At 56.1% G+C, this 57,671-nt stretch carries 46 protein-coding genes, 4 tRNA genes and 1 pseudogene (1 of these 51 running past the window's edge); 33 read left to right on the forward strand and 18 right to left on the reverse strand.

The window, feature by feature from the left end; translation table 11 throughout:
* A pseudogene (locus KYE_RS14090) lies at window positions 1–638 on the forward strand (malate synthase G); the annotation flags it as partial.
* 85 nt (window positions 639–723) lie between these two features.
* Here KYE_RS14090 and folD read toward each other — a convergent pair.
* Window positions 724–1,581, reverse strand: coding sequence for a bifunctional methylenetetrahydrofolate dehydrogenase/methenyltetrahydrofolate cyclohydrolase FolD (gene folD, locus KYE_RS14095; RefSeq protein ID WP_008174575.1), 858 nt, complete (start codon window positions 1,579–1,581; stop codon window positions 724–726).
* Between the two features lie 233 nt (window positions 1,582–1,814).
* Between folD and KYE_RS14100 the strand changes: the two genes are divergently transcribed.
* From KYE_RS14100 to KYE_RS14115, 4 genes are all read left to right on the forward strand, one after another.
* Window positions 1,815–1,891, forward strand: a tRNA-Pro gene (locus KYE_RS14100).
* A 33-nt stretch (window positions 1,892–1,924) separates the two neighbouring features.
* A tRNA-Arg gene (locus KYE_RS14105) sits at window positions 1,925–2,001 on the forward strand.
* An 80-nt stretch (window positions 2,002–2,081) separates the two neighbouring features.
* Window positions 2,082–2,157 (forward strand) — tRNA-His (locus tag KYE_RS14110).
* A 120-nt stretch (window positions 2,158–2,277) separates the two neighbouring features.
* A tRNA-Leu gene (locus tag KYE_RS14115) sits at window positions 2,278–2,362 on the forward strand.
* A 107-nt stretch (window positions 2,363–2,469) separates the two neighbouring features.
* On the opposite strand, the gene KYE_RS14120 is transcribed toward KYE_RS14115, so the two are convergent.
* The 6 genes from KYE_RS14120 to KYE_RS14145 form a co-directional block, all read right to left on the reverse strand.
* A complete protein-coding gene (locus KYE_RS14120; protein WP_008174578.1) occupies window positions 2,470–4,056 on the reverse strand; it encodes a gamma-glutamyltransferase family protein in 1,587 nt (528 codons plus the stop codon).
* A 64-nt stretch (window positions 4,057–4,120) separates the two neighbouring features.
* Window positions 4,121–4,957, reverse strand: a complete 837-nt coding sequence (locus tag KYE_RS14125) for a sulfite exporter TauE/SafE family protein (protein WP_008174581.1) — start codon at window positions 4,955–4,957, stop codon at window positions 4,121–4,123.
* A 24-nt stretch (window positions 4,958–4,981) separates the two neighbouring features.
* Window positions 4,982–6,307, reverse strand: a complete 1,326-nt coding sequence (locus KYE_RS14130; protein ID WP_008174583.1) for a TRAP transporter large permease — start codon at window positions 6,305–6,307, stop codon at window positions 4,982–4,984.
* Window positions 6,307–6,846: a TRAP transporter small permease subunit gene (locus KYE_RS14135; RefSeq protein WP_008174585.1), complete on the reverse strand. Its 540-nt coding sequence runs from the start codon at window positions 6,844–6,846 to the stop codon at window positions 6,307–6,309. The genes KYE_RS14130 and KYE_RS14135 overlap by 1 nt, the downstream gene beginning before the upstream one ends.
* 14 nt (window positions 6,847–6,860) lie before the next feature.
* Window positions 6,861–8,240 (reverse strand): TRAP transporter substrate-binding protein, encoded by a 1,380-nt coding sequence (locus tag KYE_RS14140; protein WP_227497848.1) that lies wholly within the window; start codon window positions 8,238–8,240, stop codon window positions 6,861–6,863.
* Between the two features lie 89 nt (window positions 8,241–8,329).
* On the reverse strand, window positions 8,330–8,776 hold the full coding sequence (locus tag KYE_RS14145; RefSeq protein ID WP_008174591.1) for an Lrp/AsnC family transcriptional regulator: 447 nt from the start codon (window positions 8,774–8,776) through the stop codon (window positions 8,330–8,332).
* A 248-nt stretch (window positions 8,777–9,024) separates the two neighbouring features.
* On the opposite strand from KYE_RS14145, the gene tig reads away from it, so the two are divergent.
* From tig to KYE_RS14175, 6 genes are all read left to right on the forward strand, one after another.
* Window positions 9,025–10,329, forward strand: coding sequence for a trigger factor (tig, locus tag KYE_RS14150; RefSeq protein WP_008174593.1), 1,305 nt, complete (start codon window positions 9,025–9,027; stop codon window positions 10,327–10,329).
* Window positions 10,330–10,503: 174 nt separating this feature from the next.
* Window positions 10,504–11,139 (forward strand): ATP-dependent Clp endopeptidase proteolytic subunit ClpP, encoded by a 636-nt coding sequence (gene clpP / locus KYE_RS14155; protein WP_039882061.1) that lies wholly within the window; start codon window positions 10,504–10,506, stop codon window positions 11,137–11,139.
* 76 nt (window positions 11,140–11,215) lie between these two features.
* The gene (gene clpX / locus KYE_RS14160) at window positions 11,216–12,499 is read left to right on the forward strand and encodes an ATP-dependent Clp protease ATP-binding subunit ClpX (RefSeq protein ID WP_008174598.1); all 1,284 of its coding nucleotides are present in this window, start codon (window positions 11,216–11,218) and stop codon (window positions 12,497–12,499) included.
* A gap of 162 nt (window positions 12,500–12,661) precedes the next feature.
* Complete coding sequence (gene lon, locus KYE_RS14165) at window positions 12,662–15,079, forward strand: endopeptidase La (protein WP_008174599.1); 2,418 nt, start codon at window positions 12,662–12,664, stop codon at window positions 15,077–15,079.
* A 238-nt stretch (window positions 15,080–15,317) separates the two neighbouring features.
* Window positions 15,318–15,590 carry an HU family DNA-binding protein gene (locus KYE_RS14170; protein WP_008174603.1) on the forward strand — a complete coding sequence of 91 codons (273 nt, stop codon included), beginning with the start codon at window positions 15,318–15,320 and terminating at the stop codon, window positions 15,588–15,590.
* A 156-nt stretch (window positions 15,591–15,746) separates the two neighbouring features.
* Window positions 15,747–17,591 carry a SurA N-terminal domain-containing protein gene (locus tag KYE_RS14175; protein ID WP_008174605.1) on the forward strand — a complete coding sequence of 615 codons (1,845 nt, stop codon included), beginning with the start codon at window positions 15,747–15,749 and terminating at the stop codon, window positions 17,589–17,591.
* Between the two features lie 112 nt (window positions 17,592–17,703).
* Here the strand turns inward: KYE_RS14175 and KYE_RS14180 are convergent, their stop codons facing one another.
* A complete protein-coding gene (locus KYE_RS14180) occupies window positions 17,704–18,576 on the reverse strand; it encodes a MurR/RpiR family transcriptional regulator (protein ID WP_008174607.1) in 873 nt (290 codons plus the stop codon).
* 211 nt (window positions 18,577–18,787) lie between these two features.
* Between KYE_RS14180 and zwf the strand changes: the two genes are divergently transcribed.
* From zwf to KYE_RS14195, 3 genes are read left to right on the forward strand one after another with little or no spacing between them, the layout of a single operon-like run.
* A complete protein-coding gene (gene zwf / locus KYE_RS14185) occupies window positions 18,788–20,263 on the forward strand; it encodes a glucose-6-phosphate dehydrogenase (protein ID WP_008174609.1) in 1,476 nt (491 codons plus the stop codon).
* Complete coding sequence (gene pgl, locus KYE_RS14190) at window positions 20,256–20,969, forward strand: 6-phosphogluconolactonase (protein WP_008174611.1); 714 nt, start codon at window positions 20,256–20,258, stop codon at window positions 20,967–20,969. The genes zwf and pgl overlap by 8 nt, the downstream gene beginning before the upstream one ends.
* A gap of 17 nt (window positions 20,970–20,986) precedes the next feature.
* A complete protein-coding gene (locus tag KYE_RS14195) occupies window positions 20,987–21,646 on the forward strand; it encodes a bifunctional 4-hydroxy-2-oxoglutarate aldolase/2-dehydro-3-deoxy-phosphogluconate aldolase (protein ID WP_008174613.1) in 660 nt (219 codons plus the stop codon).
* A 426-nt stretch (window positions 21,647–22,072) separates the two neighbouring features.
* Here the strand turns inward: KYE_RS14195 and pyk are convergent, their stop codons facing one another.
* Together pyk and gap are read right to left on the reverse strand one after the other, a co-directional pair.
* Window positions 22,073–23,521 carry a pyruvate kinase gene (gene pyk / locus KYE_RS14200; protein WP_008174617.1) on the reverse strand — a complete coding sequence of 483 codons (1,449 nt, stop codon included), beginning with the start codon at window positions 23,519–23,521 and terminating at the stop codon, window positions 22,073–22,075.
* A gap of 68 nt (window positions 23,522–23,589) precedes the next feature.
* On the reverse strand, window positions 23,590–24,594 hold the full coding sequence (gene gap, locus KYE_RS14205; RefSeq protein WP_008174618.1) for a type I glyceraldehyde-3-phosphate dehydrogenase: 1,005 nt from the start codon (window positions 24,592–24,594) through the stop codon (window positions 23,590–23,592).
* A gap of 168 nt (window positions 24,595–24,762) precedes the next feature.
* On the opposite strand from gap, the gene edd reads away from it, so the two are divergent.
* Window positions 24,763–26,583, forward strand: a complete 1,821-nt coding sequence (edd, locus tag KYE_RS14210; protein ID WP_008174620.1) for a phosphogluconate dehydratase — start codon at window positions 24,763–24,765, stop codon at window positions 26,581–26,583.
* Entirely contained in the window at window positions 26,580–27,545 is a 966-nt protein-coding gene (glk, locus tag KYE_RS14215) for a glucokinase (protein ID WP_008174623.1), read from the forward strand. The genes edd and glk overlap by 4 nt, the downstream gene beginning before the upstream one ends.
* 21 nt (window positions 27,546–27,566) lie before the next feature.
* Here the strand turns inward: glk and KYE_RS14220 are convergent, their stop codons facing one another.
* The gene (locus tag KYE_RS14220) at window positions 27,567–28,307 is read right to left on the reverse strand and encodes a nitroreductase family protein (RefSeq protein ID WP_008174625.1); all 741 of its coding nucleotides are present in this window, start codon (window positions 28,305–28,307) and stop codon (window positions 27,567–27,569) included.
* 92 nt (window positions 28,308–28,399) lie between these two features.
* Between KYE_RS14220 and KYE_RS14225 the strand changes: the two genes are divergently transcribed.
* Entirely contained in the window at window positions 28,400–29,008 is a 609-nt protein-coding gene (locus KYE_RS14225) for a uracil-DNA glycosylase family protein (protein WP_008174627.1), read from the forward strand.
* A 10-nt stretch (window positions 29,009–29,018) separates the two neighbouring features.
* Here KYE_RS14225 and glpD read toward each other — a convergent pair whose 3' ends face one another.
* Both glpD and KYE_RS14235 read right to left on the reverse strand, forming a co-directional pair.
* Window positions 29,019–30,548: a glycerol-3-phosphate dehydrogenase gene (gene glpD, locus KYE_RS14230; protein WP_008174629.1), complete on the reverse strand. Its 1,530-nt coding sequence runs from the start codon at window positions 30,546–30,548 to the stop codon at window positions 29,019–29,021.
* A gap of 181 nt (window positions 30,549–30,729) precedes the next feature.
* Window positions 30,730–31,488, reverse strand: coding sequence for a DeoR/GlpR family transcriptional regulator (locus KYE_RS14235; RefSeq protein WP_008174631.1), 759 nt, complete (start codon window positions 31,486–31,488; stop codon window positions 30,730–30,732).
* 204 nt (window positions 31,489–31,692) lie between these two features.
* Between KYE_RS14235 and glpK the strand changes: the two genes are divergently transcribed.
* Window positions 31,693–33,165, forward strand: coding sequence for a glycerol kinase GlpK (glpK, locus tag KYE_RS14240; RefSeq protein WP_008174634.1), 1,473 nt, complete (start codon window positions 31,693–31,695; stop codon window positions 33,163–33,165).
* Between the two features lie 25 nt (window positions 33,166–33,190).
* On the opposite strand, the gene KYE_RS14245 is transcribed toward glpK, so the two are convergent.
* Window positions 33,191–35,071 (reverse strand): sigma-54-dependent Fis family transcriptional regulator, encoded by a 1,881-nt coding sequence (locus KYE_RS14245; protein ID WP_008174635.1) that lies wholly within the window; start codon window positions 35,069–35,071, stop codon window positions 33,191–33,193.
* Between the two features lie 332 nt (window positions 35,072–35,403).
* Between KYE_RS14245 and KYE_RS14250 the strand changes: the two genes are divergently transcribed.
* From KYE_RS14250 to KYE_RS14275, 6 genes are all read left to right on the forward strand, one after another.
* Window positions 35,404–36,498 carry an ABC transporter ATP-binding protein gene (locus KYE_RS14250; RefSeq protein WP_008174637.1) on the forward strand — a complete coding sequence of 365 codons (1,095 nt, stop codon included), beginning with the start codon at window positions 35,404–35,406 and terminating at the stop codon, window positions 36,496–36,498.
* Window positions 36,498–37,598 carry an ABC transporter ATP-binding protein gene (locus KYE_RS14255; protein WP_008174640.1) on the forward strand — a complete coding sequence of 367 codons (1,101 nt, stop codon included), beginning with the start codon at window positions 36,498–36,500 and terminating at the stop codon, window positions 37,596–37,598. Before KYE_RS14250 ends, KYE_RS14255 begins: the two co-directional genes overlap by 1 nt.
* Window positions 37,598–38,464, forward strand: a complete 867-nt coding sequence (locus KYE_RS14260) for a carbohydrate ABC transporter permease (protein ID WP_008174642.1) — start codon at window positions 37,598–37,600, stop codon at window positions 38,462–38,464. The genes KYE_RS14255 and KYE_RS14260 overlap by 1 nt, the downstream gene beginning before the upstream one ends.
* A 10-nt stretch (window positions 38,465–38,474) precedes the next feature.
* Window positions 38,475–39,281 (forward strand): carbohydrate ABC transporter permease, encoded by an 807-nt coding sequence (locus KYE_RS14265; RefSeq protein ID WP_008174643.1) that lies wholly within the window; start codon window positions 38,475–38,477, stop codon window positions 39,279–39,281.
* A gap of 11 nt (window positions 39,282–39,292) precedes the next feature.
* Window positions 39,293–39,568: a DUF2160 domain-containing protein gene (locus tag KYE_RS14270; RefSeq protein WP_008174646.1), complete on the forward strand. Its 276-nt coding sequence runs from the start codon at window positions 39,293–39,295 to the stop codon at window positions 39,566–39,568.
* A 227-nt stretch (window positions 39,569–39,795) separates the two neighbouring features.
* Entirely contained in the window at window positions 39,796–41,538 is a 1,743-nt protein-coding gene (locus tag KYE_RS14275) for an extracellular solute-binding protein (protein WP_008174648.1), read from the forward strand.
* Window positions 41,539–41,647: 109 nt separating this feature from the next.
* Here KYE_RS14275 and KYE_RS14280 read toward each other — a convergent pair whose 3' ends face one another.
* Complete coding sequence (locus KYE_RS14280) at window positions 41,648–42,898, reverse strand: substrate-binding protein (protein ID WP_008174649.1); 1,251 nt, start codon at window positions 42,896–42,898, stop codon at window positions 41,648–41,650.
* A gap of 401 nt (window positions 42,899–43,299) precedes the next feature.
* Between KYE_RS14280 and KYE_RS14285 the strand changes: the two genes are divergently transcribed.
* Complete coding sequence (locus KYE_RS14285; protein ID WP_008174651.1) at window positions 43,300–44,193, forward strand: FAD:protein FMN transferase; 894 nt, start codon at window positions 43,300–43,302, stop codon at window positions 44,191–44,193.
* Between the two features lie 21 nt (window positions 44,194–44,214).
* Here the strand turns inward: KYE_RS14285 and KYE_RS14290 are convergent, their stop codons facing one another.
* The 3 genes from KYE_RS14290 to KYE_RS14300 are packed head-to-tail and all read right to left on the reverse strand — an operon-like array spanning window position 44,215 to window position 49,519.
* Window positions 44,215–45,774 (reverse strand): hypothetical protein, encoded by a 1,560-nt coding sequence (locus tag KYE_RS14290; RefSeq protein ID WP_008174652.1) that lies wholly within the window; start codon window positions 45,772–45,774, stop codon window positions 44,215–44,217.
* Window positions 45,775–45,786: 12 nt separating this feature from the next.
* Window positions 45,787–48,276, reverse strand: coding sequence for a LamG domain-containing protein (locus KYE_RS14295; protein WP_008174654.1), 2,490 nt, complete (start codon window positions 48,274–48,276; stop codon window positions 45,787–45,789).
* 7 nt (window positions 48,277–48,283) lie between these two features.
* Window positions 48,284–49,519, reverse strand: a complete 1,236-nt coding sequence (locus tag KYE_RS14300) for a hypothetical protein (RefSeq protein WP_039882063.1) — start codon at window positions 49,517–49,519, stop codon at window positions 48,284–48,286.
* 170 nt (window positions 49,520–49,689) lie between these two features.
* Here KYE_RS14300 and KYE_RS14305 point away from each other — a divergent pair, with 170 nt between their 5' ends.
* The 8 genes in view from KYE_RS14305 to KYE_RS14340 are tightly spaced (at most 43 nt apart) and all read left to right on the forward strand, a layout consistent with a single transcriptional unit that may run on beyond the window.
* A complete protein-coding gene (locus tag KYE_RS14305; protein ID WP_008174657.1) occupies window positions 49,690–52,392 on the forward strand; it encodes a PD40 domain-containing protein in 2,703 nt (900 codons plus the stop codon).
* Window positions 52,393–52,414: 22 nt separating this feature from the next.
* Window positions 52,415–53,167, forward strand: a complete 753-nt coding sequence (locus KYE_RS14310) for an SH3 domain-containing protein (RefSeq protein WP_008174659.1) — start codon at window positions 52,415–52,417, stop codon at window positions 53,165–53,167.
* Window positions 53,137–53,781, forward strand: coding sequence for an outer membrane beta-barrel domain-containing protein (locus tag KYE_RS14315; RefSeq protein WP_008174661.1), 645 nt, complete (start codon window positions 53,137–53,139; stop codon window positions 53,779–53,781). The genes KYE_RS14310 and KYE_RS14315 overlap by 31 nt, the downstream gene beginning before the upstream one ends.
* Window positions 53,782–53,792: 11 nt before the next feature.
* A complete protein-coding gene (locus tag KYE_RS14320) occupies window positions 53,793–54,296 on the forward strand; it encodes a TlpA family protein disulfide reductase (protein ID WP_014577483.1) in 504 nt (167 codons plus the stop codon).
* A gap of 18 nt (window positions 54,297–54,314) precedes the next feature.
* A complete protein-coding gene (locus tag KYE_RS14325) occupies window positions 54,315–54,551 on the forward strand; it encodes a DUF4266 domain-containing protein (RefSeq protein WP_039882064.1) in 237 nt (78 codons plus the stop codon).
* Between the two features lie 43 nt (window positions 54,552–54,594).
* Window positions 54,595–55,698, forward strand: coding sequence for a DUF3570 domain-containing protein (locus tag KYE_RS14330; RefSeq protein ID WP_049784481.1), 1,104 nt, complete (start codon window positions 54,595–54,597; stop codon window positions 55,696–55,698).
* Between the two features lie 19 nt (window positions 55,699–55,717).
* Entirely contained in the window at window positions 55,718–56,269 is a 552-nt protein-coding gene (locus tag KYE_RS14335) for a hypothetical protein (RefSeq protein ID WP_008174668.1), read from the forward strand.
* Window positions 56,270–56,277: 8 nt separating this feature from the next.
* Window positions 56,278–57,671: the 5' portion of a hypothetical protein gene (locus KYE_RS14340; RefSeq protein ID WP_008174669.1), read on the forward strand. 550 nt of this gene lie beyond the right edge of the window; only the first 1,394 of its 1,944 coding nucleotides appear in the window; it begins with the start codon at window positions 56,278–56,280; its stop codon lies beyond the right edge, outside the window.

Genomic DNA, 57,671 nt, shown 5'->3' on the forward strand with positions numbered 1-57,671 from the left:
CCATGCCTGACCTGATGGCCGGCATGCTGGAAGCGAAAATCGGGCATCCGAAGGCCGGTGCGAACACTGCCTGGGTTCCATCTCCCACGGCGGCCACACTGCACGCCACTCACTACCATCAGGTAAGTGTGGCTGATGTCCAGAAGCAGCTGGAAAGCCGCACCCGCGCCGCGCTGGACGATATCCTGACAGTACCGGTGATGGATGATCCCGCTTCTTTGAGCGCCGAAGACATCCAGCAGGAGCTGGACAACAACGCCCAGGGTATCCTCGGTTACGTTGTGCGCTGGATCGATCAGGGCGTTGGCTGCTCCAAGGTGCCGGACATCAACGATGTCGGCCTGATGGAAGACCGTGCGACTCTGCGTATCGCCTCCCAGCTGCTGGCCAACTGGCTGCACCATGGTATCTGCTCTGAAGATCAGATCATGGAGACCATGAAGCGTATGGCAGCGGTAGTCGACAAGCAGAACGCCGGTGATTCGGCGTACCGCCCGATGGCCGGCAACTTCGATGACAGTGTCGCCTTCCAGGCAGCGCTGGATCTGGTTCTCAAGGGCCGCGAGCAGCCTAATGGCTACACCGAGCCGCTACTGCACGCTTACCGTCTGAAGGCCAAGGCGAAATACGGACAGTAAGTCCTGTACACAAAAAACCCCGCTTCGGCGGGGTTTTTTGTGGCTGGAGGGAGCAGGGCAGCACCGTAATTCAGCGTGCCATTCCTCAGTCCTTGTGCAGCACGTTAGCCGCGTACAGGGTGTTCTGAAGCAGGGTGGCGATCGTCATGGGCCCGACACCGCCGGGAACCGGCGTGATGTAGGCGGCACGTTCAGAAGCGGCCTGGAAGTCCACGTCGCCATGCAGTTTTCCGTCTTCCATCCTGTTGATGCCCACATCAATCACCGTGGCTCCCGGTTTTACCCAATCACCCTTTATGAGTCCAGGTTTGCCAACAGCGGCCACCAGAATGTCAGCCTCGCCTACAAACTTCTGCAGATCCGGTGTGAATCGGTGGCATACGGTGGTAGTGGCTCCTTTCAGGAGCAATTCCATGCTCATGGGGCGTCCTACGATGTTCGAGGCACCCACGATCACGGCGTGCTGGCCCTTGTAGGGAGTTTTGATGCTGTCTAGCAGGGTAATGATGCCTGCAGGTGTGCATGGGCGCAGAGTGGGTTTGCGCTGCATTAAACGGCCGATGTTGTAAGGGTGGAATCCGTCGACGTCTTTGTCCGGACGAATCTTGACCAGTATCGGATCTGCATCCAGGTGGTCGGGAAGCGGAAGCTGGACCAGGATGCCGTCGACTGCCGGGTTTTCGTTCAGCTCGTCAATCAAGGACTCCAGGGCTTCCTGAGAGGTGTCTTCCGGAAGGTCATAGGACAGGGAGAGAATTCCTGCCTGGTCGCAGGCTTTCCGCTTGTTGCCTACATATACATGCGATGCGGGATCGTCCCCGACCAGCACTACGGCCAGTCCTGGAGCGCGAAGTCCTTGCTGCCTGCGGGTTTCAACGCCGGCGGCGACCTGCTGTCTTACTTCGGCGGCAATTTCTTTTCCATTGATCAGTTTGGCGGTCATGTCTCGTCTTGTCGGTTGGGCATCGGTAAATTGGAGGCCCGACATTGTCTCATGCTTCGGTCGGAACTCCAATCAGGCGCTTGGTTAGCGGGGTTCAAGGGAACTTTTCAGTCGGCCTTCTGTCATTGAATCGACGATTGTTTCAGGGAATTTGGAAATGCGTGTTGACGGAGTCGTCCGGCGCCGGTAATATGCGCGCCAACTTTGCTGAAGCACTTGTTGTTCAGTTCAAACGGGGTATAGCGCAGTCTGGTAGCGCGCCTGCTTTGGGAGCAGGATGTCGGGAGTTCGAATCTCTCTACCCCGACCATTTTTCTGGATATTCAGGTGGGCGAACGGTCCAGCGCCCGTAGCTCAGCTGGATAGAGCATCCGCCTTCTAAGCGGATGGTCGCAGGTTCGAGTCCTGCCGGGCGCGCCAATCTATTGCCGGTTTGGTTCGTGCCGGTACCGCTGGCACAGTGAAGTTAAGTTTTATGCCTGAGGGCATGTCCTGATGTGGTGGACGTAGCTCAGTTGGTAGAGCTCAGGATTGTGACTCCTGCGGTCGAGGGTTCGAACCCCTTCGTCCACCCCACTTTTTCCCTGTCATTCATTCGAAGCTCGGGAGCGGATTTCGCACTCGAACCAGACGTGTGAATGGCTGCAGTCGAGCCGCCTTTGGTGGTAGCTGCGTTGACGTTTTGGTTGGTTTTTCGCGGATGTGGCGGAACTGGTAGACGCGCCAGATTTAGGTTCTGGTACCGAGAGGTGTGGGGGTTCGATTCCCTCCATCCGCACCATTTATAAAGCCTCTCAGGCATTCCTGAGAGGCTTTTTTTTGGTCGCCGATTCTGTGGCAGCCTTTCGAGCAAATCCAAGCGCCCGAAGGCGCTTGTATATCGGAGGATCAATAGGCAGCCACGGAACCATCGCTACGTGGGTCGGCGGCACCTTCGATAATACCGTCGGTCTTGAGTACCAGGGCACCTGCATGGCCCATGGTATCGCTGAACGCCTCTCCAATCTCTTCCACGTCGTGCCCGGCTGCTTTCAGTCGCTTGATGAGTTCGGGGTCAAAGCGGTTCTCAAACTTCAGGGTTGTTGTAGTGTCTCCCCAGGTGCGGCCAAGTAGCCAGCGAGGCGCTGTTACCGCCTGCTGCAGTGGCTGATTGAACATGCCATACCGGCTGAATACCATGGCCTGGGTTTGTGGCTGTCCCTCTCCCCCCATCGTTCCGTAGCTCATAATGCGGCCATCATCGAAATGCGCCAGCGCAGGGTTCAAGGTGTGAAAGGGCTTGCGGCCGGGTTCCAGAGCCTGGAGCGCGGTTGGATCCAGTGAAAAACTGATGCCACGGTTTTGCCAGTTTACACCGGTATCCTTGAGTACCACGCCTGATCCAAACTCCCAGAAAATGCTCTGGATGAAGCTGACAGCTCGTCCTTCGGAATCAATACAGCCCATCCAGATGGTATCGCCGGGTTTGGCAGGATCAGGCCAGGGTAGTGCCTTTTGATGATCAATGTTGGCAGCCAGTGCAGCAAGTCTCTCAGGTGTCAGGTAGTCGCTGGGTGTTTCCGGCAGCCGATCAGGGTCCGTTACAACGCGATCCCTTACCCGGAATGCCTGCTTGGTGGATTCGACAAGGCCATGAATATAGTCGAATCCTTCCGCCTCACTGACGCCCAATTGGTCGAAAACCCCGAGAATCATCAGTGACGCCAGGCCCTGGGTAGGTGGTGGCAGGTTAAAAATCCGGGCGCCACGGAGTTTGGTTTGCAGCGGTTCAACCTGTAAAGCCCGGTAGGCGGCCAGATCCTCTGCCGTTATCGGGCTCCCAAGCTTTGAGAGTTCATCCCCCATAGCCTTGCCAAGCTCGCCGCGGTAAAAGTCGTCGAGGCCAACTCTGGCGAGCTGTTCCAGCGTTGAGGCTAGTGCAAGTTGCTTCATTCGGGTGCCAGCCGCTGGCACCTTGCCGCCCGGGGCGAATGCATCGAAGAAGCCCGGTGCGTCTTTCATCTGGTGGGCTTTTTCTGCAGTCAGCCTGGCCTGGCTTTCGGTGACTACAATCCCTGTTTTGGCCTGTTCAATGGCCGGGGCCAGCAATCGTGAAACCGGTAGCGCCTTGCCCCAGGACGCTGAAACTGCCAGTGCCTTCTGCCATCCGGCGATGGTGCCGGCACTGGTCAACGCTGCGAGGGGGCCGCGGGAAGGAATCTGATCATGGCCTTGATAAAAGTCGAGAGTAGCGGCTTTCGCGGCCTGCCCGCAGGCATCGATGGCGACCGGTGGTTTCCCCGGTTCGTGAATGAGCCAGAAACCATCACCACCGATAGAGTTCATATGGGGATAGACCGTGGCAATGGAAGCCGCAGCAGCCACCATCGCTTCCACGGCGTTACCGCCTTCTTTGAGGACGTCCCGACCGGCGAGAGCGGCCTGGTGGTGGGGTGCGACAAACATTCCGTTTGTTGAGTAGACGGTTTTAAGCATCTTTTATTGTCTCCGGGTGTAAGTGGCGGTCACACGCTGATTGGTTAACGACAGAGTAACGGCCTTAGCCGATGATGCCGTAGAACATTCGCAGTGACGTGATAAACAGAAATAGTGCGAAGAGCTGTTTCAGTAACTTGCCATTGATAGCGTGGGCAATTCTGGCGCCCACAGGTGCCATCAGCATGGTTGCCGGTACGATCAACGCGAGCCCGATCAGGTTCACATAGCCGAGAGTCAGCGGTGGCCGTGCCTCCACACCCATACCGTTGAAGAGAAATGCCAGTGCACCAGGTACGCTGATCACAAACCCCAGCGCGGCGCCCGTACCAACGGCATTGATCATGGGAACACGCAAGGCACTCAGGATCGGCACGCTCAAGGTGCCGCCACCGATACCCATTAGAGTGGAAATGCCCCCGATAAATACGCCGAGAGCTCCGGAGCCTGCCGGGCCGGGCAGTCCGTTGCCGATGCTGAAACCTTCTTTTTTGAACGCCATATTGAGCGCCACCAGAAGCGCCATAACGGCAAAGATGGCGGTCAGTACCTGCCCATTCAAAATGCCACTGAGAATCGCACCGATACCGACACCGATGACCACGCCGGGAATCAGTTTTTTCAGAATGCTCGGATCCAGGCTCCCCCGGTTATAGTGGGATCGGGACGATATGATGGATGTCGGAATGATCGTAGCCAGTGAGGTTCCTACCGCAACATGCATGCGCACCGCCTCGTCGATACCGAGGAAAGTGAACAGGTGATAAAGCACAGGGACAATGACGATGCCGCCACCGACGCCGAGCAATCCGGCCATCAGGCCGGCAATGATCCCGGTGACCATGAGAGAAAGAGCCAGGCCGATCAGCCAGCCGGCAGAGTAATCAGCAAAAAAATCCATGAGTATGATCCTGATTGAATGGTGCTACCAGCCGATGGCTTCCGGGAGCCAGGTGACCAGCGACGGGAATTGGAAGAGTACTACGAGTGCCAGAAGTTGCAATGCCACAAAGGGTAGCGCGCCAACATAGATATCCCGGGTCGTGATGCCCTTGGGCGCGACTCCCTTAAGGAAAAACAGGGCCCAGCCAAAGGGTGGTGTCAGGAAGGACATCTGCAGGTTCATGGCGACCATGATCGCCAGCCAGACCATGTCAGTGCCATAATTCATGAACACGGGCAGGAACATGGGCAAGGCGATGTAGGATATTTCAATCCATTCCAGGAAAAAGCCCAACACGAACAGCAATGCCATCAGGAACAGGATTGCTCCGAATTCCCCGCCTGGCAGCATTTCAAACAGCGCATGTACCATGTTTTCTCCACCAAGGCCACGGAAGGCCAGGGCAAAGGGCTGCGCGCAGAGCAGGATGAAGAACACCATTGCGGAGATCACCAGTGTTCCATGCAGGGTTTCTTTCAGGAGTGCTGGAGTCATTCGTTTGGTGGCGATGGCGATCAGCAAGGCCCCCAATGCCCCCATTGACGCCGCCTCTGTCGGCGCAGCAATACCACCTACGATCGATCCAAGCACGGCGATGACCAGGAGCAGTGGTGGCATCACATGGGCCATCAGGTCTTTGGCAAGTTGGCGCCCACTGGTCTGTGCCCGCTCTTCCTGAGGAATGGCCGGAACCATGTCTTTCTTGAAGACCCCGAGCAACAGCAGGTATGCGATGTAGATCGCCGCCAGGATGAGCCCGGGAATAAAGGCTGCAGCGAAGAGGGCGCCGACGGATTCGCCGACGATGTCTGAAAGCAGAATCAGCACGAGGCTCGGCGGAATTATCTGCCCCAGGGTTCCTGAAGCGCAGATGGTGCCACAGGAGACGCTTGGCGAGTAGCCTCTGCGCATCAGGACCGGCAGGGTCAACAGTCCGACCGTCACGACGGTAGCACCGACGATGCCGGTGGACGCGCCCATCAGTACTCCAACCAGGATAATCGCCAGGCCCATGCCGCCGTTAACACCACCCATCGCCTTCCCGATGGTTTCCAGCATGTTTTCAGCAACCTTGGACTTCTCCAGCATTACCCCCATAAATACAAACAATGGGATAGCCAGCAGGGTGTAGTTGGTTACCACGCCATAGAGGCGCGCGGGCATGAGGCTGAAAAGAGTGCTACCGAATCCCAGATAGCCGGCCACGAATCCAGAGACTGCTAGCGAAATAGCGACAGGAATACCAATAATCATCAGCCCCAGGAAGCCGACGATCATTCCGATGACTAGCCATTCGTTACCCACCATCACGCAGTCTCCGTGTTGAGTGACTCAGGAAGCTCGACTGGATCTTCCGGCTCGAAAAACTGCACCAGGCCGCGCAGCATGTCGGCAACACCCTGAATGACCAGTAAAAAGAAACCGAGGGGAATAAACGCTTTTAACAGATACCGCATGCCTAAACCGCCGGGATCCGGCGAGCCTTCGCCAAGTTGATAGGAGTGACTGACGTAGTTGAGAGCAAGCCAGGCAATGATTGCACCGATAGCTACGGTCAGCAGGGACGCCACAACGTCAACGACAGCCTGGCCTCGAACTGAAAAGCGTTCGTAGAGGAAATCGATCCTGACGTCCGCTCGATGTTTCATCGAGTAAGCCAGCCCCAGCAGGGCAATGGGGGATACCAGGTGCCATTCCAGTTCCTGCAGCGACACCGGGCCTATAGAAAACAGGTACCGCAAGATCACATTGGTCGCTACCAGCAGAACGAGGACCAGCACGCAAAACCGTGCCAGCCCTCCCATTTGTTCCACCAGCCATTCGAGACCCTTGATTGCCGTTCTCATGGCTGAACTCCAGGTTACATATTCAACAGGGGTTTTTCGCTCAGAGCTGCCCAGGATGCATGCTTATCCTTGAAGGCCATGTAGGCGTCGTATACTTTCTTGGTCTGCGCGTCTGCATTTGCCATGGTGAGCAGGGTGTCGGCAGTGACTTCCTTGAGACGGCTGACAATCGGGGCGGGCAGTGGCTTGGCGATGACACCCTCGTTCTGGACGAGATCTGTCAGCGCATCGGCATTGTTGGCTTCTGACCAGGACAGGCTTTCAAGTACGGAGGCCTGGGCCGCCATCTGAATGATCATCTGAAGGTCCTTGGGCATGCTGTCCCATACCTTTTTGTTGATCAGCAGTTCAGTGACGTTTGTGGGTTCATGCCAGCCGGTCGTGTAGTAATTCTTGGCAGCTTTGTGCAGACCCAGGCGACGATCCTGATAAGGGCCGACAAACTCGGCAGCGTCAATGACACCCCGTTCCAGAGCGGGGAAAATTTCGCCGCCCGGCAGCAAACGTACGGTAACGCCCAGTTCGCTATAGACCTTTCCAGCGAGACCCGGAATACGCATCTTCAGGCCTTCCAGGTCAGACACCGTTTCAATCGGATCGCGGAACCAGCCGGTCATCTGGACACCGGTGTTGCCCATCGGGAAAGCGACAAGTCCGTACGGCTCATAAAGCTCGTGCCACAGTTTGAGTCCGCCTCCCTGATACAGCCAGGCCATCATGCCCTGTGTATTCAGGCCGAAGGGCACGGTGGTGAAAAATTGGGCGGCAGGAATTTTGCCGGCCCAGAAATAGGCGTTTGCGGCATTCATTTCCACGGTGCCCTGCGACACGGCGTCAAAGCCTTCGAGCGCGGGGATCAGTTCGCCTGCGGCAAAGTGGGAAATATTCAGTCGCCCACCCGACATCTCTCCGACCTTCTTGCAAAAATCCATCGGACTTCCCGGACCCTGCACATAAAAGGGGGAGCCAGGCGGGTAGGCGTTGGTCATTTTCAGATTGAACGACTCTTTCGAAGCTGCTGCGTTAGCCAAAGCAGGTGCCGCAACAGCGATTCCCGCGGTGGTTGAAGCCAGGGCAGCGCCAAGGAATTTTCTCCGGTTAATGGTCATTGCAGATTCTCCGTTTTTCGGTTGCCGGTTTTGCAAGGCACGTTCATTTTTGGTTCGCTGTAACTGTCTGCAGATAGCGTACCAATTTCGGATAATCCGCAAATAATTGAAAAATAGAAGAAAAAAATGGGTTCTGGTCTGATCCGCCTTGGTGCGACGTTGGTCCAAAGTTGGGCGGTGGAGCTGCAGGAGTTGCAGGTTTAATTCTCCAAATAGCAGCGCTTCAAGTGTTTTTAAGTGCAAATGCCACCTAGTTACGCGTTCCGCCTGACATTCGTCAGCCAATCAGAACGAAACGCGTCCGTTGTCAGCTCCGCACACTTTTGGCACTTCAGCCCGAATTTAAGGCATGAATTGTCTTGCCGGCAGTGGAATCAGAGTCGTGCGCCACCACGGCGGTGTTTCACACGTTTCAAAAGGGAGCTGGAGGCCACGGACAGGATCTGGGGATTGGAGAAAAGATGGGTGGATACAAAGGCGTGGAAGGTTTCAGTGCTGTCGGTAAGGGTATGGATGTGAAGACTTTGCAAGTCGGTCATTATGTACAGGCTCACCACTTCAGGTTTCGATGCCAGGTCCTCTGCAATATCTTCTATCGCATTGGGAGCGACTTTCAGGTCAATAAAGCTTGATACCGTCTTACCGAGCTTCTCTGGATTTATGACCGCAGTGAACTGTTCGATCAGGCCAGACTCAATCATCGCCTGCACCCGATCACGGGCATGAGTCCGGGAGATATTGAGCTGGCGGGCAATATCGGCAAAGGAGGCTCTTCCGTCTTTTATAAGCAGGTTGAGCAAGGCGGTATCCAGATTGTTCAAAGTCGTTTTAATCCGCAAATAAAATTGAAATTAGTCCGTTCTTCGCAAGAATACCATTTTTCGTTTCGTGCTGTGATCTTGCTGAATCGAGAGAATGCTATGGCCTTGGCAGTTGCGATTCTCTCCGCGGGCCAAACCATGATAAACTGTCGGCCTTTAATTTTCGGTCCCTTTGCGGGATTTTCCCGGGAACGGACTTTTAGGTTTAATTTCATTCACATACCGAACCTGTAATTTGAGGATCTTCCATGCAAGTGTCTGTTGAAACGACCTCCAACATCGAGCGTCGAATGACGATTGGTGTGCCCGCCCAGGAAATCGACCAGGCGGTCCAGAAACGCCTGCAGGAAACAGCGCGTACCGTGCGCCTGAACGGTTTCCGTCCGGGTAAGGTGCCCATGAGCGTCGTCAAGCGTCGTTTCGGTGACAGCGTCCGCCAGGAAATCGTTGGCGAGGTTATGCGCGACAACTACATCAAGGCACTGCAGGAACAGGATATCAACCCGGCAGGTTGGCCGAAGTTCGAGCCAAAGACCATGGAAGAGGGCAAAGACCTTGAATTTGTCGCCATCTTCGAAGTGCTGCCGGAAATCGAGCTGGGCGATCTCAGCAAGATTTCAGTCGAGAAGCTGACTTCCGAGATTACCGACAAAGATGTCGACAACATGATCGACAACCTGCGTCGTCAGCAGGCCACCATGAAGGAAGTCAAGCGCAAGTCCAAGAACAAGGACGTGCTGACCATTGACTTCAAAGGTTTTATCGACGGTGAAGAATTCGAAGGCGGAGCCGCTGAGGGCCATCGTCTGACTCTGGGCTCCGGCCAGATGATTCCGGGCTTTGAGAAGGCCATCGTTGGTGGTAAGGCCGGCGAAGACATGGAAATCGAGGTTACCTTCCCGGAGGATTACCACAACGAAGATCTGGCGGGTAAGCCGGCCAAGTTCGAGATCAAGATTCACAAGGTTGAAGAGCCGCAGTTGCCGGAACTCGACACCGAATTCTTCAAGAAGTTCGGTATTGATGCCGAAGACGAAGCGACTTTCCGCGAAGAAGTCAAAAAGAACATGGAGCGCGAGCTCAAGCAGGCGGTTTCCAACAAGGTCAAGAACGACGTTGTTGACGGTCTGCTGGAAACCACTGAGCTGGATATTCCGGCTGCCCTGGTTGATCAGGAAATCGATCGTCTCCGTCAGGACGCCGTCCAGCGTTTCGGCGGCCAGATTGATCCGCAGCAGCTGCCCAAGGAAATTTTCCAGGAGCAGGCTGAGCGCCGCGTGAAGACTGGCCTGCTGTTCCAGGAAGTGGTCAAGAAAAACGACCTGAAAGCCGACCCGGCCAAGGTAGACGAAAAGATCCAGGAGATCGCGTCTACGTATGAACAGCCAGAAGAAGTGGTTGCACACTTCAACAGCAACCCGGAGCAGAAGTCTCAGATTGAGTCTTCAGTCCTGGAAGATGCAGTTGTTGACCACGTGCTGGAGCAGGCCCAGGTCAAAGAAAAGAAAGTCAAATATGAAGAGGCCGTTCAGGCCGGTCAGCCCCAGCGCTGATTTTGCCCGGGATCGGAGTAGAAAGCCGGTCCCGAAGGCCGACCCCTGAGAACAGCCGGCATGCCCGGCTGTTTTCATCTGGGGCCGCTGCTGGCAAAGTATGGGGTGCAACTTTATTGAAACTGCCGTGGCGCGAGTCCACGACCCATTGTCCATAAGGAGTTCAGGCGCATCATGACGCAGAAACCAATTGATGGTCCCGCAATGGTTACCAATTCCGGACTGGTACCGATTGTTATCGAGCAGACAGCTCGCGGCGAGCGGTCGTTCGACATTTATTCCCGTCTGCTCAAGGAGCGGGTGATCTTCATGGTGGGTCCGGTTGAGGACCACATGGCGAATCTGATTGTGGCCCAGCTCCTGTTCCTCGAGTCTGAAAACCCGGACAAGGATATTCACCTCTATATCAACAGCCCCGGCGGCTCGGTAACTGCAGGTATGTCTATCTACGACACCATGCAGTTTATCAAGCCGGATGTAGCCACACTTTGTGTTGGCCAGGCGGCCAGCATGGGTGCCTTCCTTTTGGCGGGCGGTGCTGCCGGGAAGCGGGCGTGTCTGCCGAACTCCCGAGTGATGATCCACCAGCCGCTGGGTGGCTATCAGGGTCAGGCAACGGATATCGAGATTCACACCCGTGAAATCCTGAAGATTCGTCATACCCTGAATTCGATCCTGGCCCATCACACCGGTCAGGATCTGGAGACTATCGCCAAGGATACGGACCGTGACAACTTCATGGATCCGGCTCAGGCGAAAGAGTATGGGCTGATCGATTCAATACTTGATAAGCGCGTACCGAATAAATAATACTGGAAGTAATCGCATCATACTTGGCCGGCGTATCAGGCAGTGACGCCGGCAAAACGAGATCAGAGGTATTTCAATGGCAGATGAAAGAAACGGCAGGGGCGACGATAACGGCAAGTTGCTCTACTGCTCGTTTTGTGGAAAGAGCCAGCATGAAGTCCGAAAGCTCATTGCAGGGCCCTCGGTGTTCATCTGCGACGAGTGTGTCGACCTGTGCAATGACATTATCCGGGAGGAAATCCAGGAGAATGCACAGGAAGAGCCGAGCGATCGCCTTCCTACACCGGCCGAGATCCGCAATACCCTTGATGAATACGTGATTGGTCAGGATCGGGCCAAGGTCGTCTTGTCGGTGGCGGTCTACAACCACTACAAGCGTTTGCGTTATGGCGAAGGCAAGGGTGATGTCGAGCTAGGCAAGAGTAACATTCTGCTGATTGGCCCAACCGGTAGTGGTAAAACTCTGCTGGCCGAGACTCTGGCGCGGATGCTGAACGTGCCCTTCACGATCGCCGACGCCACCACGCTGACTGAAGCCGGCTACGTTGGTGAGGATGTCGAGAACATCATCCAGAAGCTGCTGCAGAAATGCGATTACGATGTCGACAAGGCTCAGCGGGGCATAGTCTACATTGACGAGATCGACAAGATTTCCCGCAAGTCTGACAACCCTTCCATTACCCGGGATGTTTCCGGTGAGGGTGTTCAGCAGGCACTGTTGAAGCTGATCGAGGGTACCGTTGCATCGGTCCCGCCGCAGGGAGGTCGCAAGCATCCGCAGCAGGAATTCCTGCAGGTTGATACCGGCAATATGCTGTTTATCTGCGGTGGCGCCTTTGCCGGATTGGACAAGGTAATTCGCGAGCGTACCGAGAAGAACAGCATCGGTTTCTCTGCTTCGGTTGCCAGTCAGGACGATGCCAAGAACACCGGCGACGTTATCAAGGATGTGGAGACCGAGGACCTCGTGAAGTACGGCCTGATTCCGGAGTTTGTGGGTCGTTTGCCGGTAGTGGCAACCCTAAACGAACTTGATGAAGAAGCGCTGGTGCAGATTCTGACCGAGCCCAAGAACTCCCTGACCAAGCAGTACCAGAAGCTGTTTGATATGGAAGGGGTCGAGCTTGATTTTCGTGAAGATGCGCTTCGGGCTGTTGCCCGCAAGGCCATGGAGAGAAAGACAGGCGCCCGTGGTCTGCGTTCCATTATGGAAGCGACGCTTCTGGACACCATGTACCAGATTCCCTCTGAGCATGACGTGACCAAAGTGGTGATCGATGAGAGCGTGATCAGCGGGGACTCCGAGCCCTTCAAGATTTACGCCAGCAGTGATCACGCCAAGGCTGTGCCCGAGGATTGAGTCTAGGTTAGCGGTTGAAATGAAGAGGGGCGGCAACGCCCCTTTTCGCGTTTTTGTATCGCGATATTCCTGCCCTGTTTCGTTTGGTAAAAAGATTGCAATTTTTGCGGGCGCCCCAATGAAGGGTGATATGCTGAAAGAAATACCGTCAGAGGATTCCCAATGACCCGTATACCCGAAGATGCCGTGCAAGAGTACCCGCTGCTTCCGCTGCGTGACGTAGTGGTGTTTCCGCACATGGTGGTCCCACTGTTTGTGGGCCGAGAAAAATCCATTCAGGCTCTCGAAGCCGCGATGGAAGGAAGCAAGGAAATCCTCCTGGTAGCCCAGAAAGACGCCTCTACTGATGAGCCGGGTCCGAAGGATGTGTTCGAGATGGGCACGCTGGCAACGGTTCTGCAGATGCTTCGCCTGCCCGATGGCACCGTCAAGGTGTTGGTAGAGGGCAACGCCCGAGCCACCATCAGCGATATCTCCGAGGGTGAGTACCTGTCCGGTGGCGCTGTCCTGATGGATGAAGAAGGGCTGCCCGAGCGCGAGCAGGAGGTCCTGATAAAGACCCTGATGGACGAGTTCGAGAAGTACGTGAAACTCTCCAAAAAGGTCCCTTCCGAGGTCTCCAATGCTCTCACCGGTATTGAGGAGCTTGAACGCCTGGCCGACACCATGGCTGCTCACCTGGAAATGCGTATTCCGGAAAAGCAGGAACTGCTGGAAGCGCTGGATATCCGCAAGCGGGTGGACTTGCTGCTCGGTAAGCTGGATGGCGAAATCGACCTGATCGAGGTTGAGAAGCGCATCCGTGGCCGCGTGAAAAAGCAGATGGAGCGCAGCCAGCGCGAGTACTACCTGAACGAACAGATGAAGGCTATCCAGAAAGAGATGGGTAACCTGGGCGAAGGCAACAACGACTTCGAAGAGCTTGAGCAGAAGCTGGAAGAAGCCGGATTGCCGGAAGAGGCCCGCAAAAAGACTGAAACGGAGCTGAACAAGCTCAAGATGATGTCTCCGATGTCTGCGGAAGCGACCGTCGTCCGTGGTTATATTGACTGGATGCTGGCGATTCCCTGGAAGAAGCGCAGCCGTGTCCGTCACGACATCGAAAAAGCCCGTGAAATTCTCGATCGGGACCACTATGGCCTCGATGAAGTCAAAAAGCGTATTCTCGAATACCTTGCGGTTCAGAGCCGTGTGAAGAAGGTCAAGGGTCCTGTGCTCTGCCTGGTTGGTCCTCCCGGTGTGGGCAAGACTTCGCTCGGTCAGTCCATTGCCCGTGCGACCAACCGGAAGTACACCCGGATGGCCCTGGGCGGCGTGCGTGATGAAGCTGAAATCCGCGGCCACCGGAAGACCTACATTGGTGCGTTGCCCGGCAAGCTTCTTCAGAAGCTGTCCAAGGTGGGCGTGAAGAATCCGCTGTTCCTGTTCGATGAAATTGACAAGATGGGCATGGATCATCGTGGTGATCCGGCCTCAGCGCTGCTGGAGGTCCTCGACCCGGAACAGAATCACACCTTCAACGATCACTACCTCGAAGTGGATTACGATCTCTCCGATGTGATGTTCGTGTGTACCTCCAACTCCATGGACATTCCTCCCGCCCTGCTGGACCGGATGGAAATCATCCGTATCCCGGGTTACACGGAGGACGAGAAGGTCAATATTGCGCTGCGTTATCTGTTGCCGAAGCAGATCAAGGCCAACGGCCTGCGCAAGGATGAGCTCAAGTTGCCAGAGGACACCCTTCGCGACCTGATCCGCTACTACACCCGTGAAGCCGGTGTACGTGGCCTGGAGCGCGAGATTGCCAAGATCTGCCGCAAGGTGGTGCGTGACCATGTGGAGAGCGGAGAGAAGGTCTCTGTCACTCTCACGCAGGACATGCTCGAAGATTACTCGGGGGTCAAAAAATTCAAGTACGGCCTCGCCGAGGAAAAGAACGAGATTGGTCAGGTGACCGGTCTGGCTTGGACCCAGGTGGGTGGCGAACTGCTGCATATTGAGTGCGCCCTCACGCCTGGCAAGGGCCGGGTCGTGAAGACGGGTTCCCTGGGTGATGTCATGCAGGAGTCCATCCAGACGGCATTGACGGTGGTACGTAGCCGGGCACCCGGTCTTGGAATTGCCGATGATTTCCACGAGAAGCACGATCTGCACGTGCATGTACCGGAGGGTGCGACACCGAAAGATGGTCCCAGTGCCGGTATCGGTATGTGCACAGCGCTGGTTTCTTCTCTGACCAAGATTCCGGTTCGCGCCGACGTTGCAATGACCGGTGAAATCACTCTGCGTGGACGTGTTCTTGCCATCGGTGGGTTGAAAGAAAAGCTTCTGGCAGCGCATCGGGGTGGCATCAAGACGGTGATCATTCCGGATGAGAATGTCAGGGATCTCAAGGAGATACCTGAAAACATCAAGGAGTCGCTGGAGATTCGTCCTGTGAAGTGGATCGACGAAGTGCTGGATATTGCACTGGCCTATCCACCCGAGCCCAGGGCTGAAGATTCATCTCCGGAAACGGGTTCTGGCAAGCCGCGTGACGAAGAAGGCGACGCGTCAGAGCGCATAAATACACATTAAAGCCTTGATGAGTTGTTGACATGCCTGAGAGCCCATTGGTATAACTGTTTCGCCGTGAAGCAGCCAATACCAAGGGCTCCCGCGCAGTCAGTCCCTATTCCGAATGCCGGTATAAAGCCGAAAGGAATAAGAAAAGTGAAGAATGGAATTCTCCGACCGCTTATGCGATAGTCGAGAACGTCCGAGAAAAAACAAACCAACCTATAACATCTTCAACCTGAAATCGAAGGGGTTTAGTGTGAACAAGTCCGAACTTATCGATGCAATTGCAGAGTCCGCAGATATCTCCAAAGCCGCCGCTGGCCGTGCTCTGGACGCAATGACCAACTCAATCACCGGTGCCCTGAAAAAAGGCGATCAGGTAACTCTGATCGGTTTTGGTACCTTCTCCGTAAAAGAGCGTGCTGCTCGTACCGGTCGTAACCCGCAGACTGGTGCCGAGATCAAGATTCCGGCCTCCAAAGTGCCTGGGTTCAAAGCAGGCAAGGCCCTGAAAGACGCCGTTAAGTAACGGTTCTTTCTCCGGTGGCTTCTGTCGCAGGAAGCCACCCAAGAAGAATTCAAGGCGCATTCCACACCGGGTGCGCCTTTTTACGTTAGGTCCGCCCTTCGCCGCGCGCTGAAACGAATAAAACTGCACTACCTTGAACAGGGATCCGGGAGAAACATGCTTCAAGATATTCGGAACAATGCCCAGGGCACGATCGCCAAGGTCATCATTGGTCTTCTTATTGTGTCGCTATCCATCTGGGGGATGGACGCCATTGTCGGCGGCTTCTCCGGCGAGCCTGAGGTGGCAACCGTCAACGGCGAGGATATTACCGAGCGGGAGTTTCTCCGCGTGGTCCAGATGGAGAGCCAGCGCCGGCTATCCAGAATGGAAAACCCGGATCCCTCGATGCTTGACGAAGACCAGATTCGCACAGACGTTCTGGATTCCCTGATCCAGGAGCAGGTCCTGATCCAGGATGCCAACGCTCAGGGACTGGAGCTCAATGATGCTGATATCGATGCGTTGATTACCCAGATGCCGCAGTTCCAGGTGGATGGCCAGTTCAATCGCGACCGCTTTGTGGCCACAGTCCGTAATATGGGCATGGGCGTGGGCGAGTTTCGGGAAGCCATGCGCAAGCAATATGTGGTGAACCAGATCCGTGCGGGTATCGTTCAGAGTGGCCTGGTGGCGGATGAGAATGCCGAGCAGCTGCTCCAGATTCAGAACCAGACACGCAGTTTCCGGGTACTGGATATTCCTGCCAGCTCAGTGGCGGACGCGGTATCGGTTTCTGATGCTGACGTTGAAGCCTTTTATGAAGAAAACTCGGGTGCGTTTCAGCAGCCGGAGCGTGTAGACGCTGCCTACATCACGCTTTCGCTGGGTGCCCTTGCTGAGAGCATTGAAGTTGACGATGCGGAGCTTCAGGCCTATTACGAGCAGCAGGCTGCCGATCTGGCCAGTGAGGAGCGTCGGGCGTCCCACATCCTGATCGAAGAGGGCAGTGACGCAGACGAAACCATGGCAACGATCCAGGAGCGCCTGGCGGCCGGGGAGTCATTTGCTGACCTGGCGCGGGAGTATTCCATTGATACCGTTTCGGCCGAAGACGGCGGCGACCTGGGCTATGCCGGTCGTGGCATTTACGCCGAGCCCTTCGAGGAAGCCCTGTTTGCCCTTGAGGAAGGCGAAGTTTCCGAGCCGGTTCGGACATCGTTCGGGGTTCATCTTATTCGCCTCGAGGATGTCAGGGAGTCCGAGGTGCCGTCTCTGGATGAAATGGAAGACCAGCTCCGTCGTGAGCTGGCCCGTGAAAAGGCTCGTGAGCAGTTTGCTGAAGTCCGGGCAGAGCTTGCCGACTCCGCGTATGCCGCCGATGATCTGGCCGGCCCTGCCGAAGAGCTCGGGCTTGAGGTGCGGGAGGCCAACGGCGTTACCCGTGACGGTGGTCAGGCGCCGTTTGACCACGCCGGTCTGGTACGACAGTTGTTTTCCGAAGATGTCCTCGACGCGGGTTACAACACCGAGTTGATCGATGTGGGTGACAACGTGTCTGTCGTTGCCCGGGTGAATAAGTATCATGAAGCCGAGCAGCTGCCCCTGGATCAGGTTCGCGATCAGATCCGGACGACGCTGGAGCAGCGCAAGACGCGGGAAGCTCTTTCTGAAAGGGCTGACGCGATTATCGCTGACCTTGAGTCAGGTGAGAGCCCCGAGGGTATTGGTGAGTGGTCCAGCTATGAAGGGCTGGCACGGAACGCCTCCGAGGCAGGTCCCGCCATTCTCCAGCAGGTGTTTTCTTTGCCGCGCCCGGCGGATGGCGCCCGGTTTGGCAAGGCTGTGATGGCCAATTCTGCCGCGGTGATCGCGCTGGACGAGGTCACGGACGGGCAGGTCTCGGAAGATGGCACCGAACTGAACCAGCTTCGGGAATTCCTGGCATCTCTCGAAGGCCAGAGGGAATACGCTGCGTACCAGCAGTTCCTTCGAAACCGGGCGGAGGTCGAGAGACCCTGATATCCGCCTCATGAAAAAGGCGCCGAATGGCGCCCCGCGATCAACGAAAAGCCCGGTGCGAATGCCCGGGCTTTCTTGTATCTGCTGACCTCTTCTATTGTGGCACTGAGGCTCAGGTCGGTGGGAAGCGGGTGGGCTTGAGGCTTTCCTTGATCTTCTTGAGGTGCCCGAGGAAATCCGCGCCGCGTTTGAGGGTTACGCCGGTTGCAAGAATGTCGATAACGCTCAGATGAATGATCCGAGAGGACATTGGCATATAGACCTCAGTGTCCTCCGGCGCGGTGACGCCCAGCACCACCGTGCAGCTTTCCGCCAGGGGGGAATCGGGGTTGGTGATACCGATCACCGTAGCACCGTTGGCCCGCGCAAGTTGTGCGATATCCACGGTTTCCCGGGTGCGGCCCGTGTAGGAAATGAGCACGATAACATCGCCCACGTTTGCTCCGGCCGCCACCATGCGCTGCATCAGGGCGTCGTCGTAGGACATGACCGGGATATTGAAGCGGAAAAACTTGTGCTGGGCATCCATAGCCACAGCAGCAGATCCGCCCATGCCAAAGAAATTGATCTGTTTGGCCTGGATCAGGTAATCAATGGCCGTTGCCAGGGCTTTCGGGTCGAGCGCTTGCCGAGCCTTGTCCAGGCTGGCAATGGTACTGAGCATGATCTTGTCTGCGAATTCGGCAACGGTGTCGTCGGGCTCCACGTTCTGGCCGATATAGGGGGTGCCGGTAGCGATACTCTGGGCGAGGCGAATCTTGAAATCCGGGAAACCTGTTGCCGAGAAACCCCGGCAGAAACGGTTAACGGTGGGTTCGCTGACGTCGGCGGCTCTCGCCAGGGCAGCTATGCTGTAACGGGTGGCCGCGCTTGGGTCACGGAGAATGGCCTCGGCCACTTTCCGCTCGGATTTGTTAAGGGTCTCCAGCCTGGACTGGATGTCCTCAAGCAGATTGTCGTCACGGTGCGCCTGGTTCGCGGCCATCAATGGTACTCCCTGAATCATGGGCGGTCGTTGTCTTGAAAACGCGGTGATTATACCGCTTTTTTACCGGTTTTGGGGTAGTAAAAGTATCACGAAACGCAGTTTTTTCTTGGAAAAACGATTTTTGGATGTCATTATTTGGTTAAAATTACTACATTGAGTTCTGTCGTCGAGTTTTTGCGACGGACTGCTCACCAGAGAGAAGGAACCAATGGTCAACAAGATCAATACCCGTTGTGACCTGATGCTCTTCGGAGCCTTGGGTGACCTTGCCCAGCGAAAACTGTTTCCGGCGCTGTACCAGCTTGAGCGCGCCAACCTCTTGGCGGAGGGGAGCCGGGTCCTGGCCATTGCCCGCTCAGATGCCGATACCGAGACCGTGCGCCAGCAGTTGTTTGACAAGCTGAAGCAGTACGTAAAGCCGGAAGAGTTCGATGCTGGACTGGCCGAATCCTTTCTGAAGCGGGTCGATTACCAGATTCTGGATTTTAACGAACCCGATGCATTTGCTGTGCTCAACGAGTGGCGTGATGACGCCAATAATGAGCTTATTGTTTATATGGCCACCCCGCCGTCCATGTATGGCGTCATAGCCCGAAACCTGCGGGCCGCCAGTTGCTGCACCGAGAAGACGCGGGTGGTGGTCGAGAAGCCGATCGGTCACGACCTGGAGTCGTCGAAGGTGATCAACGATGAGCTTGGCGAGGTCTACAACGAGAACCAGCTGTTCCGGATTGATCATTACCTGGGTAAGGAAACGGTCCAGAACCTGATCGCTCTGCGTTTTGCCAATAACCTGTTTGCCTCCCAGTGGGACCAGAACCACATTTCCCACGTGGAGATCACGGTGGCCGAGAGCGTTGGCATCGAGGGGCGGTGGGGCTATTTCGACAAAGCTGGCCAGATTCGCGATATGATCCAGAATCACCTACTTCAGCTGCTGTGTCTGATCGCCATGGACCCGCCCTCGGACCTGTCTGCCGACAGCATCCGGGATGAGAAAGTCAAGGTTCTCAAGGCCTTGAAGCGCATTACGCCCGATATGATGGACAGTTACGTGGTGCGTGGCCAGTACACCGCCGGCACCAGTAACGGCAGGCCGGTGCCCGGCTATCTGGAGGAGGAGGGGGCAAACAAGGGCAGCGCTACTGAAACTTTCGTTGCCCTGAAAGCAGAGATCGACAACTGGCGCTGGTCGGGTGTCCCGTTTTACATTCGCACTGGTAAACGCCTACCCGAAAAGCTGTCCCAGATCATCATCCACTTCAAGCCTGCGCCGCATTACATTTTTGATCCGGACCAGAAGCACCTCGCCAACAACAAGCTGATTATCCGTCTTCAGCCTGACGAAGGCATGGCCCTGAAGATCCTCACCAAGGACCAGGGCCTGGATAAGGGCATGCGACTTCGTCAAGGCCCTCTGGAGCTCACCTTTTCTGAGACCTTTGTTACCGATCGGATTCCCGATGCCTACGAGCGTTTGCTTTGGGAGGTAATGAAGGGTAACCAGTACCTGTTCGTGCGCCGTGACGAGGTGGAGTATGCCTGGCGCTGGGTCGATCAGGTTATTCGGAACTGGAAGGATGGCGGCGAGCCGCCAAAACGTTACGCGGCGGGAACCTGGGGCCCCGTTGCTTCCATCGCCATGATTACCCGGGATGGCAGGAGCTGGTATGAAGATGTCTGATCTGCGTTTGCCCGAGGGTGTCAGTGATCGCTCAGGTGAAACCGCTGATGGCGTGGCCCTGGATCTTGCTGATGCCGTGGCGGGATTTCTGGCGGCCCGCCTGAGAGAGGTGCCCAGGGCGAGCCTGGTGGTATCCGGCGGTTCCACGCCGCTGCCATTTTTCAGGGCGCTGTCCGGCAAGGATCTGGATTGGGGCAGGGTAGACGTTCTGCTGGCGGATGAGCGTTGGGTGGAAGAAAACGATGACGCCAGCAATACCCGCCTGGTTCGGGAGAACCTGCTGCAGAATAAGGCGGCCTCGGCCCGGTTCCTGTCGCTCAAACAGCCTGGTGCGACACCCTCAGAGGGTCTTGAGCGAGTGAAGGCCGAGCTCGTGAACCTGGCCCTGCCCATCGACGTGCTGATTCTTGGTATGGGCAACGACGGCCATACCGCCTCACTGTTTCCCGACGCACCCGAATTGGAAAGTGCGATGAATCCTGAATGCCAGGAAATCGTTGCGCCCGCCACGCCCGCGTCGCAGCCGCAGAAACGCATCACCTTGACCTGGCCACCCCTTAGAGATGCCCGATTCACCGCGTTGCATCTGAAGGGCGAGGACAAATTGCAGACGCTGGACCGTGCTATGTCTGAACCGGACAAGGTGCTCGAGATGCCAATCAGAGCTTTCCTGAAACCAGGCCTCCAGGTGTTCTGGAGTCCCTGAAACGCCCGACATTTGTTATGGAGAAAACCGTGAGCCAACTTTCCGATTACCATCGCGAGCGCGTCAGGGCAGTACTGCAATCCTCACCCCTGGTGCCGGTCATCGCCATTCAGGACCTCGACGACGCCGTGCCCCTTTGCCAGGCTCTCGTTGATGGCGGCATCAACGTCCTCGAAATTACCCTGCGCACTGAACACGGCCTAAAAGCCATCGAAGAAGTCCGCAAAGCCATCCCGGACGCCTGGGTAGGCGCGGGCACCGTTACCAGCATTGCCCAATACCGCCAGGTAGAGGCCGCTGGCGCCCAGTTCGTAATCACCCCGGGCGTAACCGAAGCCATCCTGGAATTCGGCCTGACCTCCGAAGCCCCGCTGTTGCCGGGCATTGCCACCATCTCGGAAATGATGATTGGCTATAACCTCGGCTACCGCGAATTCAAATTCTTCCCCGCCGAAGTCGCCGGCGGCATCCCGGCCCTCAAAGCCTTCAGCGGGCCGTTCCCGGACGTCACCTTCTGTCCCACAGGCGGCATCCGCCGAAACACCGCAGCCGACTACCTGGCCCTCGGCAACGTCCAGGCCGTTGGTGGCACCTGGTTGACCCCTGCAGATGTGGTGGCGGCCAAAGACTGGGCGCAGATTACCGAGATTGCGCGGGGGAGTCTGGCGGACCTCTGACTTTGGTCTTGTTCTCGTTCTTGTAGCCTGAAGGTTTCGGCGTTTGCGCGCTTCTGGGCGGGACTGACGGGAAACGCTACGAGCACATCCATGTGCGCTTGGCGCTGGCCATCCATGGCCAGCGACATTCCCGTCAGCCCCGCCCAGAAGCGCTTAGCAAAACTTCCGATAACGCGAGTATTCGTCGCAACCTTGTAGGTCTCAATACTCGAGAAACTGTCACGCCGAGAAAACTGCAACATTCTGAACGAGGGAGTGGGGTTCCCCTTTCCAAAAATGTCTGTGGCCAAGGATGGCCACAGCCAAGCGCACATGGATGTGCTCGTAGCGTTTTTTGGAAAGGGGAGCCCCACTGCCGATTCGCACATTGCCGCAGGCTACAAGGCCACGCACCAATCGACTAAGGGCTGGAAAGAAGGCTTACAGTCAGCGAATATCAGAACCAACCCGAACAATCTTCATGGTATTGGTACCACCCTGGGCATTCACATAATCACCCTTGGTAATCACCACCAGATCACCGTCCTTGACTGCTCCGCGATTCACCAGCTCCGACACCGCCAGCGCATTGGTCCGCTCGTTCGGAATCTTGGCTGAATCGAAAGGCACCGTCTGAACGCCACGGAACATAACGACCCGATGCTGGGTGGAGTGATGGCGCGAAAACGCAAAGATTGGCAGGCTCGATTTGATGCGAGACATCAACCTTGGCGTGGCACCCGTCTCGGTCATGCAGATAATGGCCGAGACACCCTCAAGGTGGTTCGCTGCGTACATGGCGGAAAGAGCGATAGCTTCATCAACTTCCTCCATGCTCTCGTGAATCCGGTGTTTGGACTGATGCATCGACGGATGCTTCTCTGCGCCCAGGCAAATGCGCACCATGGCTTCGACTGCTTCCTTGGGATAATCACCCACGGCCGTTTCCGCAGACAGCATCACTGCATCGGTATAGTCCATCACCGCGTTGGCAACGTCTGAGACTTCGGCTCGCGTTGGCATGGGGCTGGTGATCATCGACTCCATCATCTGCGTGGCCGTGATCACCGCGCGGTTGAGAACGCGGGCGCGGGAGATGATGTGCTTCTGTACGCCCACCAACTGGGCGTCGCCGATTTCAACGGCGAGGTCGCCACGGGCAACCATGACCGCATCGGATGCTTCGATTACCGCGTCCAGGGCTTCCACATCGTCGGCAAGCTCTGCCCGTTCGATTTTGGCGACCAGGCCTGCGTCAGAGCCTGCTTCCTTAAGCAGGCGCCGGGCGATGTGCATATCCTCGGCGGTGCGAACAAACGAAACCGCCACGTAATCCGCGCCCAGTTTGGCGGCCGTCACGATGTCCTGTTTGTCTTTCTCCGTCAGCGCCTCGGCGGACAGGCCGCCGCCGCGCTTGTTCAGGCCCTTGTTATTCGAGAGCGGGCCTCCGATAAGCACGGTGGAAGTGATGCTGTGGTCGCTGACCGACTGCACTTCCATCTCAATGCGGCCATCGTCCAGAACCAGAATGTCTCCCGGTTCCACATCTTCGATCAGTTGCTCGTAGTCGATGCCGACCTTTTCCTCGGTACCCGCCTCCTTGTCCATGGCAGCGTCCAGGATAAACGTCTGGCCTGCCTTGAGGGTGACCTTGTTCTCCGAGAACCGTGCGATGCGCAACTTGGGGCCCTGCAAATCGGCCAGCAAAGCGACAAACCGGCCTTGGGCCGCTGCTGCTTCGCGAACCCGGCGAGCGCGGCCGATGTGCTCTTCGGCGCTGCCGTGGGAAAAGTTGAGTCGGGTGACATCCACACCGGCGGCGATAATGGCCGCGAGGGATTCCGGTGAATCGGTGGCCGGGCCGAGAGTGGCGACAATCTTGGTACGCCTGAGCATGGTTGGTGTCCTTTGGTTCTTCAAAATGGTCTCGAAAAGAGTAGCGGAATCAGCTGAAACGGCCAGATTTACTGGCCGGCCTCGAAGAGGGCGAGGGCATTATCCAGCATACGATTCGAGAAGCCCCATTCATTATCGTACCAGGCCATGACTTTTACGTGACGACCCAGAACGCGGGTGTGGTTGGCATCATAGATGCTGGAAAGTGCGTTGTGATTGAAGTCGATGCTGACCAGTTTCTCGATATTATAACCAAGAACCGGATTTTTCTCGGCCGCTGTTTTTATCGCTTCGTTTACTTCGTCAACGGTCGTTTCGCGGCTGGCGATAAAGCCAAAGTCCACCAATGATACGTTGATGGTGGGGACGCGAACTGCGAGGCCATCAAGCTTTCCCTCAAGTTCCGGAATAACCTTGCCAATGGCGGCAGCCGCGCCGGTCTTCGTTGGAATCATCGATTGAGTGGCAGAGCGAGCGCGGTAAAGATCAGAGTGGTACACGTCGCTCAGTTTCTGGTCGTTGGTGTAGGAGTGGATGGTGGTCATCAGGCCACTCTCGATGCCGATGGCCTTGTGCAAAGCTTCAACAACCGGTGCCAGGCAGTTGGTAGTGCAAGACGCGTTGGAGATAATGTCGTGATTGGTGGTCAGGGTTTCGTGATTCACGCCGTAGACAATCATGGCATCCGCATCGGGGCTGGGTGCAGAGATGATGACCTTGCGCGCGCCGGCTTTCAGGTGAGCTGCCGCCTTGTCCCGTTTGGTGAAAAGCCCGGTGCACTCGAAAACAACATCGACACGGTGATCTTTCCAGGGCAGTTCTTCGGGGTTGCGCAGTGCTGTGATGGCAATGCGGTCGCCGTTCACTGTCAGCGATTCTGAGTCGTGGCTGACATCGGCCTCAAATCGACCATGAGCACTGTCATACTTGAGCAGATGGGCGTTGGTTTCGGCGTCGCCAAGGTCGTTAATGGCAACAACCTGTAGCTGGCTCCGGTAGTTATTTTCATACAATGCTCTGAGAACATTGCGACCGATGCGGCCAAAACCGTTGATTGCGATACGGATCGTCATTGTCTGACTCCTTGGGTGGTCGTTTTTTGTTCGTTTTACCTCAGTAATGTAGTAAATATAACAACAAAAAAGAAGAAATGAACGATTAACCGGTGGAAATGCCAAAAAAAGGAAGTAAAATTACGTCTAAAAACGACCACTCTAATAAATTACGCAATGGAGCCCACCATGCACCCGACCGTAGATAAGGTTACCCAGAGAATCATCGAGCGCAGTCGCCCAACGCGGCAGGATTACCTGAACCGCATGAATGCCCTCAAAGCCCAGTCTCCACACCGGAGCTCTCTGTCCTGCGGCAATCTGGCCCACGGTTTCGCGGCCTGTAATCAGGGCGACAAAGACACCCTGAAATTCATGAACAAGGCCAACGTGGCCATGGTAACGGCCTATAACGATATGCTTTCGGCCCACCAACCCTACGAAAAGTTCCCGGATATTATTCGGGAGGCGGCCCGTGGAATGGGGTCGGTGGCTCAGGTGGCCGGGGGTACGCCGGCCATGTGTGACGGCGTAACCCAGGGCCAGCCGGGTATGGAGCTGAGTCTGTTCTCCCGGGACACCATTGCCATGAGTACGGCCGTGGCCCTCAGTCACAACATGTTCGATGCCACGCTGCTTCTGGGGATCTGCGACAAGATTGTGCCTGGCCTTCTGATCGGCTCGCTGAGCTTCGGCTATCTCCCTACCATTCTGGTCCCCGCAGGGCCGATGCCTTCAGGGCTCCCGAACAAGGAAAAGCAGCGGATTCGCCAGCTTTACGCCGAGGGCAAGGTTGGCAAGGAAGAATTGCTGGAGGCCGAGAGCAAGTCCTATCACAGCCCCGGCACCTGTACGTTTTACGGCACCGCCAACAGCAACCAGCTGTTGGTGGAAGTCATGGGCCTGCATATGCCGGGGTCTGCGTTTGTGAACCCCAATACGCCGCTCCGTGATGAGCTTACCCGGGCGGCGACCGAGCAGGTGATCAGGCTGTCCAAGCCTCACGGTGGCGAGCTGGGTCTGGGCGATATGGTGGATGAAAAGAGCATCGTCAATGCTCTGGTGGCGCTGCTGGTTACTGGCGGTTCCACCAATCACACCATTCACTGGATAGCGATTGCCCGGGCGGCGGGGATCATCATCGACTGGAACGACTACGCCGAGCTTTCCTCCGTGGTTCCGTCCATGACCCGGATCTACCCTAACGGGCAGGAAGACGTGAATGCTTTCCACGAGGCTGGCGGAACGCCGTTCCTGATCAGGGAGCTGCTGAGCGGCGGATACCTTCATAACGATGTGAACACAGTGGTTGGCTATGGCCTTGAGCGCTATACCGAGATGCCGGAGTTGTCGGATGAGCAACTGGTGTGGAAGCCCGCGCCGGAAAAAAGCCTTCGCCCGGATGTGCTCAGCCCGGTTGCCGAGCCGTTTGCACCCGATGGTGGGCTGAGGGTGCTTGATGGCAACCTTGGTCGGGGCGTTATCAAGGTCTCTGCCGTTGCCCCGGAGCACCGTAAAGTTGAAGCACCGGCCGTTGTGTTCAACGACCAGAACGAACTCAAGGCAGCCTTTGAGGCAGGAGATCTGGACAGGGATTGTATTGTGATCGTGCGTTTCCAGGGTCCCAAGAGCAATGGCATGCCAGAGCTGCACAAGCTTACCCCCTACCTTGGCGTGTTGCAGGATCGCGGATTCAAGGTGGGTCTGGTGACGGATGGCCGTATGTCCGGTGCGTCGGGCAAGGTGCCTGCGGCGATCCATGTCTACCCGGAGGCGCTGGACGGTGGCCCGCTGGCCAAAGTCAAGAATGGCGACATGGTTTGTCTGGATGCCGAGAGTGGTGTTCTTGTCATCCGCGTGGATGATCAGGAGTTCGCCGGCCGGGAATCTGAAAAAGCGGACCTGACCGGGTATCATCACGGCTACGGTCGGGAGTTGTTCGGCTGGATGCGACGTGCTGCCAGCAATCCCGAGGAAGGGGCCAGCTTTTTCTGGAATCACGAGGCATGACAGCAACACACTATTCACTGGTCGGTGATATTGGTGGCACCAATGCGCGTTTTGCCCTAGTAGAGCAGGGAACCGTGCAGCCTCGTGCCATCAAGATTTTGCCCTGCGGGGAATACGCGAACCTCGATGACGCAGTGCGGGATTACCTGGCTCGGGTTGGGGTTTCGGAGGTCGATGGGGCCTGTCTGGCTGTTGCCTCACCGGTTCGCGGGACCCAGGTTCGGATGACCAACAACCACTGGCTTTTCGATACCGAAGAAGTTCGGGCACAGTTTGGCTGGTCCAGGTTCAAGGTGATCAACGATTTTACCGCCATGGCCCTCGGCGTTCCTCACGTTGCGAACGACCATCTGGTGCATGTTTGCGGCGGCCCCGGTGACATCCGGCGCCCCCGGCTGGTGATGGGTCCGGGAACCGGGCTCGGTGTTTCAGGGCTGGTGCCCATCGAGCATGGCTGGGTGCCGTTGATGACCGAGGGTGGCCACGTGGATTTCGCGCCCACGGACGATACCGAAATGGCTGTGCTGCGGATTCTCAAGGCCTGGTTTGGCCGGGTTTCCGTGGAACGGATCCTGTGCGGTCAGGGCTTGTTGAACCTGTATCAGGCCCATGCGGAGATTCAGGGCGTTGCGGCGCCACTGGATGCGCCGGAGAAAATCACCGCGGCTGCGCTAGAAAACACCGACAGGCTGGCCCGCCACACGCTAAGCCATTTCTGTGAAATTCTCGGTCGGGTAGCCGGCAATGGCGTTCTGACCCTGGGTGGCACAGGCGGTGTCTTCCTGTGTGGCGGAATCCTGCCCCGTTTCCTCGAGTTCTTTCTCGAAAGCCCGTTCCGAAATGGCTTTGAGGATAAGGGAAGAATGCGCCCGCTGCTGGAGTTCACACCTGTTTATGTGGTCACCGAGCCCTACACCGGCCTGCTGGGGGCTGCCGAGGCACTGGGCAATCCTGAGGTCTGAGGCCGGATTGCCGTTGCCGGATCAGAGGTAGTGCACCATCTGGCGCTGATCAAAACGGTACTGGCGGTTATAGACGCCGTTTTCAGCCCGTCTGCCGGCTGCCAGTACCATGGTTACCAGTCCTTTTCCGGACAGATTAATAAGCTTCTTCACTCGATGCTCGTCAAAACCCTCCATGGGGCAGGAATCATACCCGTGAGCGCGGAGCGCAAGCATGAGGTTCTGGGCAGCCAGGGCTGTGGATTTGGTAGCCCAGATTTTCATCTCGCAATTGGAGTAGGGCCCCCGGGGCACCGGCCTGGTAATTCCCACCGCAAGGCCTGCCGCTTTTTTGGCTAAACCCAGAATACCAAGCGGCCCCTGGTTGTAATGAATCGGGGCAACTTTGCGGTAGTATTTTTCGACGATGGGCGGCAGTTTTTCTTCTGGCCAATCCTCAAGAGCTTGCCGTGCATGAGCCCGCCAGCTATCCGGTCGGGCAACCACTACGATCAGCGCAGCGGCGGTTTTCGCTGCATTCTGGCCAAGACAGGCGTGGGCGAGTTCTGCCTTGAGCTCCGGCGTGCGGACAACGAAAAATTCCCAGGGCTGAAGGTTACTGGAATTCGGAGCCAGGGTTGCCAGTTCCAGGCAATCTTCAAGCACGGCCTCAGGAATCGGCTCATCGGTGAAGCGCCTGATGGAGCGGCGCGTGCGAACAACTTTCCGGAACTCTTCGATATCGATTTCCGGCAGCGGGAGAGAGCCTGCTTTCGCATTCATGATGTGTCCTTCGAGACTTGTTGTGTCGTGATTGTGCCTCTATCGTTACGGGAAATGACGGTATATGCAATCACCCTGATAACGGAACGCTCATGACAGAGGACCTTTCCCGGCTTCCCTTCGATGACCTGGTTCGGCGCGTGCGGGCGTGTACGCTTTGCGCCGACGTTCTTCCACGCGGGCCGAGGCCTGTCATACAGATATCTGAAAGCGCCAGAATTCTCGTAGTCGGGCAGGCTCCGGGCAGGCGCGTGCATGAAACCGGGCTGCCCTTCAACGATCCCAGCGGCGATAGGCTTCGGCAATGGATGGGGGTTACCCGGGATACCTTCTATGACGAGCAGAAGCTCGCGATCCTGCCGATGGGGTTTTGCTATCCGGGTACCGGAAAATCCGGGGATCTTCCGCCGCGGCCGGAGTGCGCGCCAGCCTGGCGCAATTTACTGTTGGATCATCTGCCAGACATAGGTCTGACTCTTGTTATCGGGCAGTATGCGCACACCTGGCATCTGCCGGACTGTCGTCAGTCCGTAACGGCCAATGTTGAGCATTGGCAGAAGTATTGGCCAGAGATAGTCCCAATGCCTCACCCCAGCCCAAGAAATAACCTCTGGCTGCGTCGGAATCCATGGTTCGAAGACGAGGTTGTGCCCCAGCTGCAACAAAGAGTTGCCCTGCTTCTTGGGCCGGAGCAACAGTGACCGGAGGGGTTCAGGCGCTGTGATGGAGCGAAGTCTTGCGAGTGTCGGCACAAGCGCTTTTCATCAGGTAGCGGTCCAGTGCTTCCACATCCGCGTCGCTCGAATAAAGTCCCTGTTTAGTACGACGCCAGAGAATATCCTCCGAGGTCATCGCCCATTCGTTCTTTATCAGGTGCTCGACTTCCCGTTGATAGAGGGTTCCTGCGAAGTGTTCGCCCAGATCGTCCATTGAGTGGCAATTATGGAGAATGTCGTAACTGGTTGTGCCGTAGGTACGCACATAGCGACTGATCACCTTCTCGGAGAGCCAGGGAAAATCACGTCTGAGGGTTTCTTCCAGTGCTTCATGATTGGCAAAGTCTCCGCCCGGCAAAACACCAGTCTTGGTCCAGCGACCGCCGGCTTCCGGGAAGAACTGGCACAGCTTGTCCGTGGCGGCTTCGGCCAGTTTGCGATAGGTGGTGATCTTGCCTCCGAATACCGAAATCAGCGGCGCCTTACCTTTTTCACTATTGACCTCAAAGGAGTAGTCCCGTGACGCTTTCTGGGCATTCTCCTGTTCATCGTCCATCAGGGGCCGCACGCCAGAGTAGGACCAAATCACATCCGAAGGCTCCAGTTGCCGCTTGAAATGGGAGTTTACGATGTTCAGGAGATAGTCGGTTTCTTCAGGTGAGATCTTTGCTTTTTTCGGGTCGCCTTCATAATCGACGTCGGTGGTGCCCACCAGTGAGAATTCGTCCTCGTAGGGAATGACGAAAACGATCCGCTCGTCCTCGTTCTGAAGGATATAGGCCTCGGTGCCCTTGTTCATGCGCGGTACCACAATATGACTGCCTTTCACCATGCGAATCATCTTGGGCGCCGGCATTGAAAGAGTCTCACCGAACAGTTTGCTTACCCAGGGGCCAGAGGCATTCACAATAGCCTTCGCCGATACCGTTTTTTCGGTTTCGTTGGTCATATCACGAAGTGTGACCTCCCATTCCTTTGAGCCCTGTTCTGCCTTGACGCATTTGGTGCGGGTCAGTATCTGTGCGCCAAACTGCTGTGCTTTCTTTGCGGTCAGCACCACGAGACGGGCATCGTCTACCCAGCCGTCCGAGTATTCAAAGCCTTTGGTGATATCGGGCTTCAGAGGGTCCTTCTCATCAAATTTGATCGAGCGGGAGCCCGGAAGGATTTCCCGTTTTGCCAGATGGTCATAGAGAAACAGGCCGGTGCGAATCATCCAGGCTGGCCGCAGGTGAGGGCGGTGAGGCAGCCGGAAACGCATGGGCCACATGATGTGTGGTGAGTTGCGAAGCAGAGACTCGCGCTCGGCTAGGGCTTCCCGGACCAGGCGAAATTCATAATGTTCCAGGTACCGCAGCCCACCATGTATCAGCTTGCTGCTGCTTGATGAGGTGGCTGAGGCCAGGTCATTCATTTCGCAAAGCAGAACTTTCAGTCCCCGTCCCGCCGCATCCATGGCAATGCCCGTGCCGTTGACTCCGCCACCAACGACGATAACGTCAAACTGCTCATGCTCCATAGCCATTGTTGGTCATCTCCTGACGACTCTGAAAAGGCGCTTTGTTGCGATGCGCACTTTTCAGTGTTCAATATGCGGTATATCGCTATTATGCGAAAGGCATATATATTCGTAAAGGAAAAAATAGAAAAAAAACGAAAAACGTAGCGCGATCACCTTTTCGCAGAGGGGAACAAGCGAAAAACTATTAAACGATATGGAGCTGAGCGTTGTGTTCGTTCAGCAACTGACGGATTTCTACGGGAGGTTGCTGATCCGTAAACACATGATCGGCCTGGGAAATGTTACCGAGACGGACCATGGCATTTCGTCCGAACTTGGAGTGGTCGGCAGCAAGAAGGACCTGGTTGGAGTTGGCGATGATTGCCTGAGCGACTCGGACTTCGCGGTAATCGAAGTCGAGGAGGGAACCATCATTGTGAATACCGCTGATTCCAATGATGCCGAAGTCCATCTTGAACTGATTGATGAAGTCCATGGTAGCTTCACCGACAATTCCGCCATCACGGTTGCGCACCTCTCCGCCAGCGATGATTACATGGAAATCTTCTTTGGCCGAAAGAATGGACGCAACGTGCAGGTTGTTGGTAACTATCTGTAGGTTGTTCTTCTCAAGCAGAGCCTTAGCGATGGTCTCGGTGGTGGTGCCGATATTGATGAACATGGAGGAGTTGTCAGGGATGAGCTCCACCAACGCTTGTGCAATTCGTTCCTTGGCTTCCAGATCCATTATCTTTCGAGCCTGGTAGGCGGTGTTGACTGTGCTGGAGTCAATGCCTGCTCCGCCATGGTGTCTGCGGAGCTTTTTCTCCTTGGCGAGTTCATTCAGGTCCCGGCGGATCGTCTGGGGCGTTACCTTGAATTGGTCCACCAGCTGTTCGGTCGTGACAAAACCGTTCTGCTGGATCAGCTCCATAATAAGATCCTGTCGGCGACGCTGTGCCATGAAAGCCTCCTCCGCTTTATCATTTTTCTCATGCGAAATACTGTGCGTCCGAAAACAGTTTTAAAGCTTAGTAGTTTTCAGCGGGTTATGCAGCTTCTTTAAAAGGTTCGGCGAGTTGGACGCGCGCTTTAAGTGAAAACTACTTGGAATTTATGTTCAAAAAAGCAAAAATGCGAAAAAATAAGAAACCCAGGTCGAAATACCATGAGTCAGTACATACTTTCCATCGATCAAGGTACAACCAGTTCCCGTGCCATACTCTTTGACCTACTGGGCAACATACACGCTATCCGCCAACAAGAGTTTCCCCAACATTTCCCGGCAAGCGGCTGGGTTGAGCACAATCCGGAGGATCTCTGGTCATCGGTTCAGCAGACCTGTGACGCGGTAATGGCCGAAGAGTGTGGTGATTGCGGTAAAGTGGTTGCCGTAGGCATCACCAACCAACGCGAGACCACGGTAGTCTGGGATCGGAATACCGGAGAGCCCGTATACAACGCTATCGTCTGGCAGGACCGGCGAACCGCCTCCTACTGCGAGTCCCTGAAACGTGAAGGGCTCGAACCCTGGGTCAACAGCAAGACCGGTTTGCTGATTGATCCTTATTTCTCGGCCACCAAGATCCGTTGGATTCTGGAAAATGTCGACGGAGTGCGGGAACGAGCGGAGCGCGGTGAGCTCGCATTCGGTACCGTCGATAGCTTTTTGTTGTGGCGACTAACCGGTGGCCGAGAGCATCGCACTGATGCGACCAATGCCAGCCGTACGATGCTGTTCAACATTCACAACCAGAAATGGGATCCGGAGCTCCTGGAGCTTTTCGGCATTCCCGAATCGCTGTTGCCGGAGGTGATGGACTCTGCCGATCAGTTCGGAGAGATCACAGAGGGTGGAGCCCTTAACGGAACCTCGGTGCTCGGTATTGCTGGAGATCAACAGGCCGCTCTATTTGGTCAGACCTGCTTCGGCATTGGCATGGCGAAGAGCACCTACGGAACCGGTTGTTTCCTGATGCTCAACACTGGGGACAAAGCTTTGCAGTCGAAACACCGCTTGCTCACAACGGTGGCCTATCGGCTGAACGGTAAGCCTACCTACGCCCTGGAAGGCAGTATTTTTATCGCGGGCGCAACCATTCAATGGCTGCGAGACGGACTTCAGCTAATCCGGAATGCTTGTGAAACAGAGCCGCTCGCAGAGGGTACGCCCATGGACCACGGAGTATATCTGGTGCCAGCATTTACCGGACTCGGCGCGCCCTATTGGGATCCCAATGCAAGAGGCGCCATTTTCGGTCTTACCCGCGATACCGGTATAAAAGAGATTGTCACGGCGGGCCTGCAGTCTGTTTGCTATCAGACCAAGGATCTGCAGAAAGCCATGGAAAAAGACGGCATTCGCCCGGTCAACCTCAGAGTTGACGGTGGCATGGTGGCCAACAACTGGGTGCTCCAGTTTCTGGCTGACATTCTCGGTGCGAGGGTGGATCGCCCGTCGTTGGTTGAAACTACTGCGCTGGGCGCTGCCTACCTAGCCGGCCTGAAAGCCGGAGTCTATGGCTCTCTTGAGGAACTCTCGGATCTGTGGTGCTGTGACCGGAATTTTGAACCAGTCATGACGAAGCAGAACCGGGACAAGCTTTACGATGGCTGGATCCAGGCAGTTCAGAAGCTTTGACGATACGATGTTGCGGAAACGCGGTTTAGCGAACCCCTAATTCCCGAAGACGCTTGTATAGTGTGTTTCGGCTGATGGCCAGCTCTCTCGCTGCCTGTGACACGTTGCCAGTGCACTTGCGGTACACCTTGAGAGTTGTGGCGAGTGGATCCTCCTGTTCAACCTCAACGCCCGGGGCTCGTGGTTCCGCTATCCGTGGATCGGATTCCTCGCCTGCGGCGGTCTCGAATTCTGCAAGAAAGTCTTCCGGTAAATGCCATACCTGCACATCTTCCCCGTCAGCAATGGCGATCGCCACCCGCAACACGTTCACCAATTGGCGGATATTACCCGGCCAAGGGTGGTTCTCAAAGGCCGAAAGCACTTTAGGAGACAGCTGTTCCGATTGACCAGGGTCACGGTGTCGGGAATAGAGGTTCTGTATCAGCAGCGACCTGTCGGATCGGTTTCGGAGCGCAGGGAGTTCCACGCATAGCCCGTTGATCCGGTAGTAAAGGTCCGCCCGGAAATGGCCGCTTTCGATACGTGTGCCCAGTGGTTGGTTGGTTGCGGTAACCAGCAGAATATCAACGGGAACGCTGTCGGTAGAACCCACTGGCGTAACCAGCCGTTCCTGGAGTACCCGTAGCAGCCTGGATTGGGCCGACAGGGGCATTTCGCCAATCTCATCAAGAAACAGGATGCCTTTGTGGGCCTTTCGAATAAAGCCCAGCGAACCCTGCGCCCGGGCGCCGGTGAAGGCGCCGGCTTCGTAACCGAACAGCTCCGACTCAACCAGTTCCGACGGAATGGCCGCGCAGTTAACCGCGACCAGTGGTTGATCCTTTCGGTGGGATGCCCGGTGAAGGGCCTTGACCAGCACTTCCTTGCCGACCCCTGTCTCGCCGGTGATAAGAACCGGGACACCCCGCTGAAGTACTTTGAGACTTTGTGTAGCGCAACGCTTTACTGCCGAATCACCGAACTCCAGGTTGTCGATACCCAGCAGCTCATCTGAATAGCAGCCCTCGTTCGACTGAGATAACCGATCGATCCGATTCGGGTTTTCGTTAACCCTTGTAGGGCGTTTGATCCTGGCGCTCAGTCGCACCTTGCTGCGAGTGGTCAGTTGCAAGGTTTCAGTTTCTGGATGCTCAAGAATTTGATGCCGGCGGCTCGTAAATAACTCATCCAGGCGGGCCTCGACGGTATTCATTCCCAGTAACTGGTCCGCTCGCTGGTTGCTTGCAATGATCTTTCCGAAATCATCGCAAACCAGGATGCCCGACCAGGGGCTGTCAAAGTTATCCGCCGTGGTGTTCAGGGTAATCTGAAAATGATCGGGGCCAAACTGACGTTTGATGAGACGATTTTCGACAGATTGTGAAAGTAGCCGAACCATGCCGAGGGTGTGGGCCTGTGGCAGGTAAGCGTCGCTGAATACGCTGAGAACCCCTGCAATCTGCCTGTGAGCACCGAAAATGGGTGCCGCAGAACCAATGATGCTCCGGTTCGTTTTCAGAAAATGTTCGTTTCGCTGAATCTGGACGGGCGCACTAACAGCAATAGAGGTGCCAATGGCGTTCGTACCGCAATTCTGTTCTTGCCAGTTCGCACCCGCCTGGAACCAGGGTTTCAGGCGGGTCTCGGTGATACGTTCATCACCCCAGCTGTTCAGTACCGTGGCATGCTGATCGGCAAGCAGAATGAGGCATCGGCTGCTGGAAAGTACGTTCCGGTAGTAGGGGAGAACCTCAGCCTCGGTCACCGAGAGCAATTCGCTGTACTGGCGGTTTATTTCCTCCAGTCGGGCAGATTCCGGCATAAGCGGTGTTGGCTCATGGTCGTGTTCAAGGCCCCAGGCAATACAACGGTTCCAAGAATCGGCAATAACGCTCCGGTAATCCGCATATTCGTTTTTTCTCATCAGTCGTCACTCAAGCATTCGTTGGTTGTTTTGGTCGACATTCGAGCAGCTTACGCGGGCAATTGTGCCAAAGCTGATGCTCAATAATCTGTGCAAATGCTGTTCAGGTCAATGTTCAGTTTGAACACAATATTGCTAAACGAACATTTTGGTTTTCGAATGAGAAATTTGCATGTAGAGAAAAAGCTCTTTAAAACAACGTTATAAGAAAATCAATTTCTTTGCTTGCGCAATGTGGTATGTCCTTTGCGTATAGAGTTCGAAATCGAATTTGCGCGGCTGATTTACGTCGGTCTCGAAGCGCGTTTCCACAAGAACAAAAAGGAAAGCCTATGTCCTTAACACTGGAGAATCTCTCCCGTGAGGTCGACGGCGTCGACTACATACGGGATGCCAACCTCACCTTCGAGGCAGGCTCTTTTAATGTTCTGCTCGGCCGGACACTGGCCGGAAAAACCTCGCTGATGCGATTGATGGCTGGGCTGGATAAGCCCGATACCGGCCGTCTGATCTACAACGGTGAGGACGTTACAGGGCAGAGCGTGCAGAGCCGCAACATATCGATGATCTATCAGCAGTTCATCAATTACCCCAATCTGACCGTCTACGAAAACATCGCCTCGCCACTTCGGCTGGCGAGGATGACTGATTCTGAAATTGACCGCCGGGTGAAAGAAACGGCGTCGATGCTTCGGATTGATCCTTTGCTGAAGCGTTACCCGTTGGAACTGTCAGGTGGTCAGCAGCAGCGAACCGCCATGGCCCGGGCCCTGGTGAAGGATGCCACCCTGGTGCTATTCGACGAGCCCCTGGTAAACCTCGATTACAAGCTACGGGAAGAGCTTCGGGCGGAACTGCGAGACCTGTTCCGCGAGCGCCAGTGCATTGCGGTGTACGCCACTACGGAGGCCAATGAAGCCCTGGCACTCGGTGGCACAACCACACTGTTACACCAGGGCCAGGTGGTTCAGAACGGGCCAGTGATGGATGTCTATCGCGCACCTGTGAACACCCTTGCTGCACAGTTGTTCAGTGAACCCCCGATGAACATGATTCGAGGCCGGGTGTCTGAAACCGAGGTGACGTTCGACGAGTACTCCCACCATGCACTTACGCAGGAGCTGTCGAAGCTGGAACCTGGCGATTACTGGTTCGGAATTCGTCCCAGCCATATTGGTCTGGTCCCCACCAGCGACGATGATCTGGAAATGTCCATGGAGGTAGAACTCAGCGAAATCAGTGGTTCTGAAACCTTCATGCATGTGGAGAACAGTCACTTTGAAATGGTGATGCAACTGATGGGAGTGCATCAGTACCACACAGGCGCACCGATCAAGGTATATCTGCCGATCAATAAATTGTTCGTCTTCGACAATAACGAACAACTGGTGCACACCCCGTCTCAGGTTTCAGGAGGGTCTGTCTGATGGCTGAAATTCAATTGAAATCACTCGCCCACAGTTATAGTGACATGCCCGAGGGACCAGACGATTACGCAATCCGTCAGCTCGACCATGTCTGGCACAAGGGTGGGGCTTACGCGCTGTTGGGCCCTTCGGGTTGCGGAAAAAGCACCATGCTGAACATTATTTCCGGTCTGGTTCAGCCTTCCGAGGGCGAGGTACTTTTCGACGGAAAGCGTGTTAATGAGTTGTCTCCGAGGGACAGGAATATCGCCCAGGTCTTCCAGTTTCCTGTCATCTACGACTCAATGACGGTCTACGACAACCTGGCGTTTCCGCTGAAGAACAACAAGGTTCCAGCCTCCAAGATCAAGGCCCGCGTTCATGAGATTGCCGAAGTCCTGGAGATCCAGGACAAGCTCTACAAAAAGGCAAAGAACCTGACCGCGGATGAAAAACAGAAGGTATCCATGGGCCGCGGCCTAGTGCGGGAAGACGTGTCGGCGATTCTGTTCGACGAGCCGCTGACGGTGATCGACCCGCAGCTCAAGTGGAAGTTGCGCCGCAAGCTCAAGCAGATTCACGAGCAGTTCGACATCACCATGGTGTATGTCACCCACGATCAGCTCGAAGCCTCCACCTTTGCCGACAAGATTGCCGTGATGTATGGCGGACAGATCGTCCAGTTTGGTACCCCAACCGAACTCTTTGAACAGCCCAACCATACCTTCGTGGGTTTTTTTATCGGAAGCCCCGGCATGAATCTTATCGAGGTGCAGCGCTGTGCCCGGGGCGTGTGCTTTGGGAACACGAATGTGTCGCTTGAGCCCTGGCAGGTTGATGTCCTGCAGCGGACCAGGTCTACCAACATCAAGATCGGAATTCGTCCGGAGTTTGTGGAAGTGTCCTCCGTCGCTTCAGACGACACCTTTGAGGCTGAGGTGATGGATGTCGAGGATCTGGGTACCTACAAGATCGTTACCGTTCAGCTTGACCACGAAAAAATGAAGGTTCGGGAGAGCGAGGACTTCGCCGCATCAATTGGCAGTCGAGTTTATCTCTCGTTCCCGAAGCAGTGGTTGAAGCTGTATATGGATGAATTCCTGGTACAGGAGCAAGACTGATGCAAAAGGTACAAAACAATAAAGCCTGGTGGCTGGTGCTGCCTGTATTTCTGCTCGTTGCCTTCTCGGCTCTCATTCCACTGATGACGGTCGTGAATTATTCGGTCCAGGATATTTTTGGTCCGGGCCAGGCGTTCTTCGTGGGTACTGAATGGTTCAAGGAAGTGCTCACCAACGAGCGCCTTCAGGATTCCCTTATTCGGCAATTTATTTTTTCCGGCGCGGTATTGCTAATCCAGATTCCGCTCGGAATCGGGGTCGCACTGATGATGCCAAAATCTGGCATAAAGGGGTCGCTCTGCCTGATTCTGCTGGCGATTCCGTTGCTGATTCCCTGGAACGTGGTTGGCACCATTTGGCAGATCTTTGCCCGTGGCGACATCGGTCTTTTCGGCTGGGGGATCAATCAGCTGGGGTTTGACTACAACTATACCGGAGACACCCTTGATGCGTGGTTGACGGTTCTGTTGATGGATGTCTGGCACTGGACTCCGCTGGTCGCCTTGCTCTGCTACTCCGGGCTGAGGGCGATTCCGGAGGCCTTCTATCAGGCGGCGGAAATTGACCGTGCCTCGAAATGGGCGGTGTTCCGGTATATCCAGCTGCCCAGGCTCAAGAGTGTTCTGATCATCGCAGTGCTGTTGCGGTTCATGGACAGCTTCATGATCTACATTGAGCCGTTTGTGCTTACCGGTGGCGGCCCGGGCAGCTCCACAACCTTCTTGAGCCAGACACTGACAACCATGGCAATCGGGCAGTTTGATCTGGGTCGCGCGGCTGCGTTCTCGCTGATCTACTTCCTCATTGTATTGCTGATTTCATGGCTCTTCTTTACCGCCATTACGCACGCCGACAAAGAAAAATAAGGAGAGTGTGATGAGACAGACACGTTCAAAAAACGTCGGGATTACGCTGTTTATTCTGCTGCTCCTGACTCCGATATACTGGTTGTTGAACATGTCGTTCAAGACCAATCAGGAAATTCTCGGGGGGCTTACCCTCTGGCCCCAGAATTTCACCCTGGATAACTATGCCGTGATCTTTACGGATCCCAGCTGGTACAACGGTTACATCAATTCGATGATCTACGTGTCCATCAACGTGGTGATCACGTTGCTTGTGGCCTTGCCTGCCGCCTATGCGTTCAGCCGTTACAAGTTCCTGGGTGACAAGCACCTGTTCTTCTGGCTGCTGAGCAACCGGATGGCGCCGCCGGCGGTCTTCCTGCTGCCTTTCTTCCAGCTTTATTCATCTATCGGCCTGTTCGACACCCATATTGCGGTGGCGCTTGCTCACTGCCTGTTCAACGTGCCCCTGGCTGTCTGGATTCTGGAAGGGTTCATGTCCGGTGTCCCCCGTGAGTATGACGAGATGGCCTATATTGATGGCTACAGCTTTCCGAAATTTTTCGTGAAGGTGTTCCTGCCGATGATTCGTTCCGGGATCGGGGTGACGGCTTTCTTTGCCTTCATGTTCTCCTGGGTGGAGCTGCTGCTGGCCCGGACGCTAACGTCCGTGGATGCCCAGCCGATCGGGGCGATCATGACCCGAACGATAGGGGCGAGCGGTATCGACTGGGGTGTTCTGGCTGCCGCCGGTTCGCTAACCATCATTCCCGGCCTGCTGGTGATCTGGTTCGTTCGTAACCATGTTGCCAAAGGCTTCGCCCTCGGACGCGTGTAAGGAGACGTTTTATGATTGCCTGGATGAACTGGACTCCGACCGTCGCCATCTTCTTTGCCGTGATTGCGGGAATTCTGGCGGTAATGACGGTTTACGAAATTGTCTCCCCGTGCACCGAGAGGAAGGGGTTTCTGCCGATAGCCACCACCCGCGGGGATCGGTTGTTTATTGGATTGCTTTCGGCAGCATATATACATCTGAGCTTCCTGGCGGTCAGCGATATCACCCTTTGGGTGGCGCTCGCTGTCTCTGTGGTTTGGCTCCTGGTTTTGCTGCGTTGGGGGTGAGTATCGACAAGGGATGTTCGTATGGTGTTTTTTCGAAAATCCTGGTCCTAAAAAAGATTCAGGACTTCTTGTAATGATTTCGAAAACGAACTAATTTTGTTTGAATGATCGGAATCGATCACGATAGATTCCGGCAAAAAAGAATAGCGACCAGAAAGAGCGCTATAACTGCGGACACGAAACACGGCTGTTTCGTTCCATTCATTAAATGTCGAACGAGGTTGGATATGTTCAACAACAACAAATATCCGAGGACCCTGTTGCTCAGCGCCGCCGTTGGTGTCGCCTGCATGGGTTTGAGCCTGCATGCCAGCGCCGATCAGTACAGTGAAGCGGCTGAGAAGTGGGTCAATGAAGCGTTCAAAAACTCTACCTTGAGCAGGGAAGAGCAGCTCAAGGAAATGGAGTGGTTCATCAAAGCCGCTGAGCAGTTCCGTGGCATGGATATCAACGTGGTTTCCGAAACCATAGCGACTCACGAATATGAGTCCAATGTCCTTGCCAAGGCATTCTCCGAAATCACCGGGATCAACCTGACTCACACGCTGATTCAGGAAGGGGATGTCATCGAGAAGCTCCAGACCCAGATGCAGTCTGGAAGAAATATCTATGATGGCTACGTGAATGATTCAGATCTGATTGGTACCCATTTTCGCTATGGAAAGGTGGTGGCCGTTGAGGACATCATGAACGGTTCCGGTAAAGATCTTACCCTGCCTACCCTGGATCTTGATGATTTCATTGGGCTCGACTTTACGACTGGGCCGGATGGCAAACTCTATCAGTTGCCTTCGCAACAGTTTGCGAACCTTTATTGGTTTCGTGCCGACTGGTTTGAACGTGAAGATCTGCAAGAGCAATTCAAGGAAATTTACGGCTACGACCTGGGTGTGCCGGTTAACTGGTCTGCCTACGAGGATATTGCCGAGTTCTTCTCGGTTCACGTGAAGGAAATTGATGGTGAGCGAGTATACGGCCACATGGATTACGGCAAGAAAGATCCGTCTCTGGGCTGGCGTTTCACTGATGCCTGGTTCTCCATGGCGGGTGCTGGCGACAAGGGCCTGCCCAACGGCTTGCCGGTGGACGAATGGGGGATTCGGGTTGAAGAGTGTCACCCGGTCGGCTCCAGCGTTAGCCGTGGTGGTGCAACGAACGGGCCTGCGGCTGTCTATGCCACTACGAAATACGTGGATTGGCTGCGTGAGTACGCGCCCCCCGAAGCTCAGGGCATGACCTTTTCAGAGGCCGGTCCCGTTCCCGCACAGGGCAACGTTGCCCAGCAGATCTTCTGGTATACCGCCTTTACCGCGAGCATGATCAAGGACGGCCTGCCCGTTGTAAATGAGGATGGCACCCCCAAATGGCGGATGGCACCGTCTCCCCGTGGGCCCTACTGGGAAGAAGGTATGAAGCTGGGCTATCAGGACGTAGGTTCCTGGACTTTCCTGGACTCCACGCCTGAGAAACGTCGCCTTGCAGCTTGGCTGTACGCCCAGTTCACCGTATCCAAGACCGTCTCTCTGGAGAAAACGATTGCCGGCCTGACGCCGATTCGCGAGTCCGACATTGAATCTGAGGCGATGACTGAAATGGCGCCGAAGCTCGGCGGCTTGGTGGAGTTTTATAGGAGCCCGGCTCGTGTGCAGTGGTCACCGACCGGTACCAATGTGCCAGACTATCCGAAACTCGCCCAGCTTTGGTGGCAGTACATTGCCCAGGCGGCCAGTGGTGAAGCCACTCCTCAGGAAGCCCTCGACGGCCTCGCTCAGGCTCAGGATCGGGTCATGGAGCGCCTTGAGCGTGCCAATGTTCAACCGACCTGTGGTCCGAAGCTGAACGAACCGCGCGACCCGCAATACTGGCTGGATCAGCCCGGCGCACCCAAGCCGAAGCTGGCTAACGAGAAGCCACAGGGCAAAACCGTTGCCTACGACGAGCTGTTGAAGACCTGGGAAGAGGCGCGCTAAGGCAAGTCGCTTTTCGGAATCACAATGCCTGCCGCAACGCGATCCTCAAGTTGCGGCAGGCGGAGTCATGTTTTTCCAGACATTTTTCTCCAGTTCCCTAAGGGACTGTTTAGAGCCTGAGCGGTTTTCCAGCCTCCCGGCGCCGCTCTTCCCATTCTTCCCGGGTCTGCGCCGCCTGGTCACCCGGCATTGAATCGATGATGCTGAAATAATCGGAACTGTATTCGTCAGCAATGATTGTGTTGCGCGGTTTTACCTTAACCACATACACCGTCTGGACATTCTGGTGATCGAATTCGCGCCAGTACTGTTCGTCTTTTAGGAAAGTGTACCTGTGTCCCTCCAGGGCCCGGATCAGGCTGGCGGTATTGGTGGTACCGGCACGTTCCACCGCATCCTTGTATTGATAAATAATGCTGTAGGCCGAGGCCGCAGCGGTGGATGGTCGCATTTCATATCGGTTTGAGAAGGCTTCTACAAACTCCTTTCCTCTCGGATAGTTCAGCTCGTAGGGTACGTTCCATACCCAGGGCGAGCCGCCGATAACGCCCTCCATAATGGTGGGACCTACCTGCCGAGCCATGCCCAGGGTCAGGTTGGGCACAACAATCTGCATTTTCTTGGTAAGGCCCATTTCGTAGGCAACATTCAGTGCTCTCACCATGTCGTCGCCGAACAGGACCATCATCAGAACCTTGGCGTTACTGGCCTCTGCCTGCTCCAGCGCCTCCCTGAAATCGGTAATCAGTGCCCGGGGGAAAGGGGTTTTCACGCCCTGATGGCGGTCAGTGTCTTCGGTTCCCGAGAACTTGCGAACAGACTCCTCCACAGACCAGCCCCAGGTGTAGTCGGCGGTAATGTAGAAGTAATCGTCTTCCGCATGATTGGTGGTCAGATACTGACTGAGCGCCTTTGCAGTCATCCAGGCGTTGTAGGGCTCACGGAACATGTATGAATGCCCTTCGGCGCCGGTGGTGGCGTTCGAGTAGGTCAGCGTGCCGAAGTAGATCCGGTTGCGATCGCGAGCAGCTTTGCCTGAGGCAATGGCAACGGCGCTGGACACACCGCCGAACACCATCTGGACGCCTTCACGGTCGATGAGTTCTGCGGTGTTCTTTGCGCCCTGGGCAGGGTCACCGCGGGTATTTCTGATCACCAGCTCCAGCTGACGCCCCATCACGCCACCGGCTTTATTGATTTCATCAAGCGCCAGAAAGGCGCCCAGACGTTGTTGCAGACCCTGATCCTTGTAACGACCGGTCTGCGGGTAGTTCAGGCCGATTTTAAGGGTTTCGGCATACACAGTAGTGCTCGCCAGCAACAGCAGACAAGCAGAAAAGAGTACTTTTCTGACGTTCATTCAGGTTGGCCTCCGGAATTGCAGCGCCAATGGGGAAAAGGGCTGCCAATCATTGTTTTGATTATTTGTTAAGCAACGCTAGTGTCTCTGCTGATTATGAGGCCAACAATGGGACAAAAGTGGAATTTTGGGTAACAAATTGTAGGTTAGTGATCTGCATCTTGTCTGGCCTATGTTGTTCCCATGAATCGGTTCGGCTGCAGCCGAAGAAATGGATATACTTTCCGGAATTGCCCGGTGTGGGCTTCGCTGCAGCCAATGGAGTTTTGTGGGTCTTGGTAACTATAAAGCGCAGGAAATTCGGACTTGGATCGACTCTCTCGTTTCTTTTGGCGGCAATGGGGCTTGTCATCGTCCCGATGTCGGCCAGCGCCGAGTGGTATCGGTTTTCGGATACTGCAATGACCACGCCTATCGAACTGGAGTTCTGGGCGGAGGATAAAGAGCTGGCGAACCGGGTTGGCAAAGAGGTGCTGGCGGTTTTTCATCAGGTTGATGAACAGATGAGTCGCTATCGGGAAGAGTCGGAGGTCTCCAGGCTCAACCTCAATGCACCCGACGGGCCAGTAGAAGTCAGTGACGGGTTGTTCGAGGTGATTGAAAAAGCACGGGAGGTTTCTCTACTCAGCCAGGGCGCCTTCGACATCACCTTTGGCTCAGTGGGTTACCTGTATGACTTCAGGGCCGGCAAAAAGCCCACGGACGAGGAGCTTCGATCCGGCTTGCCGCGGGTGAATTTTCGGGATGTGATTCTTGATGAGGATGATCAGACGGTCGAATACCGGCAGGCAGGGATTCTGGTAGACCTCGGTGGCATCGCCAAAGGGTACGCAGTGGATCTGGGAATCGAGCGTCTGGTCAGTTTTGGCATTCGCCATGCCCGGCTGAGTGCTGGCGGCGACATGCGACTGTTAGGGGACAAGCGGGGCCGGCCCTGGTACGTGGGCATTCGGGACCCCCGTTCAGAAGGGCGCAACGCGGTGGTTTTGCCGCTCGAGGATGTGGCCGTGTCCACCTCCGGCGACTACGAGCGGTTCTTCGTGGATGAGGCGGGAGAAAGGGTTCATCACATCCTGTCGCCTGAGACCGGCAAATCGGTCCAGGGTGTCCAAAGCGTGACCATTATCGGCGAGGATGCGTTGACAACCGACGGCCTCTCCACGGCGGTTTTCGTGCTCGGGCCCAAAAAGGGACTGGAGATGATTGAGCGTTTGAAAGGTATCGATGTTGTGGTTATCGATGATCAGCGCATGATGCACGTTTCAGAAGGCCTCGTTCCGCCCCAATCAGACTAGGGGCGGAACGAGCAGTTTCCGTCAATTTCCGATAGTGCCGTTCACGACATTCGAGAACGCAATCAGGCTGTCCTGAGATGTCCCATTGCCCAGCCCGTGGCCGTTGAAACGGGTGCCGAAGTCACCCTGCTCCCCGTGCAATGCCATGTAGTTGAGCAGCACGGTCTGAACCAACTGGTTGACGTTGTTGGCCGCAGGACTGGAGGCAGTTTCCACCGACGCATCAGAGCGCATGAAGCCGATCTGCCTGCGAATCGGAGTGGGGCGGCCCGCCGGGTTGTAAACCAGGAAGAATGAGGCGGCCGTCTGCTGGTTGTCGCCGGTCCATTCGCCCTTGCCACGACCGTCCATGGAATCGTCGATTCGGCCGTTGCTCGACACCGAGCCGTCACTGAACACATAGAGCATCAATGGCATTCCTACCCGGGCTGCGTATTCCAGGCAGGCGCCCATACACCGACCGGCCTGTTCATCACGACGTTCGCCGGTTCCGCGCTCACCCGTATGGTAGTCGTAGCCGCCCATGGTGATCGTGCCGGCGCCAGCGTAGCCGTTCAGCACCAGCTTCATGACAGACGCAGTTTTGCGGAACTCACGGTTATTATTGAACTCATCGCGGGTGAAGATGCCGGTAGGGCCCACGATTTCGAGGTCCAGCTCTGGATCCAGTTCTGCCGGATCGCCGAAGCGGTCTGCCAGGTCTGCACTCTTGATGTAGCCGCAGCGAACCAGATCTTTGACGACGTCGTCTGTAGAGATGCCGGTGTTGACCTGGTTCATCTTGGCGTCGCTGATGCGCTGAATGGATTCCATCACGGCGACCGCGTCTGATTGATCCAGAATGCCGATCAGGTCGCCCACATCTACCAGGCCGGTAACGTCTGAGGGCCGGTCAATCTTGGTGGGGCGAACCTCCGGATTGATCAGGTTCATCGGTGCCAGCGAGTTACCGCCGGATTCCGAACTCTGGGACCCTATGAGAGAGAGCAGGGAGCCGTCGGCACCCGCGTGATGGATGCCGTACATCGGGTTGTGTGGGTTATTGCCGGTGTCGTTTTCCGAGCGAGCTGCAATAATGGCTCCGTCTGTTGCCGCCCGGGTGCCGGGACTAGTACTTTGAAGAATCCCGCGTAGGAAGCCGCTGTCTGAATGGAATGCGAGGCCCAGCTCCGTGTTCACGAACTCCGGATCGTTGGGCAACATGTCACCGGGAAGACCAAGTTTGTTGTAGCCTGCGGTGCTCAGGAAGTCCATTTGCCCACCGGATTTACCCATCAGTACATTGGAGCCGGCAATATTGGCTCCGCCCGCTAGATCAAAGCAGATAAATGGAATCTTGCCTGCGCCCTGCAGCGCTATACCACAGCTTTCTTTCAAGGTTTGTAGGTCTGGAGAAAGCGCGGCGGACGCCATCCGCGGGTTACCGAACAGGCTGAAAAGAGATGCACCGAAAACAGTAGCCGAGCCTGCCATAAGACCCTGCGCGATAAACTCGCGACGTGTCCTGGGCTTGCCGTGGTCGTCATGGAGTAGTGGACTGCCATTGGCCAGAGGCTTCTTTCGTGATTTGCGTATAAACATGATCGACTTCCTTTACTGAACCAAGGTGGTGGCACTGCCAAGCACAGCTGCGCAGCTTGCCTTGACGACCGTTTCGGTTCGGTCAGGGCCGCAGCTTGCACCACAGCTGGTCAAGCCATTGATTAGATTGCTGAGCTCATTAGCGACTGTCTCATTTGTAGGCTGAGATGCCAGATCGTTTCCGACAAACCTACTGAGGAGCGCTCCCACTATGAGATCCTCTCCGCCACCTTCAAATGCGGTGTTTGCCGGTGCCGCAAAATTGAAATTGCCGAAAATCTCCTGCCGAAGGTTGTCGCTGGAAACCAGAGCGTCGCAATACTGAATTGCCAGCTGGGTAATCGCCATCTGATGAGACGAAAGGAAGCCCTCGATTGTTTCCACTGTCGGGAGTTGCTGCCGAACAGTGTTGAATTTCTCGGAAACCTTCGAATGCGTGGTCGGTACACCGGTCATCCGAGACATGGACTCGTTGATCTCGTCAAAAGTTTTCAAGCCGATCTCCGATGACGGCTCCTGGTCTGATGGCGCCGGTTGAGGCGGCAGCGACGGCTCGGAGCGGGCAAAGTTGTTACCGCCCAGCTGGTCGAAGGTCAGGAAAAACTCGTCGTTCCCTGGCCCGTTTTCCAGCGCAATGATGGTGCCCAGAGAGGAGAGCGGTTGCCCGGCGCCGGGCTCATAACTGCCGCTGTCCAGGACAACGTCCAGGTTGGCCCAGGCCTGTCCAACAGTTGCCTCCTTGCCGTTGATGCCCAGTCGCATGCCGCGCAGCGGGATGTTCGATGGTTCGGCCGAGTCATCAAGGCTGATGAAGAAGGGACTGGTGAATCGGTAGGCATAGCTATCGAACTGGCTGACTTCGAACACGATGAAGCTCTCGGGCAGGTCGATCAGGTGAGAGACACCGAACAGGAGATAGAACTTCTGGCCAACGCCCACTTCGAAGTTGGCCTGAACCTGCTCCGGTGTCAGCGCACGATTGTGGATGGCTACCATGCGGATCGCGCCCTGCCAGGGCGAGTTACCATCGGTCTCGTTGCCCAGCACCAGGGCAAAGCTGTCGTCCCATTCAGTCAGCAGTCCGCCGTCGTCCGGGTCGACATCCCCGGTTGGGACACCATTTACAAAGATCTGGCGCCCGGTTGCCGGGGTGTAGTTCACCACCACGTGCTGCAGGGTTGCCTGCAGGAGCATGTCGGCGTCCCGGGTCGCGAAAGGCGTATTCTCATCGCTGGTGGTGCTGCGATGCAGCACTTCGTAACGCTGGAGCGACTGGCTGAGCGTAACGTTGCGAGTGGTGGATGAGCCCGAGTAGGTCACGATGCGGGCATCTTCCTGGGTGATGTTGCCGGGGGCGACCCAGGCCTCGATGCTGTACTCGCCGGAGGCGGTCAGCAGGGTGTGCAGCTTCCGGCTTGCGGTGGTACTGCCCTGGGCCTTGCCCGCCGGGATCATGAAACCCTGCTCGTTTTCGCCTGCCGGACCAAGGTCAATACCCCAGCCGCCAACCCAGTCAACGTTTCCGCTCAGGGTCAGATCCAGTGCAGGCGAGACGCCGCTGGTATCAAAGGCAGTCTGGCCTTCACCAAACTTGAATTCGTACAGGGCAATCACGTTGTCTTCAAACCGGCCGCCGGAGTTTGCGAGCAGGCCGTCTGCCTGCAGGTTGAGTGCCTTGCTGGCAACGATTGCCGGGTCCACGGGTTGGGCGCTCAGATCCTGGACCATTTCAAGAATCTTCAGTTCCATCAAATCGGCTGAGGCTTCGCAGTCGTCGTCCCAGCAGTTGTGGAAGTCGTAGCGCAGACGTTCAACCAGTCGGGATGCGCCCGGATTCATGGGATCAATACGGCTTTTCGCCTGATCGTAGGCAGTAGTGACATCGGCGCTGGCAATGTAAGGGGTTTGCCCACCATCAGCATGGCAGTCGCTGCAATACTGTCTGAGTTCGGGGTATACCGTGGTGGAAAACAGGCCAGTGTCGCTTGGCAGGGCAACCGTGGCGCCCGGTTCTTTGAGCGCTGGAGCGCGAAGTTCCACGGTTTTGGCAGAGCCTTCTGACCCGCCTGCCCAGTTGGAAATATAGGTGGTGAGAATGTCCACACAGGCTGACGTGCTCTGGAGCCAGCAATTATGGCCACCTGCCACCTTTGTCACCATTGTGGACTGGGATGGATCAGACAGGTTAACAATAGAATTCGCCTGTGCGTAAGCCAGGTTAACGTCCTGCTCATTGACGAACGTGGGTGCCTGGCCATTGGAGCCGTGACACGCGCCGCATTTATCCTGGGTGACGAGGTTGTCCCACACGGTGCGTTTGAAGTTGGCCACATCATCCGTCGAGGGGGCAGGCCCGTTGTAGGTAACCGTGCCGGAATTCTGGGAGGTATTCGGCAGTTGTTCCGTGGATTCGCCCCCGCAGGCAGAAAGCAGAAGGGCCAGGACAGTGATGGCAAGGACCGATTTGAGGGAGCTCATGGAAATGCCTTTAAATGTTTTCATAGCGTCCTCACTCCCCCATGCAGTACACGGCGGATTCTGCAAATACCTGCTTCAGGTCGTAACCCTGACTTGCGAAGCTGGCAACCATACTGCTTACCTGCGAACGGTCTGCGCTGTCGGAGGGAGGTCGCAGGCAGACATTCTCGAACACCTTCTTGACCTGGCACTCTGCGAAGGCCTCGGAATTCGCGAATTCCATACCCAGGCTCTTGGCACCGCTGCCGGAACCCGGGAGTGAGGGATCCCATCCCAGTCGGCGATTGGCGCCCTGGCGCCAGTAGTTATCCCAGCTGTCGTCAGGTGTGACATAGCCCTGCTCGAAGGTTGCAGAGTTGATGTGGTACTTGGCCTGAACCCTGGAGCCGGTTTCTGGGTCTGTTTCGCCAATGGCGTTGTAGACCAGCCTGCCCAGTTCTCCATCGGGGTCGGTGTTGGCGTCATACTCGTAGTCGTAGTAGGCAAACGCCTGGGTCATGGGGTCCATGCCGGTGTGGCAGCCAACGCAGTTGTTCAGGAATACCCGGCTGTCACCACCCGGGCTGCGGGAAACATCCTGGCGAATGCGGTCCGTGGGCAAGGTAACGTCCGCAACCTGCTCCAGGTCGTTGCACATGTGATTGATCAGTGTGAAGCGGAACATCGCCCGGTTGGTGCCGGCACTGAAGAAAGCCCGGGCGGAAGCTCTTGATGTAATGACGCCGGCGGTGGCCGAGGGAGGAAGGCCCGTGTAGGTCGACTGGTTTACCCGCTCCAGGTTGTCCTTAAGGCTGGCTCCACTGTTCTCGAGGGATTCGTAGTGGTTGTTGTTGCTGGTGGAGTAGTTTGGCAGGTTCAGGGATGCATTCCCGATGTAAAGAACATCGTCATACAGAACTTTTCGGAAGTCTTCCCCGTCCCGCACCAGGCCAATCACCGTGGCAATGTAATCATTGAGGGGCACGAACTTTGACATCGCCTCGTTGGTCCAGGGGGCTGCAAAATTCTTCAGGGTGACGTCGTAGAAAGCGCTGTCTTGCATGGCCGTGAAGGCGGCATCAATCGCTCTGCCGGACTCTATGTCGCTCGCCATATCGTCAAGGACGACTTCAGAGGGTGGCACGCCGGCGACCCGATCGTGGATTCTTTTGGCCTGCTCTCTGGGTCCAGCCTGAACAAGGCTGGCCTGTCCAGACACCAATGCGACGAGAACTGCGGTACTGCAAGCCTTGCAAAGCAGGCTTCTGATCCTGTTCCGGGCGGTCATGTCCTTTCCCTCGGTGATCGATAGCATGTGCACATTAATGCTTTTTGACAATTGTTAAAAGTTTACGGCTTGCTATATCCTTCGTTTTGAGCCGTAGGCCACGTTATTACATTGCGTTACGTAAAACCCTTGGAGCCTGCCAGCGGAACCGACTTAATTTATGTCATGGAATGTCATCCGAAACAGGGTTTCTCACGTTGGAAATTAAGTCGCCCATTCTAAACATCTCTCGCAGTACTCGCCTGGCTGTCGCACTCGGCTCGCTTGCAGCTCTGTCTGGCTGTCTTTCGAGCAGCGACAGTCAGCAGGCGGATCCGGTTGTCGTCGAGAACCCTGTGGCTTATGTCGAACGGGCTCTGCTTTTTGACGAAAACACCGGGGCCCTGGTCGAGGACAACCTGGCCGACCCGAGCGCTTTCCGCCCCGGAGCGCGGCTGTTTCTGAAGGCCAGTGCCACTGCGGACGCCGAGAAGCGGGATATTGCCTCAAGAGCATTCGCGGGGCCGCAATTCCTTGATGACAATGGTCAGTTACGTTTCGACGTGAAAGATCTCCACGTTTCCCACGACGGCTCCAGACTGCTGTTTGCCATGCGTGCGCCGGAAATCGAGGACGCAGACGACGAGGATCAGCCAACCTGGAATATCTGGGAATACGAGGTTAGTACCGACATCCTGCGCCGGATCATCGATTCGGACGTTACCGCCCGGGCCGGGCAGGACGTTGCGCCAGCCTATCTGCCTGATGGCAGAATCGTTTTCTCGTCAACCCGTCAGCGGATTTCCAAGGCGGTGCTGCTTGATGAAGGCAAACCCCAGTATTCCGGTCTGGACGAGGAGGGTGATAGCCCCGGGTTTGTTCTGCATGTGATGGACGACGATGGTCAGAACATTGAACAGATCACCTTCAACCAGAGCCACGACCTCGACCCCATGGTGGCGGATGATGGCACCATTGTGTTCAGCCGCTGGGATAATGCCGGCCAAACCCGGAACAACGGTGTGAACCTCTACCGCGTCAACCCTGACGGCACTGGCCTGAGTTATCTTTTCGGTCGTCACTCCCACGATTCGGTTCCGGAAGCGAACGACATACAGTACCTGCAGCCACGCAAATCAGACAGCGGCAATCTGCTCGTGCAGCTAAGGCCGTTTGAAACGGATGATTACGCGTCTGTGTTGGCGGAAGTCGATGTTGACCAATTTGTTGAGGCCAATCTTCGTCTCGATGGCACCGAAGGTTCGGGACAGCGCTCGCTTGTGCCCGGCGTGGGCCTGGATGGCCAACTATCGCTGAAAGGCAGTTATGCATCGGTTTCACCGCTACTTGATGGTACCAACCGCTACCTGGTCAGTTGGACACCTTGCCGGTTGCGTGAAACAGCGACCGACCGGATTGTGAACTGCACGGAAGATCGCCTGCAATCCGAAGACTATCAACCCGCAGAGCCCGTCTACGGTTTGTGGCTTCTGGATATCAACAGCGAAACCCAGCGGCCGGTGGTCCCGCCGGTAGAGGGCGTTCAGTTTGATGAGGCGGTCCTGATGAAGGAGCGGCCTCTGGAAGGGTTCATCCCGGAATCCCAGTTCACGGGTGATGAGGGGGCCCTCGGCGATGCCGGCTACGGCGTCCTGCACATTCGAAGCGTCTATGATATCGATGGAGTGGACACCACGCCGACTGGTATTGCTGCAATGGCTGATCCGCTGCAAACGCCGCCGGAAGATCGCCCGGCCAGATTCCTTCGACTGGAAAAGCCCGTGGCCATCCCCGATGAGAACGTCCGGGATTTCGACAACAGCGCCTTTGGCCGCAGCCGGGCTCAGCTAATGCGGGAGATTCTGGGCTACGTGCCGATAGAGCCTGATGGGTCAGTGAAGGTGGCGGTGCCCGCCAATGTTGCTTTTGCCATCAGTATTCTTGATGCGAAAGGCCAGCGTGTTGGTGGCGCTATGGGCAACCGGCACCAGAACTGGCTCACGGTGCGCCCCGGCGAGACCCTTGAATGTTCAGGGTGCCACAACCCGAACAGTCCGACACCCCATGGCAGACCGGATGCCGGTCCAGCGTCCGTGTGGGGTGGGGCCGCAACCACCAGCCTTCCGTTCCCGAATACCGACCCGGCTCTGTTTGCCGACATGGGTGAAACCATGGCTCAGGTGTTTGCCCGCATCAACGAGATTCGCCGGCCGACGCCGGATGTGGTCTATGCCGATCAATGGTCCGGAGATGCCGTGGATCCCAAGCCTGACAGCTTTGCCTACGCCTATGCCGATCTGCAGACACCGCCGCCGATATCCGGCGTTTGTGCAACCGACTGGGCGCCGAATTGCCGGATTGTGATCAACTACGAGCAGCATATTCATCCGCTGTGGAGCGTCAATCGGGAGGTATTGGACCCGGACACCATGGCGGTCGTGGATGACTACACCTGTACCAGTTGCCATACGGACACCGATGCGGCGGACGCTCAGCAAGTGCCGGCTGGACAGCTGGATCTGGGCGATGGCCCGTCACCCGATGAACCGCTACACTTCAACGCCTACAGAGAACTGCTCTTCCCGGACAGTGAGCAGGAACTGGTGAACGGCGCCCTGATCGATGTGCTCGTGGACTCCGGGGAGGTTTTGAGGGACGAAGAAGGCAATCCCATTCTGGACGCCAACGGAGATGAACAACCCATCCTGGTAACAGTGCCGGTGCAGGCTTCAATGTCCGTCAACGGTGCCCGTGCAAGTCGTTTCTTCGACGTATTCGCCGACGACGGTTCACACAGGGATTTCCTCTCGCCCGCCGAACTGCGACTGATTGCAGAGTGGTTGGATATTGGCGGCCAGTATTTCAACAATCCGTTCGACGCTCCGGAAGACTGATCCAAGGACTGAAACTCGCACCATGCCCATCGCCATTCTTATCTTTCTTTTGTTGTTGCCGGCCCAGAGCTGGGCTGGCTGGCTGTGGGGGCAGGCTGAAGACGATGCATTGAAAGTGCAGGTGGCGGAGCCCTATGTGTCCTGGCGAACCGGACCGGCAACGGGCTATCCAGTTTTTCATACCAGCGAAAAAGGGGAATGGCTGACCATTCTCCAGCGCAAGACAAGTTGGATCAAAGTGACGGATACCCGTGGCCGGGAGGGTTGGATAGCGGTTGCGGATATTGCGCAGACGGTGGATGCCACGGGTAATCGTGTGGATCTTCAGGTGCCGGATTTTGAGGCTTTTGAAAGCCGGCGGGTGGAAGCCGGATTGATGATGGGGGAGTTTGATGGTGCCGCTGTCACGGCAGGCTACGGCGGCTTCTGGATGACCAGAAACCTGTCCGCCGAGCTTTGGGCTTCTCAGATTCTGGGCAGCGCCTCGGAAATTAGAATGGTTAATGCGAATCTGGTGCATCAGCCATTTCCTGACTGGCGGGTATCACCCTTTTTTACCCTGGGGGTCGGGCATATCTGGGTTGATCCCAAGGCCACTCTGGCTCAGCCCGAAGAACGGGATAACAGCATTGGCCATGCAGGGCTTGGCATCCGCGCCTACATCACCGATCGATATTTCATCCGTGCCGAAGTGAAGGACTACAAAGTGTTCACTACCCGGTCCACCAACGAAGAAGCGACAGAATGGAAAATCGGACTAAGCATCTTTTTCTGAAAACGCTGTGTCTCGGGGCAGGGCTATGCATAGCCACAGCAACCCAGGCCCAGGATGATCGGCCGCTGATCGAGCCGGATGTTACCCCGGTGCCGGTCACCGAGGCGCTGATTGACACCGAGAACTTTGAAATTGGCGCTTTTGTGGGCGTGCTCAATATCGAGGACTTCGAGTCGTCGCTGCTTTATGGCGGCAAGCTCACCTACCACCTCAGCGAGTCCTTCTTTTTCGAGGCCGGAGTCGGCTTCGCGGAGGGTGGAGAAACCAGTTTCGAGAAGCTGGCCGGTAACGTGGAGGTGCTTACCGACAGCGAGCGGGATTACAGCTATTACAACATCAACCTGGGTTACAACGTGCTTCCGGGCGAGGCCTTCCTCACCGAGAACTACGCATTCAACACCAATTTCTATCTGATTGCGGGTGCCGGCGCTACCGATTTTGCGGGTGACACCCGGTTTACCCTGAATGCCGGCGCGGGCTATCAGGTTCTGTTGACGGACAGCGTTGCAGTTCAGATTGGCGTAAGACAGCACTACTACCGAATAGATGTTCTTGGGGCCGAGAAAACCTCCATGAACACAGAGGTCAGCACTGGCCTGTCGGTCTTTTTCTGATTACAGGAGCAATGGTTATGAAAGCATCCATAAAATCACTGGCGGTGGCGGGCGTCCTGGCCTGTCTTAGCCCCATGGCGGGCGCCGAGGCCATCAATGTGCCAGCTCCGGATTTCACCCTGGAAAGCCGTTCCGGCGAAAACCTGAGGCTGGAGGACCATCGTGGTGAAGTGGTGATGCTGAACTTCTGGGCATCATGGTGTGGTCCCTGCCGCCAGGAAATGCCGCTGATGGATGAGCTTTACAGCCAATACAAGGATCTCGGCTTCACGATTCTGGCGGTCAATGTGGATGAGAATCGGGAAGAGGCCCATCGCTTCCTGGACAAGGTACCCGTGAATTACCCGATCCTCTACGATCCGGAGAGTTCGGTGAGCGAGCTTTATGAAGTCCAAGCCATGCCAACGACCGTGATGATCGATCGCGATGGTAATGCCCGGTATCTCCACTACGGCTATCAGCCGGGTTACGAAGACGAGTACGAACAGCAGATTCGCGAGCTGGTGCGCGAATAATTTTCGGACGGAACGTTTATGCGTAATTTGTCGATCTTCACTGCCTCTGCTCTTTTGGTCGCGACCTTCACGATCTCTGGATGCAGCTCAATCAAGCCGTGGGTAAAACCCTATGAACGGGATAATCTGGCGGATCCGGTCATGAGTCTCAGCCGCCATGGCAAGGCGGATTCCTACATGCATCACGTCTATCAGGTCCGGGAGTCTGCGCGGGGAGCAGAAGGCGGTTCTGGGGGTGGCTGTGGCTGTAACTGACGGCAAAAGGTTAGTGCGCTCCGTCTGCGCTCTGTTCGTGCTGATGTTGGCCGGGCAACAGGCGATTGCGGCGACCTTGCCAGTGGATAACGTGGATGTTCTCTACCACCGCTATGACGGTGGTGGCATGGTCATCGATGGCCCCTCAGTTTTGGTGCGCAAGGGTATTGGCTCGTCGGTTTCGTTTTCCGGCCAGTACTATGTTGACTCCGTTTCGGCTGCCTCTGTGGACGTTCTGGCCACGGCGAGCCCCTACGAGGAAGAACGCAACGAGTACACCTTTGGTGTCGATTACCTGCACGATAAGTCCATTTTGAGTCTGGGTTTCACCAACAGTTCCGAAAACGATTACGAAGCCAACACCGTTTACTTCTCGCTCAGCCAGGAGTTTTTCGGGGGCATGTCCACAGTAACCATGGGCTATGCCAGCGGCTGGGATGAAGTGGGCCGGGTTGGCAACGATTCCTTCAGCGAGGAAGCTGATCGTCGGAACTATCAGCTCGGACTGAGCCAGGTCGTCACCCGCAACAGCCTGGTAGGCCTGGATCTTGAGGTGGTTACGGATGAGGGCTTCCTGCAGAACCCTTACCGACAGAACCGCTACATCGACCCGAACGATTCCACAGCGTTCCTGTATCAACCGGAACGTTATCCGGAAACCCGAACAAGTACCTCCGTGGCCATGCGAGCGCTTTACTATCTGCCATATCGCGCCTCAATTCGCGGTGAATACCGTTATTTTTCCGATACCTGGGGCATCAACGCCCACACGGTCGAACTGGGATACGTGCACGGATTGAACCAGCACTGGACCCTTGAAGGTTCCATTCGTTACTACAGCCAGAGCGAGGCGGACTTTTACAGCGATCTTTTCCCATTCGAGAACTCCCAGACACACCTGGCCCGTGACAAGGAGCTCAGCTCCCTATCCGGGACAACCCTGGCGGTGGGCGCGGTCTACGAATGGAAGCAGACTTCGCTTCCCGGCATTGATCGCCTGCAGTTCAGCTTACTGGTGGACTGGCTGAATTTTGAATATGACAACTTCCGGGATGTCACCGCAGCAGGTGACTTTCTCCCCGGCGAAGAACCCCTATATTCCTTCGATGCCTACGTAACCCGGGCGTCGTTGATTCTTGAATACTGAGCATGCAGGAAGAACGACCATGGCCACTTGCTTGAACTCCCGATTTCCGGTGCTTTTAGCGGCATTGACCCTCGCCCTGACAGCCCCCGCATTTGCCCAGACCAATCCCGGGGCGGAGAAAGATGATACAGCCGTCGCCGAGCAGGTGGAGGAGCTCAAGAAGAAAGTGATACGCCTGAATCGTGACCTGTTTATCCTTGAGGAAGATCTGCTTTTTCCAGCCAATACCCAGGTTGCCGTGTTTCTCAGCGTTGATGCCGGGAAGTTTCTGAAGCTGGATGCGGTCAAACTGAAAGTCGACGACGAGATTGTTGCTTCCCACCTGTATACGGAGCGACAGGTGACTGCCCTTGAACGCGGCGGCATGCAGCGGCTATACGTCGGCAACCTGAAAACTGGCGTCCATGAGATGACGGCGTTTGTTGAGGGAATCGGCCCGGATCAGCGGCCTTACAAGCAGGCGGCCTCCCTGGAGTTTGAGAAGGGCACTGGAACGGCCGCTCTGGAAATCCGCGTTGAAGATCGCTCCTCCAACTACCAACCCTCCGTATCCATTGTGGAGTGGGAGTAAGCCGCGTCGTGGGATTGAAAGCAAGCCAGTCCTCAGGTCGACGCCCGTTCATTTACGCGGGTGCCCTACTGTTGCTGATGATGACCCCGGTCCATGCCGGTGAGGCGCAACCCGAGCGGGCGAAGGATCTTCGTTATGGTTGGGCGCTGTACGAATACCATCAGGGTAACGCCTTCGAGGCTCTGACCCAGCTCGCCGTGGCGCGCGAACGGGGCGGCATCGAGGGACACGGAGATCATCCGGCTCTCGTCGAGGGCGGGCTCATGCTGTCCTGGGGGATGACCCGAGAGGCGAGCAGGTTGTTTACGCAGCTACTCGGGGCCGATGGCACCGGCAGCAATCTGTCGCCTGATGTTCGCAACCAGGCCTGGTTCTATCTCGGTAAGGTGTTTTACCTCGAGGGGAATCAGGCGCTCGCACGTGAGAACCTCAATCGTGTGGATGGCGAGATACTGGCCGAGGCCGACCACGATCTTTTCCGCGAATGGATTTATCTGCGCTCCCGGCTGGTCATGATGTCTGCCCGCCCTGATGATGAACCCGAACTGGCTTCGCTTCGGGAGCAGCTGGACGAAACGGACATCTGGTCCCTTTACCTCCGGTACAATTCCGCGGTCTCCGCTCTCGATGCGGCAGACGGAGCTGCCGCCGAAGAGGCACTGAAAAAGCTCATCTCCATCCTCGACGAGTCCATTGACTCCGTCGAGCCAGATGCCGAACGGGAGGGCCTGCTGGGCCGCGCTCGCCTCTCGCTTGCGGGCCTGTACCTGCGTGATAACCAGTTTGAGGCAGCTCTGGAGGTCCTGGGAGCCATGCCACTGACCGGCGTGTTCGCCGATCAGGCTCTCTTTGACTACGCCGTTGCCGCGGCGGGCCAGGGCAGGCCGGAGAGGGCTCTCGACGCCCTTGATACTCTCGCGAACCGTGAACTGTTTTTGCCCTGGCGCCAGCAGGTTCCCTTTGCCCGCGCCTATGTTCTTGAGCAGATGAACGCTCCACAGCGTGCATTGCCTGCGTTTAAAAAGGCAGCCGACCATTACGAGGCCCGTATCAGGGAGCTCGACAATATCCGGGATCGGCTGAATGAAGAAAGTCTGATGGCCCAGCTTGAGTTCAGCCGTGACAGCGACGGGATTCTTACAGATTCCTATGGCCGGCTGCGCGTGCAGCCCCTCGATTCTGGTATGGCAGAAGTGCTGGCTTCGGAGACGTTCCAGCAGGCGCTTGCCGAATTGAACGAACTCTACCGAATGCAGTCCTTCATCGCCGAGCGGCAGTCCAGGTTTGAATCGTTCCGGATCATGCTGGAGACCCGTGAGCAGCAACGGCAGATTCGTATTGCCGAGACCCGTCGGGCACTCGAAACCCAACAGGCAGACCAGTGGCAGCAGTTGCACGAGGA

Source organism: Marinobacter manganoxydans MnI7-9 (assembly GCF_000235625.1).
GTDB classification, from domain to species: Bacteria; Pseudomonadota; Gammaproteobacteria; order Pseudomonadales; family Oleiphilaceae; genus Marinobacter; species Marinobacter manganoxydans.

Excerpts from the sequence above, each read along its gene's own strand:
- folD (WP_008174575.1), bottom strand. The coding sequence starts at position 1,581 with ATGACCGCCAAACTGATCAATGGAAAAGAAATTGCCGCCGAAGTAAGA.
- KYE_RS14120 (WP_008174578.1), bottom strand. The coding sequence starts at position 4,056 with ATGCTTAAAACCGTCTACTCAACAAACGGAATGTTTGTCGCACCCCAC.
- KYE_RS14125 (WP_008174581.1), bottom strand. The coding sequence starts at position 4,957 with ATGGATTTTTTTGCTGATTACTCTGCCGGCTGGCTGATCGGCCTGGCT.
- KYE_RS14130 (WP_008174583.1), bottom strand. The coding sequence starts at position 6,307 with ATGGTGGGTAACGAATGGCTAGTCATCGGAATGATCGTCGGCTTCCTG.
- KYE_RS14135 (WP_008174585.1), bottom strand. The coding sequence starts at position 6,846 with ATGAGAACGGCAATCAAGGGTCTCGAATGGCTGGTGGAACAAATGGGA.
- tig (WP_008174593.1), top strand. The coding sequence starts at position 9,025 with ATGCAAGTGTCTGTTGAAACGACCTCCAACATCGAGCGTCGAATGACG.
- clpP (WP_039882061.1), top strand. The coding sequence starts at position 10,504 with ATGACGCAGAAACCAATTGATGGTCCCGCAATGGTTACCAATTCCGGA.
- clpX (WP_008174598.1), top strand. The coding sequence starts at position 11,216 with ATGGCAGATGAAAGAAACGGCAGGGGCGACGATAACGGCAAGTTGCTC.
- lon (WP_008174599.1), top strand. The coding sequence starts at position 12,662 with ATGACCCGTATACCCGAAGATGCCGTGCAAGAGTACCCGCTGCTTCCG.
- KYE_RS14175 (WP_008174605.1), top strand. The coding sequence starts at position 15,747 with ATGCTTCAAGATATTCGGAACAATGCCCAGGGCACGATCGCCAAGGTC.
- KYE_RS14180 (WP_008174607.1), bottom strand. The coding sequence starts at position 18,576 with ATGGCCGCGAACCAGGCGCACCGTGACGACAATCTGCTTGAGGACATC.
- zwf (WP_008174609.1), top strand. The coding sequence starts at position 18,788 with ATGGTCAACAAGATCAATACCCGTTGTGACCTGATGCTCTTCGGAGCC.
- pgl (WP_008174611.1), top strand. The coding sequence starts at position 20,256 with ATGTCTGATCTGCGTTTGCCCGAGGGTGTCAGTGATCGCTCAGGTGAA.
- KYE_RS14195 (WP_008174613.1), top strand. The coding sequence starts at position 20,987 with ATGGAGAAAACCGTGAGCCAACTTTCCGATTACCATCGCGAGCGCGTC.
- pyk (WP_008174617.1), bottom strand. The coding sequence starts at position 23,521 with ATGCTCAGGCGTACCAAGATTGTCGCCACTCTCGGCCCGGCCACCGAT.
- gap (WP_008174618.1), bottom strand. The coding sequence starts at position 24,594 with ATGACGATCCGTATCGCAATCAACGGTTTTGGCCGCATCGGTCGCAAT.
- edd (WP_008174620.1), top strand. The coding sequence starts at position 24,763 with ATGCACCCGACCGTAGATAAGGTTACCCAGAGAATCATCGAGCGCAGT.
- glk (WP_008174623.1), top strand. The coding sequence starts at position 26,580 with ATGACAGCAACACACTATTCACTGGTCGGTGATATTGGTGGCACCAAT.
- KYE_RS14220 (WP_008174625.1), bottom strand. The coding sequence starts at position 28,307 with ATGAATGCGAAAGCAGGCTCTCTCCCGCTGCCGGAAATCGATATCGAA.
- KYE_RS14225 (WP_008174627.1), top strand. The coding sequence starts at position 28,400 with ATGACAGAGGACCTTTCCCGGCTTCCCTTCGATGACCTGGTTCGGCGC.
- glpD (WP_008174629.1), bottom strand. The coding sequence starts at position 30,548 with ATGGCTATGGAGCATGAGCAGTTTGACGTTATCGTCGTTGGTGGCGGA.
- KYE_RS14235 (WP_008174631.1), bottom strand. The coding sequence starts at position 31,488 with ATGGCACAGCGTCGCCGACAGGATCTTATTATGGAGCTGATCCAGCAG.
- glpK (WP_008174634.1), top strand. The coding sequence starts at position 31,693 with ATGAGTCAGTACATACTTTCCATCGATCAAGGTACAACCAGTTCCCGT.
- KYE_RS14245 (WP_008174635.1), bottom strand. The coding sequence starts at position 35,071 with ATGAGAAAAAACGAATATGCGGATTACCGGAGCGTTATTGCCGATTCT.
- KYE_RS14250 (WP_008174637.1), top strand. The coding sequence starts at position 35,404 with ATGTCCTTAACACTGGAGAATCTCTCCCGTGAGGTCGACGGCGTCGAC.
- KYE_RS14255 (WP_008174640.1), top strand. The coding sequence starts at position 36,498 with ATGGCTGAAATTCAATTGAAATCACTCGCCCACAGTTATAGTGACATG.
- KYE_RS14260 (WP_008174642.1), top strand. The coding sequence starts at position 37,598 with ATGCAAAAGGTACAAAACAATAAAGCCTGGTGGCTGGTGCTGCCTGTA.
- KYE_RS14265 (WP_008174643.1), top strand. The coding sequence starts at position 38,475 with ATGAGACAGACACGTTCAAAAAACGTCGGGATTACGCTGTTTATTCTG.
- KYE_RS14270 (WP_008174646.1), top strand. The coding sequence starts at position 39,293 with ATGATTGCCTGGATGAACTGGACTCCGACCGTCGCCATCTTCTTTGCC.
- KYE_RS14275 (WP_008174648.1), top strand. The coding sequence starts at position 39,796 with ATGTTCAACAACAACAAATATCCGAGGACCCTGTTGCTCAGCGCCGCC.
- KYE_RS14280 (WP_008174649.1), bottom strand. The coding sequence starts at position 42,898 with ATGAACGTCAGAAAAGTACTCTTTTCTGCTTGTCTGCTGTTGCTGGCG.
- KYE_RS14285 (WP_008174651.1), top strand. The coding sequence starts at position 43,300 with ATGACCACGCCTATCGAACTGGAGTTCTGGGCGGAGGATAAAGAGCTG.
- KYE_RS14290 (WP_008174652.1), bottom strand. The coding sequence starts at position 45,774 with ATGTTTATACGCAAATCACGAAAGAAGCCTCTGGCCAATGGCAGTCCA.
- KYE_RS14295 (WP_008174654.1), bottom strand. The coding sequence starts at position 48,276 with ATGAAAACATTTAAAGGCATTTCCATGAGCTCCCTCAAATCGGTCCTT.
- KYE_RS14300 (WP_039882063.1), bottom strand. The coding sequence starts at position 49,519 with ATGACCGCCCGGAACAGGATCAGAAGCCTGCTTTGCAAGGCTTGCAGT.
- KYE_RS14305 (WP_008174657.1), top strand. The coding sequence starts at position 49,690 with ATGTCATCCGAAACAGGGTTTCTCACGTTGGAAATTAAGTCGCCCATT.
- KYE_RS14310 (WP_008174659.1), top strand. The coding sequence starts at position 52,415 with ATGCCCATCGCCATTCTTATCTTTCTTTTGTTGTTGCCGGCCCAGAGC.
- KYE_RS14315 (WP_008174661.1), top strand. The coding sequence starts at position 53,137 with ATGGAAAATCGGACTAAGCATCTTTTTCTGAAAACGCTGTGTCTCGGG.
- KYE_RS14320 (WP_014577483.1), top strand. The coding sequence starts at position 53,793 with ATGGTTATGAAAGCATCCATAAAATCACTGGCGGTGGCGGGCGTCCTG.
- KYE_RS14325 (WP_039882064.1), top strand. The coding sequence starts at position 54,315 with ATGCGTAATTTGTCGATCTTCACTGCCTCTGCTCTTTTGGTCGCGACC.
- KYE_RS14330 (WP_049784481.1), top strand. The coding sequence starts at position 54,595 with ATGTTGGCCGGGCAACAGGCGATTGCGGCGACCTTGCCAGTGGATAAC.
- KYE_RS14335 (WP_008174668.1), top strand. The coding sequence starts at position 55,718 with ATGGCCACTTGCTTGAACTCCCGATTTCCGGTGCTTTTAGCGGCATTG.